This is a genomic window from Paenibacillus sp. FSL R5-0378 (assembly GCF_038009285.1).
Lineage (GTDB): Bacteria > Bacillota > Bacilli > Paenibacillales > Paenibacillaceae > Paenibacillus_AQ > Paenibacillus_AQ favisporus.
Genome location: NZ_JBBPAY010000001.1, coordinates 1,745,276 through 1,802,354, shown reverse-complemented (window position 1 = coordinate 1,802,354; position 57,079 = coordinate 1,745,276). Strand labels below are relative to the sequence as shown.

Genomic DNA, 57,079 nt, shown 5'->3' with positions numbered 1-57,079 from the left:
GAATGCGACAAGCTGCTGACCGACAACGGCGTCGTCCCGGCGCCGATTATGGCCGACAGACCGGCCGTCAATCTGGAAGACATACCGCCAGGGGCCCGCTTTATGGACCAGGAAATCGGCGCCAAGCTAGCAGCCGACACCGCTGCGGGACTGGCTGCCTGCAGCGCGATTATGGGCATGTCCATCCGCGAGGATATCGGCGCATTATTCGCCAAATACCATACGACCAAGACCGCCCTCGGCGTGCGGATTTTGCGCATGAACAAGGAAAAGGGCTGGCTCGTTCCTCCACCGCTTCACGTTGAGCGTCCGGTTGAGGAAAAAGCATAACCCAGCCCCTCTGCCGCTTACGGCGACTCCCGTTCACGTAGTTCGGAATGTACGGCAAAAAGGCTTTCCCTTCGTCCCCATGGACGGCAGGAAAGCCTTTTTTGTGATAGATCCCGTTTGACGTTCTAATGCAGTTCTGACTCCGACAAAAACGTCCGGAGACTAGGACAGCTTCACGAGATGATATTTTTTCTTGCCTTTGCGGATGATAATGAACCGGCCTTCGATGGCATGGTCGGCGCTTACTTCAAGTTCTGTGTCGGTGACGCGCTCACCGTTCATGGAGATGGCTCCCGAATTCAGATCCTCGCGCGCTTGGCGCTTGGACGGCTCGATGCCGATCTCGACGAGCCAGTCGATGATGTTCTTGGACTCCTTCGAAGCTTCAAACGTCGGCATTTCCTTGAAGCCCTGCTCGATTTCGTCCGCGGTGAGCGACTTGATGTCGCCGCTGAAGAGCGCAGCGGTGATCTTTTTAGCTTGGGCCAGCATTTCTTCGCCATGGACGAACCGGGTCATTTCCTCGGCCAGCGTAATCTGTGCTTCGCGTTTGTGCGGCTCGGTCTGCACCTTTTCCGCCAAAGCGTCGATCGCTTCTTTGTCCAGGAAGGTGAAGTACTTCAGGTACTTGACGACGTCGCGGTCGTCCGTGTTCGCCCAGAACTGGTAGAACTCGTACGGCGTCGTTTTCTTCGGATCGAGCCAAATAGCGCCGCCGGCGGTTTTACCGAATTTCGTACCGTCCGCTTTCAGCATGAGCGGAATGGTCAGGCCAAATGCTTTCGCTTCCGGGCCTTCCTTTTTCCGGATCAGATCCAGGCCGCTCGTAATGTTGCCCCATTGGTCGGAGCCGCCGATCTGCAGTTGGACGTCCTCTTCCCGATACAGGTGCAGGAAGTCCATCGACTGCAGAATTTGGTAGGAAAATTCGGTGTACGAAATGCCGGTTTCGAGCCGGTTGGCAACGATATCCTTGGCCAGCATCGTGTTAATGCTGAAATTTTTCCCGTAATCGCGGAGAAAATCAATGACGTTCAGCTGATGCGTCCAGTCGTAGTTGTTCACCATGCGCAGCTGGTTGTCGCCTTCAGTCAGGAACAGCTTCTTCATTTGGGCGGTCAGGGCGTCCACGTTCGCCTGCACCTGTTCCATCGTCTGCAGCGTGCGTTCGGACTGGCGTCCGCTCGGATCGCCGATCGTTCCGGTGGCGCCGCCGATCAGAATGACCGGCCGGTGTCCGGCCAGCTGGAACCGTTTCAGCATCATGAACGGGATCAGGTGCCCGATGTGCATGCTGTCCCCGGTCGGGTCGACGCCGCAGTACAGGGAGATCGATTTCTCCTCCGTCAATTGGCGGAGTCCCTCCGCGTCCGTCTGTTGATTAATGGCCTCGCGCCATTCCAGTTCGTCAATAATGTTCATTTCCTTGTCCAGCTCCTTTGCTTGTTCATGATATATAGGGCTAAAAATCGGTTATACATGGATCGAGGCGGGCTTGTTTCTCCCGGATGCAAGGATTCCTCATGAAGCCGGAAAACGCAAAAAATCGCCCCCCCGGCCTGAAACAGACCTAAGGGACGATTGTAATAACCGTGTTACCACCCACATTGCGCAGGGCCGCCTCATTCAAGGCATGCTGCACCACTCGACGGCGCATATAACGTTGGCCATTCCGCTTGGCATTACCCAAGATACTCCAGAGTGTAATTCGTCAGGACCGTGTGCTGCCGGGTCGCATCGACCCCCGGCTTTCTGAGAACAGGGACTTCCCGCTACTTCGCTCTTTCCGCGTATATTCCGAATATTCAAATGGATAAGCAAAGTATATTGATTTCCTCCGGGGTTGTCAAATGCCAGGGTTTACCGGCTTTTCACCAGCAGCTCCACGGCTTCCTTCACCATTTTTCCGGTGTCCATATTCCCGGCCGCCTGCTCCGCCAAAATACACTGCTGCAGATTCTCTGCAACGATCTGGGCGATCGCTTTATCCGAGGCGTTGCGCACAGCGGACAATTGGGAGACGACCTCCTTGCATGATTTTCCTTCATCCATGAGGCGCAGAACGCCCCGGATCTGCCCTTCGATGCGGCGCAGACGTGTTTTCATTTCATCCGTGTAATTGTAATCCATGTCAGGATCCCACCTTTTCTAACGATATACCGGTATGGGTATATTATAGAGCAAACAAAACAAAACTACACGGGTACGGATCCCGCTGCCGCACTGAAATTTATTCCACCCGATCTTTCTCACAGCAGGGACGCCCATATTTTCACAGCTGTGAAGGCGATTAACACTACCAGCGCATACCGTAAAAATGTCACGTTCATCCTGGAGCTGATTCTCGATCCGAGCGGAGCCCCGATCAGGCTGCCAAGGACGGTAAAGACGGTCGGTCCGAGCGGAATGCCCCCGCCAGCGATTTTACCGATGACCCCGCCGACCGCCGAAATCAGCACGATGGCCAGCGAGGAAGCGATCGTCGTCCGGGTTGGAATGCGCAGCACCGTCAGCATGATCGGAATCAGAATAAACGATCCGCCCGCACCCACGATGCCGGAAACAGCACCGACCAGAAAAGCCGCAATGACGGCTACGGTTTTGTTAAACGTCAACGGTTCAGACCGGTTCTCCGTTCCCCGGTTCGGAATGAGCATGAGGACGACGGCAAGTACCGCCAAAATGCCGTAAATCACGTTGATAACCGTCCCATCCATCGTTCCGGAGGCCAGTCCGCCGAGCAGGCTGCCGGCCAGAATGCCTCCCCCCATATACATGACGAGGCCTTTGTGCACCGCCGCTCCTTTCGGATCCGGTTTCGAACGGTACGCCAGCACGCCGGCCAGTGAAGAGAAGAAAACCTGGAACATGCTGATCGCGGAAACCTCGTGCGCGGAGAACGACGGCAATCCCAGCATAGGCGGAACATACAGCAGCAGGGGAAAATTGATGATCGCCCCGCCGATGCCGAGCAGTCCGGAGAAGAACGATCCGACGAGCCCCAGCAGCAGCATGACAGCGTAGAGCATCATATCCGCCATGGCGTCCTCCCTCCTTTCTCCTCCCTAAGCATCCTTAGTGAAAACAGGCTGTAGCGCATTTCGTACGCTGGTTACTTGTCATGAACCGCACAGCGGTTCGGCCCGATCTCCATCTCACGCTGCTCTTCTTCGGTCGGATGGATTTTGCCCATGTTTGCCTGCCGGATCTCCTGGTATGCATGAGGCTGCGGCGGGAGATTTTCCGTAACGGTGCGCCGGAACGATTCCTCGTCCTGTATGTTCAGCCCCGGATTGTGACGGAACAGGTCCGCCAGCCGGGCCATAACCTTCCCGTCCTCTCCAAGCTCGGAGATTTTGCCGAAATGCGCCGGCAGGACGATCAAGTCCTCGGACAGCCCTTTGTATCGGCTATACAGCGTGCTCCGCAAGTCGTCCACCCAATCCTCCGCCTGGCCCGCCAGGTCTGGACGGCCGATGGATTCGACGAATAAAATATCGCCGGTCAGCAGATACTTCCCATCGATAATCAACGACGTGCTTCCAATCGTATGCCCAGGGGAATACACCGGCTCGATTGCGATAGTGGTGCTTCCCACGTTAATTTTCCGGCCTTCCTCCAGACGCTCATAGGAGAAGGTAACCTCCTCCGCATCTTTCGGCGGCAGCCAGTAGGCCGCTCCGGTGCGTTCGGCTAACGCTTTTCCGCCGGAAATGTGGTCGGCATGCAGATGCGTGTCCAGCGTATGCTTGACCACCGCGCCCTGTTCGCCTGCAAAGCTTTCCAGGATGCCGGTCATGCGCGGCGTATCGATAACGGCAGCTTCGCCGCCGGAGACCACCATATAAGACAGGCAGCCTTTGCCGATCCGCACAAACTGATACAGCGCACCCCCGCCGTTCAATTCGGCGATCTGGACCGGTTCCAAATGCTCGCTCCAGGATTTCATGCCGCCTTCCAGGTAGGACACGCCGGTTCTGCCCGCTTCAGCCAGCTGTTCAGCGACGAATTGGGAGGATCCCTCCTTGGCGCACACGACGAGAACCTCTTTGCCTTCAGGCAGCCGGGCAAGGGCTTCATCAACACCGTCCAGCAGATCGAAGTACGGGATGTTGACGATGTCTACCCGCTCCCCTTCGATCTTCCAGTCGTTAAAATCACTCTCATTGCGCACGTCCAAAATCAACAGTTCTTCCTTGGCCAGAATCCGCCGTGTCAGCTCCTTGGCTGTCATGACGCCCGGATTCGTATTCACTGAAGCTGTCATATCAAAGATTCCTCCTTGTCAGAAAGATAAGGTGACGTTGGCATCCTTGGCAAAGTCGAGAAAGGTCACCGCTCCGCCGACTTCAATCCCGTCGATAAAGTCTTCCTTCGTCAAATTCATGACGTCCATTGTCATTTGGCAGCCGATCATCCGGACGCCAAGCTCCTGGGCCATCGCGACCAGTTCCGGAATGCCCGGAACGTTAGCCTTTTGGAATCCTTCGGCGAAATGCTCGCGTCCGGTCGGCAGCGGCAGCTGTTGGTGGGCCTGCTTGTGAATCAGATTCAAGCCTTCGAAAGTAAAGAAGATGGCTACCTCCGCCTCGGTGGCTGCAGCCGCCGTGGCAATGTTAAACACTTTATAGGCATCGAACAGTCCGCCGTTGCTGGCGATTATCGCTACTTTTGTACTCATGGATCATACCTCCGTAAAATATTAAATTTGGTTTTTGGTTTTGGTTCTATTGATTTTCAATCGGTCCCGTCCATGCGGACATGCCGGGCACGACGTTGCTTACATGCTGAAATCCACGTTCGGCGAGAAGATGACATGCCAGATCGCTGCGCGATCCTGTGCGGCATACCACATGAATGCTGTCTTCAGGATCCAACTCCGAAAGGCGCGCCTCCAGGTCTCCCAGCGGAATGGATACCGCCCCGGGTATGTGGCCGAACGCATATTCAGCCGGCTCCCGCACGTCGAGAATGACTAAGTCCTCACTCGCTGCAAGCTTGCTTTGAAGCTCTTCATTGGTAGCGGTGTGCGGGTAATTCGCCGCTTCCTTCAACTCTTCCGGCCGGGATTTGCGCAGGTAATGCTTCAGCACATCCCCGTCTTCGAGCGTCCCTAGGTACTGGTGGCCCGTATTTTTGGCCCAGCCCTGCATGTCCGCCAAAGACCCCCGGTCCGTGGCCAACACCTCGATGACCTGCCCCGCTTCAAGCTGGTCCATTGCTTTTTTGGTTCGGACGATAGGCATCGGGCAGGACAAACCTTTGCAGTCCAAAGTGACATTTACCGATATATCCGCCATGCTTGTAAACCTCCCTTATAAAATAAAATCTGGATATGTGTTGCTCATTGATCGAGGTAATATACGTATACCCCTATGGGTATAATTCTAGGATGGAAGTAGCGAATTGTCAAACCGCCAAATCATGGAATATTAAAACAAGCTTCCTGCAGGACGCGCCTGCTGGAAGCTTGTTCATCTTTTCATTGTTGTCCTTAGACAGCAGCTTATGAATCGCCAAAGGAACTTGAGATTCGGGTATCCGTGTTAAACAGGGGACTTCGGTTCCTCTGGTTATTCCGGTTTTGGTTCTTTTGGTTCTTTCGGTTCTTCTGGTTCTTCTCGTTTTTCCGCCGCTCGCCCGGCTGAGCCCTCCTCCCGGTACCGTTTTGGCGTCACGCCGGTCATTTTTTTAAACACCCTGTTGAAGTAACTCTGATCGTTAAAGTTCAACCATGAGCAGATGTCCGAAACCTTGTATTTCGTCAGCATCAGCAGCTTTTTCGCCTCGTCAATTCTTTCGCGCTGGATATATTCGCTGATGGAGACACCTACTTTTTTCTTGAACAGGCTGGATAAGTAGTTGGGACTCAAATAGGTCAGCTTCGCCAGCTGCTCGAGTGTAATGTCGTCGTAGAGGTGGTCGGAAATATAGTGCTGGCAGGCCGTAATCGTCGACGAATACTGCTGCTCCTTAACCTTGGACACCCGCTCCGTAAACGCGAAAACCGCCTCGGTCATCACCTTGGATATCGCCTGCAGGCTTTCCTGCTCCTCCAGCTGCTGAATATAGTAATCGCTCAGCGTAAAGGCCGTCTCCTCGTTCAGCCCGCCTTCAATCGCCGCCCGGCAAATCAGGGCCACGCCGGTGATCATCAGATTTTTCTCGCTGCGGATCCGGCTGCGCCTGGACAGCTTGCCCAGCTCGTCTTCGCCGATCAGCGAATAACGGACAACGTCCTGGACCTTATCGATGCGTCCCTTGCGGACATAATCCAGCAGCACCCGCTCATGCGAAAGGTTGGTATGGGAAATCAGGTTCATCCGTTCCCGCGAAATCTCCAGATCCGGCGTATGCGGCGGCTGATTCTTCGGTAGCTGCTCACCGCTGATCTCAACGATCTGTGCCGGGTCCAACCATTCCTGGTAGAGCAGGCTGTAAACCAACAGGCTCATGGAACGAAAACGCTCCGGGCCAATAACGGGCAGGGATTGGTAAAACTCAATCAGCACCCGGACATTGGAAAATTCGTGCATCAGCTCCGTAATGTAATCGATTTGCGTTTCGTCCAGGCCGGCGTCGAGACAGGGCCCAATCACCATTTGCCCCAAGGCTGCTTCTTCATGCTGCAGGCCGATTCGAAAAAAATGCAGCCTGTTGATGGAAAAAAAGACCGGAATCTTCTTCTGCCCGCCGTTTACTGCATGTTCCCTGATCTGCTCCTGAAGCGGAACATAATACGGGCTCTGGCGGATGCTCGCAGCCGGACTTTCGTATTCAAATTGCCCGCGGGTGTTGACGTAAAATACAGACACGCCATGGGCCTCATGCAGATGGTGGCATACGTATTTGATTTCTTCCAATGCGAACCGCATGACGCCCCCCCTTTTGCCGGCATAAATGATAACGGTTTCTTTACATTAAAATAATACAATTAAGCGTAGAAAAGTACAATAATTGCCGATCAAACCCTCGTACAATGGTCAATGAACAGATCAAGATCAACGATTAGGGGGAATGTACGATGGAATTGGAAAATAAAATCGTGCTGGTCACCGGCGCCGGAAGCGGCATCGGCAGAGCCAGCAGTTTAAAAATGGCCGCTAACGGGGCCAAAGTTGTGCTGGTCGATTTTAACCGCGAAACCGGCGAAGAAACGCTGCGGATGGTCCAGGACCAGGGCGGCGAAGGCATTTTCGTTCAGGCGGACGTATCCAAGAGCGAGGACGTGCAGCGTTACGTCAATGCCTCCGTGGACACCTATGGCCGGATCGATGCCTTTTTCAACAATGCCGGCATCATCCAGAAATTTTCACTGCTGGCCGACGTGGAAGAAGCGGAGTTCGACCGCCTCGTTGCCGTTAACATGAAGGGTGCCTTCCTGGGGCTGAAATATGTGCTTAAAGTGATGGAGAAGCAAGGCAGCGGTTCGATCATCAATACGGCGTCGACAGCCGGCATCCGCAGCGAGCACAGCGTGTCCGTGTACTCGGCAACCAAGCATGCCGTGATCGGATTGACGAAGTCGGCAGCCATGGAATACGTGAAAAAGGGCATCCGGGTCAACGCCATCTGCCCTGGCGGCGTGCAGACCTCGCTGACCCAAAGCGTGGAAGAACAGTTCAAAGCAGGCGGCTATATGCCCGAAGAAGTCAGCAACATGCGGATCGGACGCTACGCGCAGCCGGAGGAATTGGCCGAAATGGTCTCCTTCCTCGCCTCCGACCGGTCAAGCTATATGGTTGGCTCCATAGTCCTTGTGGACGGCGGCCTGACACTGTAAGCGGCTTAGCTAACGAGGAAAACCCTCTCTGGAATCAGAGAGGGTTTTTGTCATTCTCAAATACTGAACACACCTGCCAAACACAGCAGTCCACCGAAGATCATAAGAATCATGCCGGCAAAGCGAAGGTACCATCGCCGATCCTCGCTAAGCTCCGCATCCCAATCCTCGCTGAATCTTCGAAACTACCACGACTCCGGCCTTTTTCTGGCAAACCAGCCAATCGCAGTAAGCACGATTCCCATGATCAGCACCGGCATATGTATCGACTCCTTTATGGATTGAACGGGATCACGCAGCCGTCGTTCCGGGATAAGCAAGTCAGCTGAGCAATTTGATAAGTAACCGAGGGAGATACAGCAGCACATCCAAAAACCAGACGGATCTATCCGCATAACGTTCGATTTGATTGTACCTCAAATTTTTCATAGGGCCACTCCCTTTAAATCAATGGCTGCCTGCTTACGGAGCAAACGACACATGCCGGATGATGTAATGCACCACAAAGAAACTGATAATAAACAGCGCCGCCAACCCGAGCAGGAAAAAAATCAGGATCTTATCCCCTAAGGAAAAACGCTTCATTGGTTCCACCTCGCAACTTTTCCTTAATTATACAGGAAAGTGGGCTGTTTGTTAATTTTTGTCGCCATAAAAAACGGCTGAGTGAAAAAACAACATCGTTGAATCCTATATAAAGGGAAAAGGCCCCCACCTTTGGGAACCTTTAATTGATATCAGACTCCAGTTCTATATTATATGAATTGACCCTCGTTTTACCGATGCTGCTCCCGAATCGCCCGTACGATCCGATCCGCCCGTTGATCTTCTTTGTATGAATGAACCACAAGCATCGCATGAATGACGCCCGGAATGTAGCCGATACAAGTAAGGATGATGCTTAAGATGAACTGTCCCAATTTACCGCAGCTCAGAACGGCCAGCGGCGGAAGAAAGCATAATAAATAACGCATTGGCGTTAACCTCATTTCTGTTTGAATGATCTATAATACGCCGCCGCGGTATCTTCGTTTCATTTTGTGCCGCACTCATTTTTTGGGTAATAAAAAGAAACGCTTGAGATGATATAAGGAGGACATGACATGTGCGGACGGTATACATTGGCGGTTGAAGAAGAGGATCTCGTCCAGCCATTTGGCATCGATGATGTCCAGTATGAAATAACTCTACGGTATAATATAGCCCCGACCCAAACGGTTGCTGGCGTTCGAAGCGATCACGGAAAGCGGATATTGCAGGGGTTTCACTGGGGGCTGCTTCCGTTCTGGGCCAAGACGAAAAAGATGGCCTACCGTACGTTTAATGCCCGTGCGGAGTCGATTGACAGCAAGCCGGCATTTCGGTCAGCTTTTCCTGAGAAACGAATGGCCGTGTTGGCAGACGGATTTTACGAGTGGACTCATGAAGGCGAGCATAAGCAGCCCTACCGGTTCCGGGTTAAATCGAGAGACGTGTTTGCTTTTGCCGGCCTGTACGATGATTGGAAAAGCCCGGACGGCGAGCTGATCACGAGCTGCACCATCATAACGACAAAACCGAATTCCCTTACGAAGAAGGTCCACGACCGTATGCCCGTTATTCTTGGTAAGGAAGAGCTGAACATCTGGCTGGATCCCGGCGTGTCCGATAAGAACTTGCTGCAGAGGCTGCTGCGGCCTTACGAGGCAGAGGACATGTACTCCTATCCCGTGTCCGGATCGGTCGGAAATGTACGGAACGAAGGAAAAGAGTTGATCGAGAAAATCGCCCTGAATTCCAAATGAAAATGCAAAAGAGGACCTCCGGGTCATCCGTTAGTCCTCTTCTGATCAAGAAACAACAAACTGAACGACAACCGGGGTACCGGGGTCCAACACATCGCCTCCAGGAATGGTAAGCGTCGTTGTTGTCACTGACGAAACGTCGGCCGTCTGCATCAAACCATTCAAATAAAGGTTGTAGTAGTTGAACGTCCCCGGAAATGCCGTAGCAGCCACTCCAGCGTCATTGGTGAAGGCCGTTGCGGCTATAGCGAAGGTCGCTCCGGTTCCTGTACCTGCACCAATGGTCGAAGTGAATCTCACGCTGTTCTGATATGGGGTAACGATGGGCATATTCTCCCCTCCCTTCTTGGTTGAGGATCATATAGGTTTTCACACCAAAATCTTTGAAAACCATCGGATCCTCTACCCTATTAAATGCAAGAAGGATAGGATTGGCTTGGGAGAAAATACGAAAAGGTGCTAGACTGTAATATTCGCCGTTAACTGCACCGTTTCCAAAACAATGGGAGTCCCCGCATATATCGTCGTGCTTTGCGGTGGAAAATATAGTTCCAACGGATTGATGCTGTACGAATTCCCCGGCTGGATGATCCCATTGATATAGAGGTTGCTGAAACTATTGGGACCAAGCGTCGAAAAATCGGCAACCGCATCGCCTTCATCATTCGTGAATTGGCTCGCCGCAACCGCGGCTGTCGCGGTTAAATCCAGATCGGTCTCCGGCTCATAAAAATAACGGGCAGCCGTCGGCAGCACAGTTACTCCTGGTATAACGACGGGTCCAGGCGGGCCCTGCGGACCTTCGGGTCCTTCCGGACCAGCCGGCCCTTGAATGCCCGGTGCGCCTGGTGCCCCTTGCATCCCTGGTGCCCCTTGAGGGCCAGGGCCACCCGGTTGTCCGGGGAGACCCTGTACACCTTGCGGCCCCTCCGGCCCGCGGAGGCCTGCCGTCCCAGGAGGGCCCTGCACCCCCTGTAGGCCTTGCGGTCCGGGAATCCCGGGCAGTCCTGGCGTACCATCCGTCCCCCGTCCATGAACCCCCTGCATCCCGGTCAATAGCGCCAGCTCTGCTTTGATTTGTGCCTTGGCTTCCTCGATTGCCGCTTGTAAGGCATATTGATCTATCCTAGTTCGGATCTTCCGTTTTCTTCTAGGGTTCACCTTTTTGCAAACGACGGCCCTTTTGATTCTTTTAGCGCCGATGCATTTTATTTTCTTCTTTACATATGTGCGCTTCGTTTTTCCTCCTTTTCCCATTTGCGGCACCCTTCCCTTAAAAAATTAGGAATATGTGTATATGACATATGTATATGTCCAATGCACATCATGAGAGTGGACTTTTCGCTATCTTCGGTGTCACCGGATGAAGGTTGGAAAATTAGGCGTAATGAGAAAAACTGGTGGCATCCATGCAAATCGCTTTCCGTTCGGGTACAATAAAACCAAACGACCTATGGAGGCTGCAACGATGAATATGGAAGAAGAACCGAAGCAACAGGCGATTCCCGCCGAAGACGACCAAGGCAATTTCAAGCTGCTCGACACCCAGCGTATCCTTTCGATCACGTCCGAAATCGAAGGCGACGAGGACAGCGCGGCGATTTTCCATTACGACGACGGCAAAAAGTACAAATACGTGCACAGCGAGAAAGCCATGAAACAGTTCGGGGAGTGGATTCAACAAGGGGAAGGTTAAACGCTAATGTTGAGGATCGAAAGGCTGCCGCTAGGCAGCTCTTTTAATAGGCTTGCAGCTATAAAAGAGATGACCCCAGTATCATACGGGAGTCATCTTTTTTGAATCCATTGGTATCGTGGATGTTAATAATCCTGAATTTGTGCCCAATCAATGCTGCAGCAAGCGGGCCCACCTGCGCCAAAAGCGCTAATGTCTCGGCTGCCGCCGGTCCATGCCCTGCATTGCCTCTTCGATGAAATGCTTCTGGCTGTCTATCAGGTTGGCTTCATACGGCGAGGACAGCCGTTTGTACTGCCCGTTGCTGGACATTTGCCTTGCTTTATCATTGTCCTGCAGCATGACATCCAGATGATGAAGGATGCGCTGCTTCAGCCGAGGGTCATACACCGGGCAAGCCGTCTCGACACGGCGGGTCGTACTGCGCGTCATTAAATCCCCTGACGAAATGTAGATGGAGCAATCCTCATCCGCACCGAAGCAGAAAATCCGGGAATGCTCGAGAAAACGTCCGACGATGCTGCGAACCGTAATATTGTCCGTTTTTCCCGGGACGCCCGGCAGCAGGCAGCAGATCCCGCGGATGATGAGCTGAACGGGAACCCCGGCTTCCGATGCCTCGAACAGCTTCTGCAGAATTTCCCTGTCCGTCAAGGAATTGGACTTCATCAAAATCCGGCACGGCTCGCCCCGCCCTGCTTTCTCAATCTCCCGGTCCATGCATTCAAGCAGGGGCTGCTTAAAATGATTCGGCGCGACGAGCAGATGCCGGTACTGCCCGTCCAGATTCGAGATCGCCATATTTTTGAAGAAGGCGTCCGCGTCGCGCCCGATCTCTTCATGCGAGGTCATCATTGAGACATCCGTGTACAGCTTGGCGGTCTTTTCGTTGTAATTGCCCGTGCTGATCTGCGTAATATATTGAATTTTATTCCGGTCCTTGCGCGTAATGAGGCATATCTTGCTGTGAACCTTATAGCCCTCGACGCCATAGATGACCTGGCAGCCGGCCTCTTCCAGCCGCTCGGCCCATTCAATGTTATTTTGTTCATCGAATCTCGCCTGCAGTTCAATCAGGACGGTGACGTCTTTGCCGTTTTCGGCCGCGAGGCATAAATATTGGGTAATGATCGAGTGCTGAGCCAGCCGGTAAATCGTGATCTTGATCGACACGACATGGGGGTCCTCGGCGCTTTCCTTGAGCAGCTGCAGAAAAGGCTCCATCGAATCATAGGGGTAAAAGAGCATCATATCTTCCTTCAAGCACCATTCCGTCACCGTAGGATAGGCCTGCGTATCGAGAAGATTGTTGGCCCTGAAAGGAGGATACGTGCATTTCATTTCCAAATGCTTCGGCATGCGCTGGATCAACTCGAACGGATAGTTCAGCACGATCGGAGCTACGCTGTTGAACACTTGTTTGCGGCTCAGCTGCAGCTTGTCACACAACAATTGCCCGACGCGTTTGGGAAGCTGGCCTTCGACCTCCAATCGGACCGGAGCCAGGCGCGCCCGTTTCTTGAGCGTCTTCTTCATCAGCTGCCGGATATCGTCATCGTCGTCGTATTCCAGATGTTCGTCATCCAGCGCAATGTCGGCGTTCCGGGTAACGGCTACCAATTGGGTGCTGCTCACTTTGTACATATTGAACAGCTGCTTGGCATATCCCAGGATGACGTGGCTCGTCAATATGTACCGAAAGGAATCTCCAGGTAATTGGATGAAGTCCGGAAAAGACGGCGAGACCGGGATAATGCCAAGCGTTTGGTTTTTGTCCTCGAAACTGCACATCACGTACTGCTGCTTGTTCATCAGATGCGGAAACGGATGATGCGAATCGACCACAATCGGCGACAGGACCGGGAAAATATGCTCTGCATAATAATCCTCAATGAACTTTTTCTCCTGCTTGCTGAGGTCATCCATGCCGACGCGGTAAATCTGATAGTTCTCCAAAGCTTGTTCGATCTGGGCAAAAATAGCGTTTCGCTTCTCATAATAAGGCTCGGTGGCCTCAAAAATGTAATTCAACTGCTCCTGGGCCGTCCATCCGGTTTTGTTATCCCGATGCTCTTCCTTCATACCGGCCAAATCGGTTAAGCTGCCGACCCGGATCATATAGAACTCATCCAAATTGCTGGTGAAGATGGAAACGAACTTCAGACGCTCGAACAGCGGAACCCGCTCATCCATCGCTTCTTCAAGCACGCGCTCATTAAACCTGAGCCAGGATAGCTCCCGGTTCTGCATATAAGAGGTTTGTGTTTTCAATGGCGTGGAGGCTGTCATTTCTCTTCACTTCCTTTGGCTAAGCGATCGTATAAAAACCCTTCACGAACCCCGAAACGGCTGATATGCACCACTTCGCTTTGAAAAAAACGGGCGATTTCGTTAAGCAAAATCATCCCTGGGATCAGGGTGTGAATCCGATCCGGCGTCTTCATCAAAATGGGAGCGATATGCTTTTTCTTGTGGTTTTTAAAACGCCGAATCATCCCTTGCAGCTCTTCGATGCTCATCTGGTTGGCATGATCCGTTTCGCCAAGAACCCCCTTCAATTTGAAGGATGCGCGGATCGTGCCGCCCACGCCGCAGATCGGCAGGGGACCCAGTTCCGGGATGGACATGGCCTGCAGCTGCTTTTGAACCAGTTCCGCAATCGCTTGTCGCTCTTTCTCGGACGGAATAATTTTCTCGACGCATTTCTCGTAGGCATTTAAGCACCCGATAGGCAGGCTATCGCTGTAACAAATCTCTTTATTTTGAAAAACGGCAATTTCAGAGCTCCCGCCGCCGATGTCGACGAGTACGCCCTCCTCCAGCTCTACACTGTGCATAGCTCCCACATAGCTGAGCCTGGCCTCTTCATCGCCCGAAATCACCTCCACCTCAATGCCGGCGCTTTCGCGGATCGCATCGACCACTTGCCGGGTATTGGCGATATTGCGGATGGCGGCCGTTGCAAACACATGAATGCTGTCCGGTATAACGGGCAGCTGCTTCAGCATGCTTATATAGTCGTTCAGGGTCTGGTAGACGACCCGTATGCCGGCGTCACTCATGCGCTTCTTGTCGATATAATGGACAAGCCCGGCCATGGTTTTACGATGAAACAATACCTGTGTATCCTGACCTTCGTATTGGTATACGGTCAAACGGATCGTATTTGATCCGACGTCAACAATTGCAGCAATCAACCTGTTCACCACACCTTAAATCTACATTTTCTCTCATATATTAATCTCGAAATGTTATCGCAATGTAAAATCAGGAAGATGTCCTAGAAATAGCCGCAAATTAAGTCGAATATGGCGATATAGGCATACAAAAAAGGCTCCCTCTCGGGAGCCTTTCTCTTATTGCTATATCAGGCTTTGGGAGCCTTATATTACATCATGCCGCCCATTCAACATCGATCATCGCCAGGTTTCATTGATAGTCATTTTTTCCATATGGGACAAGGTTTTTACGACTCTTGCACGGATTAGAACTTCGCCTATTTTCACTTGCAATCGCCGTAAAAGTGATTTTTTGGGTGATTTTCATGACATCAACCATAAATAAGTTACAATGCTATACACAACCTTCTGTATATGGGGGTTCTCAGTGATCAATCAATTTCGAATAAACTTTCTTCAACAATTGAACTATGTAGTTCAATTTTTTCTAGGTATGCCTTTGCTTCCTTTAAATCCAAGTAAAAATCATACTCAAAATTTGTTGCAACAAGGGTATTGATTCGTTTTTCAATTTCTTCTTTACTTAATACCGCTAAATCATCCATATATGAAATAATACATTCACCTTCACATTGTTCTTCGTTTCCCAATAACTTACTGCTACTATATTCACGAATTAAATTAGACTTTTTATTAATTAAAATATTAATAATTGTTATTTTATTTGGCTCATTGGTAAATTGAAACTCTGGTAATATATAGTCCGGAAGGGGGGTATTCCCCTCATCATTTTCATCGCTATTTGTGATAATTGCGTACCTACTAGATATAGTATGCAGATCAGATCCAACTTTATGTCTGATTTCTCCCGTACTATCTTTATAGCGATCATCACCGAGGGGAATGTTATCACCTTTGTAAAAAATACGCAAATAAGTGTATTGTTTATATTGCAATTCGAGTTTATCTACGATTGTAGTGTCACCAAGAAAATTTAAATAATCGTTTATTAAGGGTTTTATTATTACCCTGTTGAAAGCTTCTTGATCAATATCGTAGAATATGTCCAGCACATTTTCGTAAAAGGTAATGTTCTTACTTTTGTATAACTTTAACAATACTTCATCCTTTTTTGAAGTACAGTCACTGTAAATAAAGGAAGCTGAAAAGTACTCCATGAATGATTTATGAGCCCATTTATAACTTAACCCATCCTGCACGATTAATGGTACGGATTCAACCAAATCTCTAAAAATATCGGAACTGTCAACTTCTTCAAAATACACGCTCTTTTGGGCTCGTTCAATCAAATTAATTAATTGATCTTTGCTAAAGTCTATTTTATTATTACTTAGGCATCGAAAAGCAAGATTTCTTAAAAACTTGTGAAAGCTTTCTCTCGATAGCTTGGAATATTTTTTTCTATTCCACCCCCCCTTAGAGTAATCGTGATCCTCGAATAGTGCGTCGTATACTTTTCTATAAAATTCACTTTTATTAATAGGAATATCCCTCTTGTACCGGTATGTAATATAGATGAAAGACACAAGCAAGGGATTCCCTAAAAAATACTTTAAATCTTTAAATGTCTTTAATTCCAATGCTTCTTCACAATGACTTATTAAATCATTTGAAATTTGAAATCGAGTTCTTTTATCATATTTTTTAAACATTTCGAAAGATTCTGGTGGCCTTAAATTCTTTATTTCAAATTTTTGGAAATCCCCGAAACTAACAAGTGATGGATCAGGTCTTGATGTTATAAAAAAATAGTTGTTTCCACTTGCCTTTCCTATAAATTCTTGTAGTTTATCTGTAATCCTTTCTTTTATAGCTGAAGGAATTTCATCGTATCCATCAAATAAGAAAACGAATCCACCATTATTGAAAATATCATCCAATAGTTGACCATCATTAATTTTTTTGACCGAGTTTACACTATTAAAAATAAATTCACTGAGATCATCATCTTCTGTTAATTTCCTCAATTCAAGAAAAATGGGTATGCCGTACTTATCTTCAATACATGATATAAATAATTTTTTCATTAAGGTCGATTTACCCATTCCAGCTTGATCTTCAATTATGATTTTTTTATATTTATTAGCCATTTTACCAGGAAAAGAGTTAACTCGAACCTCGCTGTTATGACTTTCTTCTTTTCGTAGAGTTAAAGGTTGATAAACATCATTTAAGTTAATTTGCTTATTTCCCAGAGCTAGTATATTTATAGAACTATGAATTTCGTAAGACTTCAATATGTATTCTTGAAATAAATCTGCAATACTATTCTCTATATTATTTTTCTTTTTACTGTGAGAAAAAGACTTCTTAAGTAATGGGAACATTATTTGATTAAAGAAGACTTGGACGAATTGCTTAGCACTTTCACTTGCCATAGCATTTATTAGTTGCGTTCCTAATTCCGTGTTATTACTATTCAATTTAATTCGACACCTTTCATCATTAATTGATTACCCAAGTAATAGTTAATCACCTAAAATCAGCGTTGATTGGTATTGTTATAATTCATCCCCTAAACAGCTTATCGTTTTTGTTGTCATCGTTGTTTGACTCACAACAAGCATGACATGAGTTACACTAGAATTATAGCCAATACGCATAAGAATGATGCTCAATAATAATTGCCCAAAGACACTGCAAAAAGCGACTAATTTAGAATCCTCTATTAATACGATTTTACTATACGATAGAATAAATTGTCCCCTATAATCTTCAAGAATCAACCATAATTTTCTTTGACTATATCATTTTCCCAAAATATAATTACATAGTCCTAGTCTCTTTATCCTAAACGGTAGAGTGTGTGACAATAAATTTATAAGGGGGAAAATGAATGCTTTTGGTAAAAGCATTCAAGAGAACAACCATTGTCTTGATGGTTTGCCCCTCCAATAATCGATCCCGCGGCTTATGTTAGGGCTTTTGGTCGTGTTTGCCCCACTCTCTCACGCTTGTAAAACTACGACTTGTTCCACCCACATAGAATTCGTCTCCGATCTTCACTGCGAAGTCTGTGATTTCAACGTTTTTCCCGCTGCCGATCATTTCTTGGCCGGTAAAGACGGCCACAGGAATTTTCTCTATAATGGCTGTATTGAAATGAATCGAGGAAGTCAATGGTTTCATTAAACTTTTGCTCTTTTCATCTCGTTTCACCTATCTACCATATTCTCCATATTTCGTTGATGGGTTCCATCCTTTGGATTGGAATCCTTTTTTCGAGCGGTTTGTATGGATATATTTACCTAGGTCTGGTAGACTATACTTGTTTTTTTAATAATCTTAGGGGGAAACGAAAATGTGGGCTGCTATCGGTTTAATTAGTACACTGGCTTGGATTGTATTGCTTGTATTAGGGATAATTGCTTTAGTCAAAAAAAATGGAAAGGCAAAAAAGTGGCTGTATTCAGCTCTGGCATGCTTCGCCATTATGATCATAGCTGTAATAGCGGATCCTGGTACCGAAACAGAAACAGCAAGCGAAAAGGATACCGGTGTTAAAACGGAAGCAATATCTAAAGCTGTTGACGAAGCTAATACACAGAAGGCATTACAAACATCCAAGGAAGCTGCAGAACAAGAGGCCAAGAAAGCTGACGAACAGAAGGCGAAAGAAGAAGCTGAAGCGAAAGCGAAAGCTGATGCAGAGGAAAAGGCAAAGGCCGAAGCTGAGGCAAAACAGGCAAAAGAGGATGCTGTCCCAAGGGAATATAAATCTGCACTAAAAAAAGCAGAGTCATATGCGGAAACTATGAGTATGTCAAAGGCAGGCATTTACGATCAATTGACTTCTGAATATGGAGAGAATTTCCCTCCAGAAGCCGCTAAATATGCTATCGATAATATTGTATTCGATTGGAAAGAAAATGCATTAAAAAAAGCGAAATCGTACGCAGAATCAATGAATATGTCAGATTCGGCTATTTACGATCAATTGATTTCAGATTACGGTGAAAAATTTACTAAGGAAGAAGCGAAATACGCGATAGATCATTTAGAATAAGATGCCATATGACTACAAAAAACGGCAGCAAAAAATCATTGCCGAAAGTAAAAGTATCGATCCTGATTATCATGACGCAAATTTTGTTTTCTGTCGGGAAAATGGTTATCCATTTATCCAGAATAACATTTTGATTCGGATGAACAGGCTACTCCAAAGAACATCGATAAAAAAAAGGCCACCCCTCATATCTTCAGACATACCCATATCAGCATGCTCTCAGGCTGAGGTGGACCTTAAAACGATTATGAAGCGCGTCGGGCATGATGGCCCTAAGACAACTTTAAAGATCTAGACCATGTCACAGAGAAGATGAAAAAGGATGCCAACGAGAAGATAAGGGTCCATTTCGGTGACATCCTGAATTTCCAGTTTGATCAAGCCAAAAAACCAACGCCGTGATTTTTGCAAGAAATGTGATTATTTCGTGATTTATATGAGAAAAGGCTCCCTCGCGGGAGCCTTTTCTCTTTACTGCTATATCAGGCTTTGGGAGCCTTATATTACATCATGCCGCCCATTCCGCCCATGCCGCCCATGTCTGGAGCAGCAGCCTTCTCAGGCTCTGGCTTGTCGGCGATTACGGCTTCTGTTGTCAGGAACATAGCCGCAACGGAAGCTGCGTTTTGCAGCGCGGAACGTGTTACTTTCGCAGGGTCAACGATACCTGCTTCGAACATGTTCACCCACTCGTCTGTAGCCGCGTTGTAGCCGATGCCCACTTTTTCTTTCTTCAAGCGGTCCACGATCACGGAACCTTCTTGACCAGCGTTGGCAGCGATCGTGCGGATTGGCTCTTCGAGAGCGCGAAGAACGATGTTCACGCCTGTCTTTTCGTCGCCAGTCACGTCAACAGCAGCTACCGCATGGTATACGTTCACGAGAGCTGTACCGCCACCGGATACGATACCTTCTTCAACCGCAGCGCGGGTTGCGTTCAGGGCGTCTTCGATGCGCAGTTTGCGCTCTTTCAGTTCGGTTTCGGTTGCAGCACCGACTTTGATAACGGCTACGCCGCCGGCCAGTTTAGCCAGACGCTCTTGCAGTTTCTCTTTGTCGAACTCGGAAGTGGTTTCTTCCAGCTGCGAACGGATTTGGGAGATACGAGCGTTGATGTCGCTCTTCTCGCCGCTTCCGTCAACGATGGTTGTGTTTTCTTTCGTTACGCGCACTTGACGGGCGTTACCCAGTTGCTCGATGGATGTGCTCTTCAGATCCAGGCCGAGCTTCTCGGTGATCACTTGGCCGCCAGTCAGGGCAGCGATATCCTGCAGCATCGCTTCGCGACGGTCGCCGAAGCCAGGAGCTTTAACGGCTACCGCGTTGAACGTGCCGCGCAGTTTGTTCACGATCAGCATCGCTTGAGCTTCGCCTTCGATATCTTCGGCGATGATCACAAGCGGTCTGGCTTGTTGAACGATTTTTTCAAGCAGCGGCAGGATTTCCTGCGTGTTGCTGATTTTCTTGTCAGTGATCAGGATGTATGGATTTTCAAGCACAGCTTCCATTTTATCCGTATCGGTGATCATGTATGGGGAAATGTAGCCGCGGTCGAACTGCATACCTTCCACGACTTCAAGCTCTGTAGCGAATCCGCGGGATTCTTCAACGGTGATTACGCCGTCCTTGCCCACTTTTTCCATCGCTTCGGCGATCAGTTGGCCCACTTCTTCGTCAGCTGCGGAAATGGAAGCAACTTGAGCGATTTCTTGTTTCCCTTTAACTTCGTTTGCGATGTTCTTCAGCTCGGCAACTGCCGCTTTAACCGCTTTGTCGATCCCTTTGCGGACAACCATTGGGTTAGCGCCTGCAGTTACGTTCTTCAGACCTTCGCGGATCATGGCTTGAGCCAGAACTGTAGCGGTCGTCGTACCGTCACCGGCTACATCGTTGGTTTTGGTTGCTACTTCTTTAACGAGCTGAGCGCCCATGTTTTCAAAAGCGTCTTCCAGTTCGATTTCTTTAGCGATCGTTACACCGTCATTAGTAATGAGCGGGCTGCCGAATTTTTTCTCCAGAACGACGTTGCGGCCTTTAGGTCCGAGCGTCACTTTTACAGCGTTAGCCAAAGCGTCTACACCACGCAGCATGGAGCGGCGTGCGTCTTCACTGAAACGGATATCTTTTGCCATGTTGATAAAAACCTCCCATAAATGATATAGATGTTGCTCATATGTTCAGGCTCTTCGCCGAAAATTCAATCCTCGCCGGATCAAAAAGTCGCTTAGCCTACGATTGCATGTATGTCGCTTTCTTTCATAATCAAATATTCTTTACCTTCATATTTGATTTCTGTTCCGGCATATTTGGAGAACAACACACGGTCGCCTTCTTTGACTTCCAAAGGAACGCGTGCCCCGTCTTTAACGGCTCCGCTGCCAACAGCGATAATTTTGCCTTCTTGCGGCTTTTCCTTGGCGGAGTCCGGAAGGACAATCCCGAACGAAGTTGTTTCCTCTTGTTGGATTGGTTCTACCAAAACGCGGTCACCCAAAGGTTTGATCATGAAAAATAGCCTCCTTATTTAGTATGTTGTGCTGCGGTTAAAGTCTGGTTGACGATTCTTGTTAGCACTCGACAACGTTCAGTGCTAACAACCACTTTTATGATACTCAACTTGGGAACAGATTTCAAGTCCTCTTTGAAGCATTTTTCTAAGAACTTTACACTTTTCATAGCACCCCCGCCGAACCCGTCCCATCCTGCACCGGACAAGCCTATCACAGGCCTCTGCAGCGAATAAGACACCCTCCATCATTGTATCCACCGGAATCCGAAATATGCCGTTTTCCGTGATTTCTGAAAAAGAAATGCCGTTTTCGAAGAAAAGAAAAAAGCATCCTTTTTCCGTCCAGAAAAAGAATGCCTGTGTCCTCTTATTGCGGTTCGGCCGGGAACCGGTATCTGGCCTCCACCGCCGCATCCGCGGCCAGCTGCTTGCGGTACACGATGGAGGATAAAAACACGCTGAACTCATACAGCACGAGCAGCGGAATCGTCACGAGAAAATCCGAGATGAAATCCGGCGGCGTAATGACGATCGCGATAAATACGAGGGCGAAATAGGCGACCTTTCGCATTTTCCGCAGCCGCAGCGGGTTCAGGATCCGCAGCTTGGTCAGAAACATGACGATGATGGGCAGCTCGAACAGCAGCGCCACCGGTACGACCAGCGTAAACAAAAAGCTGAAGTATTGGGAGATGCCGTACGTCTCCTTCAGTCCCATCGACTCGGTCACCTGGGTCGTAAAGCCCAGCGCCATCGGGAATACAACGTAATAGCCGAAGGCAAGTCCGGCCAGAAACAGCAGAAATACGTAAGGCACATAGCGCAGCGCGGCCTTGCGTTCCACTTCGCGGAGCCCCGGGCTGACGAAGGCCCACAGCTGGTACGCCGTAAACGGAATCGTCGCCACAAGCGATACGATCATGGCGATCTTCATGTACATGCCGATCCCGTCCCAGAAGGAAAATGCGTGCAGCTCGAAATCCTTGGCCGAGTCGACGCTGATCAGGTACTGGTAGATGGGATTGGCGCAGACCAGGCCGACCACAAGCCCGAGCACGAGCACAACGAGGACGTAAATGATCCGTTTGCGCAGCTCGCCCAAATGCTCGACGATCGACATTTCTTCCTGTTTTTCCACGATGAGGTCACCTTCCTTCGCTTTAAGCCTTCCGGACAAAACAAAATCCCTCCCCGCAAGGAAGGGATGGATATGGACTGCCTGGATTTCTCCCCGAAATCACTCCGGCAGGCGCTTATCTTGGGCAGCGCTGCTCTGCACAGGTGCAGGCTGCTGCGTTTCGCTTGCGGCCAGCGGCTTAGGCTCGCTCTTGCGCGGCGCCTGATCGTCTTCGCCGATGATATCGCGGGCACCGTCCTTGAACTCGCGGAATGTGCGGCCGACGGCCCGTCCGAGTTCAGGGAGCTTGTTGGGTCCAAACAGCAGCAATGCCAAAATGACCAGCAAAATAATGCCTGGCACACCGATTCCACTCAGCATATGGTATTCTCCTCTCTGTACTTTACTCTTAACCAAAATCCGGATATGTAACACACCGTGTCCGAGTAAAGCAGATCATTGATGGATGTTTGCATTCGATTGGGCTTGTTCACAGCTATGACATAAAATTGCCACATCGCCATCATACCATATCACGGATCATTACAATATCAAATAAGTGTGACAATTTTGAAAAAAGTCAGGTAAATGCTGGATTATTGGCGGTATTGCCCGGTCACCATCAGCAGCGCTTCCGGCAGCTGATCCATAATGGCCGCCAAGTGCTCGTGCACGCCCTTGGGCGAGCCCGGCAGGTTGACGATCAGCGTCCGTCCGCGGATGCCGACAATGCCGCGGAACAGCATCGCCGCGCGGTTCTTCTGCATGACGGTCGCCCGCATGGCCTCCGCGATGCCCGGCACCTCCCGCTCGATGACCCGGCGGGTGGCCTCCGGCGTTACGTCCCGGATCGCCAGCTCCGTACCTCCGGTCGTGAGCACCAGGTCCGCCTGGAAATAATCGGTTAACTCAATGAGCGACGCGATAATATCATCCTGCTCGTCGGGAACGATGCGGTATTCCACGATCTCCCCGCCCAATTCCTCCTCCACCAGCTCCCGGATGACCTGTGCGCTCGTATCTTCACGTTCACCTCGGGCTCCCTTATCGCTTGCCGTCAGGATCGCTGTTCTCCACACCATAAGATCACCCCTCCTCCTTTAACCCTAAGTTCTTATCCTTGTGAACCGTCTGATCTGAGCAGGTCCTTCTTCGACTATACTCAAGCTTCGCGGCTGTAGTCGCCGCTCTTGCCCCCGGTCTTGGATTCCAGCCGGGTCGGACCGATGACCATATCCTTCTGCAGCGCCTTGCACATGTCGTAGACCGTCAGAGCGGCAGCCGATACGGCGGTCAGCGCCTCCATTTCGACACCGGTCTTGCCCGTAGTCTTCACAGTTCCTTCTATATAAAGTTCATCATTTCCGTTATCGCTGAAATGAATATCAATGCCTGTCAGCGGCAGTGGGTGGCACATCGGAATGATATCCGACGTTTTCTTCGCCGCCATGACGCCGGCAACGGAAGCGACGGCGAGCACGTCTCCTTTGCCGATCCGCCCTTCCTTGATGCGCGCCAGCGTTTCCGGCGCCATCGTGACCGTCGTGCGGGCCACCGCCGTACGCGAGGTGACGTCCTTCTCCGAGACGTCTACCATTTTGGCCCGGCCTTGTTCGTTAAAATGCGTCAGATCCATCGTCAGCCCCCTTGTTCATCGTGTATATCCCTTGGTCGGTTATGAGGACCTGAAGACGGGCGTCGTTCTCGTCCATGGGGACGCGGTCCACGACCTGCGGCACAAAACCAATCCCGGCCCACAGAGGCATGATACCACCCCCGGCCGCAGCGCTCCATCGTTCGTAAAGCCTGTCGTAGTAACCCGCACCGTACCCGAGTCTTCCACCTTCGTGATCGAAAGCGAGACCGGGCACCAGCACCGCATCCGGCAGCATCCCGTCCTGCTCAGCCTGCACCCGCTCGGGGTCCGGCTCCAGAATGCCGTATGCGCCGGCCTGAAGCTCGTCCCACCGCCGCAGCCGGTGAATCGTCATGGAACGATCCCCTGGATGGCAGCGCGGGACATACACATCCACGCCCCGAAGCCAGGCCCGCTCGATCAGCGGCCGCGTGTCCAGCTCGCTGCGGAACGGAACGTACACCATCACGCTCCGGCATCCAGCCGCTTCCATCCACGCCGATGCATGACGGCAGGCCTGATCGGAAGCGCGTCTCCGCTCCTCTTCCGGCAGACCATCCCGCACCTGCCGCATGGCAAAGCGAAGACGCGCCTTCTCTTCTTTCATCCAAGCCGCCCCCTGTGGCATCCAACGACGCTTTCGATTTTCAGTCCTGCATCCGTAGATTTGCTCTTATCTTACCACTGTTGCTTCTCTTTCGCCAAGATTGTCCCGAAGTCCTGCACTGCAAGTCGCGCATTCTCAGTATTTCATGTAAACTGATCTTATTAAGATGATAGATGGAGGTTGCAACGTCACATGCTTCTTCAAGCGAGCGGAATCAAAAAATTATTCGGTATCACTCCCGTGCTGGAAGGCATCAACCTGCAGGTTCAGGAGAGGGAACGTATCGGCCTCGTCGGCGTCAACGGCGCGGGCAAGTCGACCCTTCTGCAAATTTTGGCAGGGGAAATGTCCTATGACGGCGGGCAAATTTATAAATCGAAGGAAACGACAATCGGGTATCTCGCCCAGAACAGCGGGCTGCAATCCGACCGTACCATTTGGGAAGAAATGCTGGATGTGTTCACCCCTTTAATTGAGACGGAAAAAGAGCTCCGGGTGATGGAGCAGCAGATTGCCGATCCGGCGGTCATGGATAATCCGAAGAAATACCAGGATCTGCTGGACCGTTATGCTTCCCGTTCGGATTGGTTCAAGGACCACGGAGGCTACGAAATGGAAACGCGGATCCGCAGCGTGCTGCACGGCATGGGCTTTGGCAGCTTTGCGCCGGAGACACCGATCGCCACGCTCAGCGGCGGGCAGAAGACGCGGCTTGCGCTGGCGCGCATCCTGCTGCAGGCCCCGGATCTGCTCATGCTCGACGAGCCGACCAACCACCTGGACATCGCGACGCTGACCTGGCTCGAGGATTATTTGCGCGCGTATTCCGGATCGCTGCTGGTCGTATCCCATGACCGGTATTTTCTGGACCGCCTCGTGACGACCATCGTTGAGATCGAGCGGCATCAGTCCAAGCGGTATACGGGCAATTACAGCCGGTATATGGAGCTCAAGGCGGCCGAGTATGAATCCCAGATGAAGATGTATGAGAAACAGCAGGACGAGATCGCCAAAATGGAAGCTTTTATCCAGCGCAACATCGTCCGCGCATCGACCACCAAACGGGCCCAGAGCCGGCGCAAAGCCCTCGAGAAAATGGACCGGATGGACAAACCGCTCGGCGATTTGAAGAAGGCCCACTTCTCCTTCGAGGTCGAGTACATGTCCGGCAAGGAAGTGCTGCAGGTGCGGGACTTGTCCGTGTCGTTCCAGCCGCCGAAGGCGCTGTTTAAGGACGTATCCTTCGATCTGCGCCGCGGGGAAACGGTCGCGCTCATCGGGCCGAACGGGATCGGCAAATCGACCCTGCTCAAGTGCCTGATCGGAACCAGCCAGCCGCAGACCGGAGCGATCCACTGGGGGACCAAAGTCAAAATCGGGTATTACGACCAGGAGCAGACCAACCTTAATCCTTCCAATACCGTGCTCGAGGAGCTTTGGAGCGCCTACCCGCACATGGAGGAAGCCCGGATTCGCACCGTGCTCGGCAACTTCCTGTTCAGCGGCGAGGACGTGCTCAAGAAAATCGCTGCGCTCAGCGGCGGCGAGAAGGCTAGAGTATCGCTGGCCAAGCTGATGCTGCTGGAAGCCAATATGCTTATACTGGACGAGCCGACCAACCATTTGGATCTCTTCAGCAAGGAAGTGCTGGAGTCGGCTCTGATCGATTACGAAGGCACCCTGCTGTTTATTTCGCACGACCGGTACTTCCTGAACAAAATGGCCGAACGCATTATTGAGCTTCATCCCGAAGGGACCGAGCATTACCTCGGCAACTATGACGACTATGTGGCGAAAAAGCAGGAACTGGAGGAACTCAGCCAAGAAGCGCTTGAACAGGCAGGTGGAGCCGGAGCGAAGAACAGCCCCTCCAAACCGGAGGCAGCAAACGATAACAGCGATAAATCCGGCGTATCTTCGTTCGAGGCCGACAAGCAGGCCAAGCGCGAAGAGCGGAACCGGCAGCGCAGGCTCGCCGCGCTGGAGGAGCAGATCCAGAGCCTGGAAGAAGAAATTTCGGAACTTGACGCAGAAATGGCCAAGCCGGAGGTTTACCAGGACTACGTCGCCCTGCAGGAGCATCAGCAGCAGCAGGAGGAAAAGAAAAACCAGCTGGAAACGATTTATGCCGAATGGGAAACATTGGCCGCGGAGTAAGCCGATTTTCCGCAAATGGAGCCGGCGGAAGCTCCAATGTTCGAACTTTTGTCAAATTTACAAAAAAAGTTTTGACGTTAAGATTCCACTTATTCACAGCCTTATCCCCAAAAAAAGTGCATAACTTCCAACAAAGGATGGCCTTAAGGGCCATTTTTTGTTGAGCAAATGCGCCTCTTTGTAAAATATCCATCTTTATCCACCAAATTATCCACATTATCCACAGTTCCCACAGGAAACCTGTGAAAAACCTATCCCCTATTTTCACCCCCCAATAAACCAGCGATTTCATTAAGAAACAGGTGGTTGTGCACAATTTCGGTGGAATATGTGGATAACCTTGTCCACATCTTGACAAGGACCAGGTCCTAAGATATAGCTCCAAAGTAGGTCCTATCCAAGCCGATTTTCCGTTTCTTCCGACAGAATGACAAGAAACTTCGACGGCATAACGGCTTTTTCGTCCCCTATCGTTGGACAACAACCGCCATAACCGTCAAAGATGCAAAACAGCCTGCCGTCTCATCAACGAGACAACAGGCTGTTCATAATTCACAAGGTCTATGTTACTGATTTCCCTCCGGCTCAGGCCGGAACTCATGATCGGGAAAACGTACGGCCGGCTCGGCTTTCAAGCGCGGACGGACCATTCCTCCAGCGAAAATTGCGGCATCGCCCGCAGGTCCAAACCGGCGAACTGCTGCTCCTTCCATTTCAAATAAGCAGCGGCACCGATCATGGCCGCATTATCCGTGCAGTATTTGAAAGGAGGGATAATCAGCTCGATGCCTTCCTGCTCGCACTGGCGGGACAACTCCGCCCGCAGGCCTTTGTTCGCCGCCACGCCCCCGCACAGCAGCAGCTGCGTCGCATGGTAAGACTTCACCGCGCGGATCGACTTGGTGACGAGCACTTCCACGACGGATTCCTGGAAGCCGCGCGCAATCGCACCCTCCGCGGCCGGCTCCCCGCGCATTTTGCGCTGGTTCACCACGTTCAGCACCGCCGACTTCAAGCCGCTGAAGCTGAAATCGTAGCTGTCCGGCTCAAGCCAGACCCGCGGAAGCGGAATGGCTTCTTCGGACTCCAGCGCCAGACGGTCCACGTGTGGGCCGCCCGGATACGGAAAGCCGAGCGCCCGCGCCACTTTGTCGTACGCCTCGCCGACCGCGTCATCCCTCGTGCGCCCGATGACTTCGAAGTGGCCCTCTTTTTCCAGGTAGACCAGCTCCGTATGCCCGCCGGAAGTCACCAGCGCCATACACGGATACTTCAGGTCGGCCACCAGGTTGTTGGCGTAAATATGGCCGGCAATATGATGCGTGCCGATGAGCGGCTTCGAGAGCGCAAACGCCAGACTGGTCGCCGCGACGACACCCACAAGCAAAGCCCCGACGAGGCCGGGGCCCTGGGTGACGGCAATGGCCGACAAGTCCTGCGGGGTGATGCCCGCGGCCTGCACTGCTTCCTGAAGCATCAGCGTAATATTCTCGACATGCTTGCGGGAAGCGACCTCCGGCACGACGCCGCCGAACGCCTTGTGGGTTTCGATCTGGCTGGCGATCAGGTTGCTGAGCACCTCTTTGCCGTCTTTGACCACCGCGGCGGACGTTTCGTCACAGCTCGTTTCCACCGCCAGAATATAGCATGGTTGTGATTGTATGTTGGCTTGATTCATTTGTGTACTTTCCTTCCTAGCCGCGGGCGTTCTGACTGCGGTCCGGAAACAGCTCGGCCCACATGATCATCGCGTCCTCCTGGTTGTCCGAATAATACCCTTTTCGGAGTCCGGCCGGCTCAAATCCCATTTTCATATATAAATTTTGCGCCACCCGGTTGGAGACCCGGACTTCGAGTGTCATCCGTTTCATGCCAAGCTGCGAGGCTGTCTTCATCAGCTCAAGCAGCAGGCGCTCTCCCCATTTGCGGCCGCGGTACGGGGACAAAACGGCAATATTCGTCACATGCGCTTCGTCAATAACCGTCCACATCCCCGCATATCCGACAGGTTCCCCGTCCCATTCCATCATCATATAACGCGCAAAATGATTATGCGTCAGCTCGTTCCGGAACGCTTCCTCCGTCCAGGGAAGAGTGAATGCGTCATGCTCGATCACCATCACGGCGGGTATATCCTCTAATGTCATCGGACGGAAAGTTAATCCCTCCGCGTCCTGTTTGATCTCCTGCTCCATGATTGTCAAAAGACTCCCTTCACGGCTTGCGCAGGAGCTTTTCAGCTTCGGCAAGCTGCGTATAGTTTGGCACCAGGGCGTGCAGCTCATCCCGCTCTCCCCGGAGGAGGCGGTCCGCACCAAGCTTTCCTACCGGCTCCCCTTTCATATCGCAGGAAGTCAGATGAAGCCGGTCTCCCAGCATGGAATGCAGCCGCTGCGCCGACTCCTGATGATTGCCGATCTCGCCGACAAAATGGACGGCAGCCGGCCATTCTTCCTCCGGCATGGACAAGAGGAGCTGCTCCAGCTCCTCCACCCACGGCTGCATCAGCCGGATGGCATCGTCCTTCTTCCGCTGCGGGATGCCCGCCTGCCCGGCCGCAAACAAGGCCGTATACGCCTGGCCTCTTCTGGCGTCGACGAGCGGAATGACCCAGCTCGTTCCGCCTGGGGCCCGTGAGTCCGGGCCGGCCATCAGTCCGCTCCAGGCCAGCGCATGCAGGCTGGAAATGCCGGCGACCGGCACGTTCCAGGCCCAAGCCAGCGTCTTGGCGGCCGTGACGGCAATCCGTGTTCCGGTATAAGAACCCGGGCCAACGCCCACGGCGACGCCGTCGACTTGGGATGCTTCCACGCCGGCTTCCCGGAGGCCTTTCTGGATCAAAGGCAGCAGATGGACCGAATGATTCCGCTCGCCTGAAGCCTCGATCGTATGGAGCACGCGGTCGTTCTCCATGACCGCCAGCGCCAGGCAGGCCGTCGAGGTGTCCAGCGCCAAAAACCGCCGCAGCGGCTGTGAATTCTCGTTATTCATGTTGATACGACTCCATTTCTGTTCAAACTGCCGACCCATTCTTCATAAGGCTGTCCATATCCCCGGACCGTAATGCTTCGCTCCGTGAGGCCGACAGTCTCGATGTAGATATGCAAATGCCGGTCCGGCAGCAGTTCTTCGATGATTTGCGACCATTCGACCAGGCTGACGCCGTTTCCGAAGAAGTACTCGTCCAGTCCCAGATCCTCGGCCTCCTCCAGAGACACCCGGTAGACATCCATATGGTAAAAGGGCAGCCGCCCTTCGTATTCCTTAATAATGGTGAATGTGGGGCTGTTTACAACGTCCTGCACCCCAAAATGCCTGGCGAACGCCTGCGAAAAGGCGGTCTTTCCCGCCCCAAGATCGCCGTCCAGGCCGATCACGGTCCCCGGCTCCGCTACGCCTGCCAGCCATGCGGCCAGCGCCTCCGTATCCTCGGGGCTGCGGGAGGAATAGATGAACGGTTTCCCGTTATGATTGCTTTCCACGATGGGATTCCACCTTCTCCTTCCAAATCCTTGAATGCAACTTGCCCTTAATTATATCGGTCAACCCTGACACCCGCAAGGACTGGGGGCCGTGTGTTCCGGGCAGCTTTATCCCTAATCCTCGAGGATGGTCAGCTGCGGCCACTGCCGCTTCCAGTTTTTCGACCGTACCCGGCTGATATAGTAGGCTTTATCTTCAAACCGGGGACTTCTGCGTACGACGAGGCCGAACAGATCGTCCAGCCCGTAAGGGGCCAAGATCTCCAGCCTGTTCCCGGAATCCAGGCGTGCGCCGACTGCGGTCGCCGTCTCCGGCCACCAGCTGACCGCGTCCTCCGAGGAAACGTAAGGCGGATTGCCGTTGCGGATATGCATGCGCGCCTGATTTTTAACAGACCATTTATCATTCCCGGTTTGTTCGATCAGCCTCTGCTCCAGCAGCCATTCGCGTTCCTCCGACAGATCTCCCGGATCATAGAAAATAACGTCAATATCGGTATGGGCCGCCTGGTTCGTAAATCCGTGCAGCCGGTCCCACACCGTCCCCCTGACGTACCCGGCCGCGATGTAGCACTGCGGAAGCCCCAACTCCCGTACCCGTTCCAGATCTTTCATTAAAAGATCATTTTCCAGGATATACTGCCGTAAACGTTCTTCGTAGGACATACGCATCCTCCAATCCCTTTGGCGGCTCATCCGCCGTGTTCCTTCATTATACCACGGAATCACAGAAGTACTGTTGGGGGAGAAAAGCGACAGCGGACTCCCTGGGCTTCCTGCCAACGAGCAAAGCCCCTGTGCTTGAAGGGACAGGGGTTATATTTCGCGCGTAAGGCGTGAATGATCGTATCGAACACTATTTTCGTTTCTTTTTCCACGGCTTGATGACCGAAATGACGAATATGACCAGCGTCAGAACGATCTGAATGAAGACGAACGTATTTCTGAGACCGTGGTTACGGAGAAATCCAGGGTCTTCAAGCGCCTCCGGCCCCATCGTCTCCAGCAAATAGAGATTGGCAAGCATCAGCTTATCCACGACGAAAATGCCGATGAACGTCTGCAGCAGAAACAAAATCCATTTCACGGCCAGCCAGCGGTGCCTGAAGAAGCCCCATGGCGTAAAAAAGCCGTACACGAAGGCGACCGCCAGTGTCCCCACGGCCCCCGTCCGGATCACACCGTCGCTGATGAGCACGATGACTTTATAAGATTTCAGCGTATCTTCATAGCTGTTTAACCCCAGCGCAAAGTTGACGGTCACCGAGCTCAGAATGCCGCCAAAAAACAAGGACACCAATACGATATGCACGATCTTCAGCCATTTCATGGCGGGTGCGCTCATTTTCTTCACATTTGTCCTCCTCCCTTTCCCCAAGCCCGCAACTTTCGGAGTCAGGCCATAAGTCCTATCCTACCGGCCGGAGATTGCAAACCTGTGACAACGATGTACGCAATCCGTGAAATTTGGCGGCAAGCCCCAGCAGCCGCGGAACATGACGAATCAGGGAAGCCGCAGAATCGACAATCATTTTAGGAAAACGGCCATTCGACAAATCTCCACTGACCGGAGTTGTCAGTGAAGTGGGGGTATGATGGGGTTGAAGGGCAAACAGCCCGCAAATTTGCCAATGCGCTGACAGCATCGTCTGCCGGCTTTACATTAAAAAATGAACATGGAGGAGATTCAAATGGAAAAAGCTCTCAAGGATCGCAAACCAATCGGATATGTATTCATTCCCGGGGCGGGACTGGACGCCCAAATATGGGACAGGGTGGCAGGGGAGCTGCCGGCGCCTTGCCTGACGGTGGACTATCCGGGCAGAGGAACGAATAACGGAGGAACAAGCAGGCTGTCCTTAAAGGATTATTGTGCACATGTAAAGGAGCAGATCCGCAGCTGGGATGTGGAAAAATTCATTCTGGTCACTCATTCTCTCGGCGGTGTACTCGGTCTGAGCATCGCCGACGAAATGGCGGACCGGGTCGCCGGTTTTGCCGCCATCGGAGCGGTGATCCCGGCAAGCGGGGGATCGTTCACGTCCGCCTTCCCTTCAGGGCAGCGGCTCCTGCTGCCCCTGATGATGCGCTTGTTCGGGACCAAGCCTCCGGAACAAGCCATCCGCCGCGGGCTCTGCAGCGATCTCACCGAGGAGCAGGCCGACGAAATCGTCCGCCGATTTACCCCCGAATCGATCCGGGTCTACACGGACCGGGTAGAGGCTGCTTCCCGGCTTCAGGTCCCTTCGCTGTACATCAAGCTTGGACAGGATCAGGAGCTGAAGCCAGGTCTGCAGGACAAGATGGCCGGAAATTTGGGCGCCCGCGTCGAACGACTTGAGTCCGGCCATATGCCCATGCTGAGCCATCCGGATGAGCTGCGTCAGCTGCTCCAAAAGTTTGGTACCTCGGTGTCCGCGGCAGGGTAACGGGCAGCCTGCCGGGTACCCCTGTATGAATTATTGAAAGAGGAGTGCCCTCTTTCTTTTTTTTACTTGTTACCCGGAGACCTCCAGCCATTTGCGGATGACGGCCTGAAGCACATCCCGCTTGGACTCGACGTCATTCATACCGGTAAATCGGATCGTTGCCCGGTCAGGCGCAGACCATTCCAGCAGCTCCTGCGCATGTTCGAAAAACAGCCTAAGGTCGACAGGATCTTTTGACTTCGCCCCGCGATGCAGCACCAGCCTGAAAAATCCTTTTCCATGCAGATTAAAGGTCACCCTGTCGTCATTTTGGAAGAGAAAGCTCGGGGCGTTCCACTTGATATGCTCGGAGAGCCCTTCATCCGTATTCAATATGATTTTCCGAACTTCCTCCATTTCAGGCTTAAGCGGATGATCCAGCTGTTTCAGAAAATTCTCCACATGCTCGCTGGACGGCTTTGGCACGGTTATCACTCCTGACTTCCGATGATTTTGGTGCACTACATTCGCTGCGACATACCGTATGTCCTGCCTCCGTCCGATCTTTGTGATGACCAACTGAATATCAAAATAAAAAAAGTGCGTAATCACCTCACGCACTTTTTTCTATCTCTTTTCCCGGGGTCTATGGACTGCCGATCAACCCGCTCAAGATTCGGACAAAACCGCTGTCTCTTCCCCGGCCAGCACCGGTCCGCTCTCCCATACCCGACTCGGAATTTCGCGCCTGAGTACCGGCAGCACTTCCTCCGCGAACCGCTGCAGCTGCTCTTGCTGCTCCGACTCGGTCAACCCATCCACGCCGATGCTCAGCACCGTATGGCCAAACGCCTCATGGTAATTCATTATTTTCTCGATGACCTTTTCAGGGCTGCCGATCAGCGCCGGGCCGTTCTCGATCTGATCCTCCAGGCTGTGAAAAGGCGATTGGTTATGCTTTGCCGATTCCGTTGCGCTGAAGGCCGTATAATACGGCCGGTACCGCCGGATCGCTTCCTCGGTCGTATTTCCCAAGTACAGGCTCCCGGAGCCCGCGCCGACGACCGCTTTGGCGGGATCATGGCCGTAATAGGCAAGACGTTCGCGGTAATGATCGATCAGCGCTTTATACTTGGCCTGCGGATGGAAGGCGTTGGAGGAAAAAATCGGCTCCCCGAACTTGGCCGCCAGCTCGGTCGAGCGCGTACTTGAGGCGCTGCCGTGCCAAACCGGAATGGAGGCCTGATATGGACGGGGGAACGTCGTCACTTCCCGCAGCGGCGGCCGGTACTTTCCTTCCCAAGTGACGTTTTCTTCAGTCCACAATTGTTTCAGCAGCCTGTACCGCTCTTCCATCGAATCCCACTGCTCTTCCTCCGTAATGCCGAACAGTGGATAATGCCGGGGGTCGTTTCCTTTGCCGATGATCATCTCCAGCCGGCCGCCGGACAAATGGTCCAGTGTGGCATAATCCTCAGCCACCCGCACCGGATCCAGCACGCTCAGTACGGTCACCGTCGTCAGCAGGCGGATGCGGGTCGTGCGGGATGCGATGGCGGTCAGCACCACGGGCGGCGCCGAGGACAGGAAGGGAGCTCCGTGCCGTTCTCCCACACCGTAAGCGTCAAAGCCGAGCGTCTCGGCGAGGACCGCCTGCGAGATGACGTTGTGGAACTTTTGCTGCGCGGTCAAGGACTCCCCTGTTACTGCATTGGGAAGATTCATCATAAGGCTAAATACAGCCACTTTCATATGGAATCTGGCCTCCTATCCATTCAAAATCAGTTGAGTTCGGTCGGCTGCTCCAGGCGTGGTCCGGCACCTGCCGCTTCCTTCCGTTTGCGCAGAAGGAGCGCCAGCGGAATGGCCAGCGCCACCAGCGCGCTCGCGAACAAAAACGCATCGTCGATGCTCCGCGTATACGCCTCGCGGCGTATCCACTCCGTGCCCTGCGCCGCATAGTTAGCGTGCAGACGGGACTCGTGCACGCTCATCCGCGCATAAAACACCGACGTAAACATGCCGAGCGCTCCCGCGCTGAATAACTGCCGCAGCCAGTTGATCAAGGCCGACGCATGGCCCGATTCGGACTGCGGAACCGCCGCCATCGCCGCGCTGGTCGCCGGCGTCAGCGACAGCCCCGTACCGACGTTGCGGATCGCAAGCCAGATCATGACGGAGACGAGCGTCGTTTCCGTGCCGAGTCGGCTGAAGCGAAAAGTCGTCACCAGCAGGATCAGGCTGCCCAGGGCAATCAGCGCTGCCGGCCCAAAGGTGCGGTATCCTTTCCCCGACAGGAACGTGGCCAGGGTCAGACACGCGGCCGCGGGAAGAAAGAGCAGCCCGACCTGAAAAGACGACAGCCCTTGAACTTCTTCCAGGAACAGCGGGACAAAGTATACGCCGGAGTAGAGGGCAAAGGACAAGATCAGCGATACACCGAGGCTTGCAGCGAACGTGAAATTGCCGAACAATCTGAGGTTCAGCAGCGGTTCCTTCGTGCGCAGCTCGACCCGGATGAAAAGAGCGGAGCATGCGCCGCCGATCAGGAGGCAGCCCCACGTCCAGACCGACCGCATGCCCCAGGCGTGCAGATTGCCGAACAGCAGCAGGATGGCAAGGCTGCCCACAGTGGCCAGCAGGAGTCCGGCGGAATCCAGACGCTTTTGCGGACCCCGAACGTCCTTCGGGAGCAGGATACGGCCCGCCAACCAGGCCAGAATGCCGGCCGGCAGCGTCACGAGAAAAATCAGGTGCCAGTCGTGCTGCTGAAGCCACCCGCTAACCGAGGGGCCCACCGCCGTGCCAAGCACCGTCGAAAACGACCAGACGCTGACCGCTAGAGGCTGTCTTCCTCGCGGCAGCGTCTGATAAATCATGGCCAGGGACACAGGCTGAATCAGTCCGCAGCATAAGCCCTGCAAGATGCGGAAGAAAATCAGCGCATGAATGTTCCAGGACAAGGAACACATCACGGAACTGACGGTGATTCCGGCCAGCGACAGCAGAAACATCCGCCTGCCGCCGAAACGGCTGGAGAGATAGCCGCTGACGGGAGCAATCATACCGAAAGCCAGCGTAAAGCCCGTAATGATCCACTGCACCGTCCCGAGGCCGGTGTGAAAGATGCCGATAAAGCCGGGCAGCGAAACGTTTAAGGAAACCATGGGATACATGCCGACAAAGGAGCCGCAGAACAGGGTGAGCAGAACCGGCCAAAACGGCAGACTGCCCTGCCCCTCTTCGGCCTTTGCCGCGGCAGAATTCATCGTGACTGACAATTCATAACCTCCCGTTCAGGTGGCGGCCATCCCGTCACAGCGCATAGTGGCAGGCCGCGTGGTGACCGCTGTCCAGTTGGCGCAGCGCCGGCTCCTCCTGCCGGCAGCGGTCTGTGGCAAACGGACACCGGGTATGAAACCGGCAGCCAGAGGGTGGATTGGCCGGGGACGGAATTTCCCCTTCCAGGCTTCCGGCCGGCTGGCCTTGGCGGGGCGTGGTCTGCGGTATGGCCTCAATCAGAGCCTGGGTATACGGGTGGGCCGGGGCGAGAAACAGCGACTCGCTCGGTGCGATCTCCACGAGCTTCCCGAGGTACATCACGCCGATCCGGTCCGACAGATGCCGGACAACCTGCAGGCCATGGGCGATGAACAGGTAGGTCAGCCCCAGCTTCTGCTGCAGGTCCTGCAGCAAATTGATGATCTGGGCCTGAACCGATACGTCCAGCGCGGATACGGCTTCGTCGGCGAGAATGAACCGCGGGTTCAAGGCGATCGCCCGGGCGATGCCGATCCGCTGCCGCTGCCCGCCGGAGAACTCGTGCGGATACCGCTGCGCCCACGATGGGTCGAGCCCCACCAGCTCCAGCAGCTCGCTGACGCGGCGGCTGATGTCGGCAGGGGAGCGCTGCCCCTGACCGTGCACCTTAAGCGGCTCGGCGATGCTGTCGCCGATCTTCCAGCGCGGATCCAGCGATCCGTACGGATCCTGGAAGATCGTCTGCATATGCTGGCGGGCGGCGCGCAGTTCACGCCCTCCCAGGTTCGTCAGGTCCTTGCCGTCAAAAAGAACCGTCCCTGACGTGGCACGCTCCATCTGAAGCAGCACCCGGCCCAGCGTCGACTTACCGCTGCCGGACTCGCCGACCAGGCCGAAGGTTTCGCGCTTGCGGATCGTAAAGCTGACGTCGTCCACGGCGCGGATCAGCTTCTTCGCTTTGCCGATGCCTCCGCCATGCACGGGGTAATACTTTTTCAGGTGATCCACGGTAAACAAAGCGTCCGCTTCTTCCGCTGCCCCGGCGGAGCCGGCTTCGCCGTGTCCTTCAATGATCTCTTTTGCGCCGCCTTCCCGTGTAACGCGTAAAGCAGCCGTCACGCTGGAAGCCGCCGGGTCGCCAGAACCTGCAGCTGCACCCGGAACAGCCATCGCATTGGATGCTGCCACCGCACCGAAACCTTCAGCTGTACCGGAACCCTCAGCTGCACCGGAGCCCGCCGGCTCGGCGGGGGCCATCCAGCCCTCCGACTGAACCAGCTCCTCCGCATGCCAGCAGGCGCTCCGGCGCTCGCCGGATCCGGTTAAGACCGGCGCTTCCTGCATGCAGCGCTCCGTGGCAAAGGGGCAGCGCGGGTGAAAGCGGCAGCCCTGCGGAAGTGCGGCCAGGCTCGGGATCGAACCTTCGATGGAGTGCAGCTTCGTGCCGCGGACCGTGTCCAGCGTCGCGACGGAACGGAGCAGGCCCCGCGTATACGGGTGGCGCGGAAGGCGGAACAGCTCGGAAGCCGGCGCCTCCTCGACGATTTCGCCGGCATACATGACGACCACCCGGTCGGCAATTTCGGCGGCGATCCCGAGATCATGGGTGATCAGCAGGATCGACATGCCGAGCTCAGCCTGCAGCTCTTTCAGCAGGCGCAAAATTTGCGCCTGGATCGTAACGTCCAGCGCAGTGGTCGGCTCATCCGCGATGAGTAGGTCCGGCCCGCAGGACAGCGCCATGGCGATCATGGCCCGCTGCAGCATTCCGCCGGACAGCTCGCCCGGATACTGCTTCAGTCGCAGCTCCGGCTCCGGAATGCCGACCCGCTTCAGCAGCCGGACGGCGCGCTCCCTGGCCTCCCGCTTGGATACTTTCTCATGCTGCAAGATGGTCTCCTGAATTTGCTGCCCGATCGTAAAGACCGGGTCGAAGGCCGCCATCGGCTCCTGGAACACCATCGCCATCCGTTTGCCGCGAATCCGGCGCAGTTCGGCCTCCGGCAGGCCTGCCAGGTCCGTCCCGTCCAGAAGAAGGCTTCCTCCGCTGATGCGCCCGTTCTCATGGTCGATCAGACGCATGATCGCTTTGGAGGCCACCGTCTTGCCGCTGCCCGACTCCCCGACGAGGCAGACGGTTTCCCCGGCTTCGATCGACAGCGTCACGTCCCGGATCGCCTGCAGCGTCCCTTTTCGGGTCGTAAAATCGACGGACAGCTCCCGGATATCAAGCAATGTGCTCATTGATGCTTCCCTCCTTTAGCGCTGGGTGACTTTCTTCGGATCGAAATGGTCCCGGAGCCGGTCGCCGATAATGTTGACGGACAACACGAATGCGGTGATGGCCAATCCCGGGAAGGTGCAGATCCACCAGGCCGCGGTCAAATAGCCTCTGCCTTGGGAGAGCAGCGTCCCCCAGTCCGGAACCTCGCGCAGAACCCCGAGGCCCAGAAAGCTCAGGCCCGATCCCGTCAGAATGGACGTTCCGATACCGATAGCCGCCATAACCAGCAGCGGAGACAGGCTGTTTGGCAGCACATGCTTCCAGAACACGCGCAGCGGCGAAGCGCCGATGGATACCGACGCTTTGACGAACGTCCGGCTCTTGATGCTCAGCACCTGCGCCCGCATAACCCGGGCATAACCCGGCACAGAGGATACGGCTACCGCCAGCACGATGTTAAACAGGCTCGGGCCGAGCGCACCGGCGATGGCCAGCGCCAGCAGGATGCCCGGGATCGTCATCAGCACGTCATTGAGACGCATGATCGCCGTGTCGATCCAGCCGCCCGCATAACCGGACAGCGCCCCGATCGTTCCCCCAAGCAGGCCGCCGACGAGAACGGAAGCAAAGCCGATAAAGAGCGAGTCCCGGCTCCCGTACACGACCACGCTGAAAATATCCCGGCCAAAATAGTCGGTGCCAAACAGATGCGCCCCGCTTGGCGCCTGCATGATGCTGTCCGTCCGCATCTCCGTCGGGGCGTAGGGCGCAATCCACTGCGGCACGATAGCACAGGCCGCCACAAACAGAATGATTAATCCGGCCGCCACCAGGAACAGGTCGCTTGCCGTAAACTTACGGATTTTCGGTACGGCCGCGGCCGCGAGCTTCCGCTCGCGCCAGACCGTCTTGGCGGATACCGCCTCCCTCATAACTGCTCCCTCCCAAGGTTTAAGTTGAACGTCTCACGCGCGGATCGATCAGCGTATAGGACAGATCCACCAGCAGGTTAACCAGCGTATAGATGATAGCTGAGAACAAAATGACGCCCTGGACCACCGGGAGATCCTTGGCCATGATCGCATCCGAAATGATCCGGCCGATGCCCTGGCGGGAAAACACCGTCTCGACGACAACCGTGCCGGCCAGCATGTCACCGATCAGCATACCCGTCATCGTGACGGCCGGTATCAGCGCATTGCGCAGCGCGTGACGGTACATGACCGCCCGCTCCGCCAAGCCCTTGGAACGAAGCGTCACGATGAACTGTTCGCTGATGACCTCCAGCATGCTGTTGCGGACCATCCGGATAATAAAGCCGCTCCCGACCGTGCCGAGCGCCAGTGCGGGCAGAACCAGCGTCCGCCACCCGTCCGATCCCATCGCCGGAAACCAGCCCAGCGTAATGGAGAAAATCAGGATGAGCAGGATGCCCGACCAGAAGGTTGGCATGGAGATGCCGAACAGCCCGATGACGCGGGCGATGATGTCAATCGCCCCGTTCCGGTGAATGGCAGACAGGACGCCCAGAAGCAGACCCACGGTTACGGACACCAGCACGCTGGCTCCGGTCAGGGCCAGGGTGGCGGGGAAGCTCTCGGCGATTTTGGGCAGCACCGGATCGGAATTCAGCAGGGATTTGCCGAAATCCCCCTGCAGGATGCTCCCGAAATAATGGAGCAGCTGGATGTGAAACGGCTGGTCCACACCCAGCTGATGCCTTAAGTTCGCAATGACCTCCGGCGTCGCCATCGAGGGATCGACCATGTTGTCGGTCGGATCCCCGGGAAGAACGTAGAGGATCGTGAACACCAAAACGAGCGAGCCGATAATGACGAGGAGCGACGTTAAAAGGCGCCGGGTTACCATCCACAGCATGCCGCCTCAAGCCTCCTTTCTATTTTTGCAAGGATACGTCGTTGAACAGCGGATACCCGAGGGAATCAAAGGTAAGTCCCTGTACCGATTTGGAAGCGGCCACCGTATACGGGAAGACGTAAATCGGCAGAATGACCGCATTGTCGATGATATAATGCTGAATTTTTTGGTACAGCTCCTCGCGCTTGGCATCGTCCTTCTCGACCCGTCCCTCTTCCAGCCACTTGTCGACTTCCGGACTGGCGAGTCTCGGCAGTGTCGGCCGGCTCTTTGGATCATAGGAATGGTAGAAGGAGTACAGCGCGTTCGGATCGGAGTTGACCTGACTGTTGCCGTACAAATCATAGTTTCCGTTGGTGTAGACCACAGTGCGGACATCCTTCGTGATCTCGACCTCAACGTCCACGCCGATCTGCTTCAGCTGCTGCTGCACCATGACTGCGATGTCGTTGCGTTTCTCCCGGTTTGGCGTGCCGTCGACGTAGTGCAGAGTCAGTTTCTTCCCGTCCTTGGTCCGGACGCCGTCCGCTCCCTTGACCCATCCCAGCTCGTCAAGCAGCTGATTGGCTTTGGCGATATCCGGTTTGACCGAGTTTTCCAGCGACGGGTCATAACCGAAGGTGCCCGGGGTCAGCGGAGACCAGGCCCGCTCGTACGTGCCCAGGTACAGCGTTTTGACGATGGCGTCCACGTCCACGGCCAGCTGCACCGCCTGCCTTGCCTTCAGCTCGTTCCACGGCGCGCGCTCCTGGTTGAAGAACAGCGTGTACGGCAGGCCGAGCGTATTTGCCTGCAGCAGCTGGAAATTCGGATCCTTTTTCAAGGTCAGGATGTTCTGAGGCGGCACCGTCTCGGCGGCCAGCACCTGCTTGCTCTGCACGCTGCCGATCCGGGTGGCCTCTTCGGGTACGATTTTAAAATCAATGCCGTCCAGGTAAGGCGCCCCCGTATTGGTCACGATCTCCGGCGCCCAAGCGTAGTCGGGATTGCGCTCGACCTTGATGTCGGCATTCTCATCCCACTTGACGAATTTGAACGGCCCCGTGCCGACCGGATGCTGCCCCAGCTGATCCCCGTATTGCTTGGCTGCAGTCGGCGACACAATGCCAAGCAGCGCCTGGCTCAGGTTGCCCAGAAAAGCCCGTGAGGGCGTCGACAAATTCAGCTTGATCGTGTACTCGTCGATGACCTCGGAGGACTTGTAGGGCTGAAGCAGGGCGGCCGCGTTCGCCGCCTTGGTGGCGGGGTCCAGAATCCGGTCGAAGTTGAACTTGACCGCCTCGGCGTTAAACGGCGTTCCGTCCTGGAACTTGACGTCCTTCCGCAGCTTAAACGTGTAGCTAAGCCCATCGTCTGAAATGGTCCATTCCGTCGCCAGCCACGGCTTGATCGTATTGTCCGGCAGCTGAACGACCAGGCTGTCATAGATGGTGCGGATGACGCGGACCGCGACGGCCAGGCCGCTGCGGTGCGGGTCCAGCGTATCCGGCGACGTCGCCAGAGCGTAGGTGAGCTCCCCGCCCTTGGCGGATGCTCCCTGTACGGCCGGTGCCGCCCCGCTATCCGTCTGCCCTTGGGAGGCCGTCTGCTTGCCTCCGCAAGCGGACAGCAGCATAACCAGGACCAGCAGAGCGGCTGCTGCCGATTTACGCCTGTTTTTCGAATAAAACTTCATCTCTCTCAGACTCCCTTCAGATCCAAATATCGTTTGCATGCAGGGTGCAGGGACTCCGCAGATTGGCAGAGACCCCGTCCCGTTTAGGACAGCGCTTTTTGCTTCGTATAGCGGTTCTCCGGCACCGGCAGACCCAGATTTCCCCGCAGCGTATCGCCCTCATATTCCGTGCGGAACAACCCCCGCTCGCGCAGAATCGGCACCACCAGCTCGACAAAATCGTCCAATCCGCCCGGCACGCCCGATCCGATAATAAAGCCGTCGGCGGCCTCTTCCTCAAACCACTGCTGCACCACATCCGCCACCTTCTCCGGCGTCCCGATAAACACCGTCCGCGGCGTCGCTTCCTGCAACGCTATTTCACGCAGCGTCAAGTTCTCCTCTTTGGCGCGTCTCTTGATACGGTCGGTCGTGCTGCGGAAGCTGTTCGAGCCAAAGTCACCCAGATCGGGAAACGGCTCATCCAGCGGGTATTGGGAAAAGTCGTGGTGCTCGAAGTAGCGTCCAAGGTATTCCAAAGCCTTCTCAATCGTCACCAGCCCGGCGATTTCCTGGTATTTGCGCTCGGCTTCTTCCTCTGTGCGGCCCACGATCGGCCCGATGCCCGGAAAGATCAGAATTTCCTCCGGTGCGCGACCGAGTGCGGCTGCCCGCTGCTTCACGTCCCGGTAAAAAGCCTTGGCTTCCTCGATCGTCTCCGGGCCGGTGAACACGGCGTCCGCCGTTTTCGCCGCCAGGCTGCGGCCGCTGTCCGAGGAGCCCGCCTGGAACACAACCGGCTGCCCCTGCCGGGAGCGCGCAATGTTCAGCGGCCCCTGCACAGAGAAGAACTCCCCTTCATGGTTCAGCCGGTGCAATTTGTCCGGGTCGAAGAACACCCCGCTCTCCTTATCCCGCACAAAGGCATCATCTTCCCATGAGTCCCACAGCCCTTTGACCACCTCGAGATACTCTTCCGCGATCCGGTACCGCTCGGAATGGGCCGGATGCGGCCGGCCGCCGAAATTCAGCGCGGTCCCCTCCAGTGGTGAAGTCACCACGTTCCATCCTGCGCGCCCGCCGCTAATTTGGTCGATGGAGGCGAACTGCCTGGCGACCGTAAACGGCTCACTGTAAGAGGTCGACAGTGTGCCGACAAGCCCGATCCGGGAAGTGGCTGCGCCGAGTGCGGACAAGATCGTGATCGGCTCAAACCGGTTCAAAAAGTGCGGGATCGACTTTTCGTTGATATACAAGCCGTCGGCAATGAAAACAAAATCGAACTTGCCCTCTTCCGCCTTCTGTGCCTGCTGTGTATAGAACGAAATGTTTACGCTCGCATCCGAAGGAATTTGCGGATGTCTCCAGGCGGTGTGGCTGCTGCCCACGCCGTGTATGGTGGCCCCCAGTCGAAGCTGTCTGTTTTTGCCCATAGTTCACTCACTCCATCTTTTTTTAATTTGGGTTGATGCTTGAAATGACTCCAAAGATGACCCTCGACGGTTTCAATATTATTTTTCCAATGAGTATAGTCGGGATTATTGCTGATACTGTACCATCTATGCCTTTCGGGCTACAATACCGTATTAAAATCTTCTATTCAGGCTTTTCCATTCTCTATAAGGCTTTAACTGCGGGCTTTTCCGGGTATGTGAAAAACCCCGATCCGTGCTTTTGCGGACCGCGGTTCTCAGGGTTGTTTCGGACAGTTCTGTATTATATGTGGAGTACAGGGGGTATGAAATAGAGGTCAGACTGCCTGCTCTTCAGCCGGCGTTAATACGGCGTAACGGGTAAGCTCGCTGCGAAGCTCGGTTAAAGCGGATTCCAGGCGATCTCTCAGCTCTTCCTTGATCTCGAAACCGCCGTTCTCCAGGCGCGTGATCCATCCGTCTACGGCGAATACACCGCCAAGAATATGCGTGCCTCCCAGTGCGGCTACCACCGGCTTCAAGGCATAATCCACGGCCAGAAGATGGGCGATCGTGCCCCCGATAAACAGCGGCAGCACCAGTTTTCCCTGCAGGCCTTTCTGCGGGATGACGTCCAGAATCGTCTTCAGCGCCCCCGAGTAGGAAGCTTTATATACCGGGCTCGCGATAATGACTGCGTCCGCTTCTTCCACGGCCGCAATCACCTGCCGGATCACCGGACTGTTGAAATCTGCGCGGAGCAAATCCTCTGCCGGCAAATCCGCCGCCGAGATGAAATCGATCCCGTATCCGGCCAGCGCCAGCCGGTCCTCGAAAAACTGGGTCAAAGCGAACAGGCGGGACCCATGCGTCGGGCTCCCCACAATAAATGCTATTTTCGTCATCATCATTCCTCCTCATGGGATGGGGTTGAGACTGCCAATTTCACAAATATCCGGACCCCGTGCACCAGGACGTCCTCGTCGAGGTCAAACCGGGGCTGGTGGATCGCATGCACGATTCCCGCTTCCTTGTTCCCGCAGCCGATAAAGGCAAAAGCGCCGGGAACGCGGTCCAGGTACCAGCCGAAATCTTCGCCGGCCAGGCTGGGCGGATCGAGGTAGCTCACATGCTCCTCGTCGAGCACCTGCCGCGCCGCAGCCATGATCCGCCGGACGGCGGCCTCGTCATTCACGACGGCGATGCCCTCGCGCAGTTCTATGGCGTAACTTCCGCCGGCCGCTTCCGCGATGGTGGCGGCCAGACGCCGAAGCCCTTCCGTGATCGCCGCAACGGTTTCCTTCCGGAAGGCCCGGAAGGTCCCTCGCAGCTCGCTGTCGGCTGCAATGACGTTCACGGCCGACCCGGCATGCAGCGTGCCGAAGGCGAGAACGGCCGCTTCCGCGGGATTGATCCGGTTCGCCATCAGGCCGTTCACCTCGGTAACGAACCGCGCCGCCATCTGCAGCGCGTCCACCGCCTGGTGCGGGGCGCTGTGATGGCCGGACGCGCCCTGAAACCGGACGGTAAAATGGCTGGATGCCGCCATCGCTTCGCGCGGATGCACGCCCAGTGTGCCGACGGGCAGCTCCGGCATGACATGCAGCGCAAAGCATTGGTCGACGCCGTCCAGCACACCGTCCTCGATCATGTCGCGGCCGCCCGACAGCAGCCGCCCGTCCAGCGGGCTTCGCAGCGCGCCTTCCTCCGCCGGCTGAAACACGAACCGGATCGTGCCCCGGATCCGGTGCCGGTGCGCCGCCAGCGTTCGTGCCGCGCCGAGCAGCATCGCCGTGTGGGCGTCATGGCCGCAGGCATGCATGACGCCTTCATGGATCGAGCGGTACTCGGCGTCATTCTCCTCTTGGATCGGAAGGGCATCCATGTCGGCGCGAAGCAGCAGGGTCGGGCCGCTGCCGCCGGTACCGTGCAGCGTTCCGACGACCCCCATGCCAAAGTGCTTGCCGACGCCGCGCCTGACCTCGATCCCCCAGGATTCCAGCAGGCCGGCCACGATGCCCGAGGTGCGGGCCACATCGTACAGCAGCTCAGGATGGCGGTGCAGGTCCCGGCGAATCCGGACGAGCTCCTCGCGGAGCCCTCCGGCAAATTCCATCAGTTCATCCGCCTGTGTCAGCCCGATCATCGTCCGCTCCTTTAAGAACGTCCGGCCGCAGCCTTGGCTCGGGCATACCGGTTCTCCGGAACCGCCAGCCCGAGATTGCCGCGCAGCGTGTCGCTCTCGTATTCAGTCCGGTAAATACCGCGTTCCTGCAGAATCGGTACCACCTGGTCCACGAATTCCTCCAGCCCTTTCGGCACGGCGGCCGTAATCATGAAGCCGTCGGCCCCTCCTTCCTCGTACCACTCCTGAATTCGATCCGCAACCTGCTCCGCGGTTCCGATAAAATTGCCGCGAGGTGTGGCCGACTGCAGCGCCACCTGCCGGAGCGTCAGGCCTTTTTCCTTGGCATCCTTTTTGATTTTGTCCGTACCACTCTGGAAGCTGTTCTTGCCGAGATCACCGAGATCCGGGAACGGCTCGTCAAGCGGATACTGGGAAAAGTCGTGATGCTCGAAAAACCGGCCGAGGTAGTTCAGCGCATTTTCGATCGTCACCAGGCTGGCAACCTCCTGATATTTCCGCTCGGCTTCCTCCGGTGTGCTGCCGATAATCGGGCTGATGCCCGGGAAGATGAGCACGTCGTCCGGATTGCGTCCAAAAGAGGCGGCTCGGGTTTTGACATCTTGATAAAAGGCTTTCGCATCCGCCAGCGTTTCGTGACCCGTAAAGACGGCGTCCGCTTCCTTCGATGCGTAGTTTTTGCCGACCTCGGACGACCCCGCCTGAAAGATAACCGGCTGCCCCTGCTTCGAGCGGGCGATGTTCAGCGGTCCTTTGACCGAGAAAAACTCGCCTTCATGGTTCAAGGTGTGCATTTTCTCCGGATCGAAGAATACCCCGGTTTCCTTGTTCCGCACAAACGCGTCGTCCTCCCACGAATCCCACAGCCCCCGGGCCACTTCCAGAAATTCGGTCGCGATCCGGTAACGCTTATCGTGTTCGGGATGCTCCTTCTTGCTGTAGTTCAGTGCCGACCCTTCCAGCGGGGACGTCACGATGTTCCAGCCGGCGCGCCCGCCGCTGATCATATCGAGCGAAGCGAACTGGCGGGATACGGTAAAGGGCTCGCTGTAGGAGGTGGATAACGTGCCGACAAGCCCGATGTTCTTGCTGACGGACGCGAGCGCGCTCAGAATCGTGATCGGCTCAAAACGGTTCAGAAAATGCGGGATCGATTTTTCGTTAATATACAAGCCGTCCGCGATAAAGATGAGGTCCATCTTCCCTTCCTCGGCTTTTTGGATCCACCGTTTGTAAATCTCAAAATTGACGCTGGCGTCGGGCTGGGCATCCGGATGGCGCCACATGGAGGTTCCTCCTCCGACACCGTGCAGCAGCGCGCCGAGTTTCAACTGTCTTTTCTTGGCCATCTCTTCCATCCTCCTTATTTAAAAAGCGATTCTATTATGGATAAAAATTCAGTCCTCCCGCCTGAAAAGGGCTTAGACCAATGCTGCCGCCTGTTTAATGCGCTCGATTTGCCCCAGGTGGTTCTCCACGTGCCGGATAAATCCGTTGACCAGATCGGCGACGCTGACGGTTTGACCTCTAGGGTTCACGCCGGTTTTCGCCAGGTCTTCGGGCGTAAGCCGCTGGAGCAGCAGCGTGTTATACGTGAGCAGCGCGTGGAAAGCATCGAGAATGTCCGGCGTGCCGCCCTGATTGGCATACTGGCCGCTGACCCAGTCGTCCTGTTCGAACGCCGGCAGCTGTGCCGTCGTGCCCGCCAGAATGTCGCGGATGCGAAACGAGGTCACGATGCTGTGATCGGTCAGGTGCGAGAGGACCTCCTGCACGCTCCATACTTCCGGCGCCCGCTTCCAGGTCAGCTGCTCCTCGCTCAATCCTTCGATGGCTGCGAGCAGTTGACGGTGTGTGCCGCTGAATTTGTCAATTTGAACCTCGCTCATATGAACGCTCCTTCCAACTGATTAGGATACGGGTGATGTTGGCGTGTCGGCGGGCGATGGATGAAACCGGGACAGGGAGAACGGCGCGATATTGTGCGGACTGTGGCCGTCCAAGATCAGGTCTGCCAGAAGGCTGCCGACCGCGCTCGAAAATTTAAAGCCATGCCCCGAAAATCCGCCCGCTGCCCACACTTGCGGGTGCTCTGGATGCCGGTCAATGATAAAGCCCTCGTCGGGCGACATTTCGTATTTACATACCACTCCCCGCTTCAACCGGCCCGAAGCTCCCGGCATGTAGGCATCCAAGGCGCGCCTCAAGTCGCCTTCGTCCTCGGGGAGCGAGCCAAAGGGTGCCAGCTCCTCGCCCGGCTGCCAGGCATGCCCGGTGTCGTGCCGGCCGATTTTGAGTCCGGCCCCGCCGATGCTCGGAAAGCCGTAATAAGAGCCTTCCGGCGCATTCAGCGTAAACCCGGGGAACCGTCCGTTATCGAAGGCAGAGGTGTTCGTCTCGAACCAGCCCACCGTTTTGCGGACGGCTCGAACCGGAAGGTTCACGAACGGGGACAGCGTGCCGAACCAGGCGCCGGCGCTCAGAACCGCGAACGAAGCATGGTAAGTGCCTTCCTTTGTCGACACCGTGACCCCGTCCTGATGCGCTTCGATGCCCCGGACCTTCGCGTAAGTCAGCAGCTCCGCCCCTTTGGAGAGTGCCAGCTTGCGGTAAGCTCCGACGCAGCGCTCGCTGTGCAGATATCCGGCGGCCGGCTCATACATCGCCTCGAACGAATCCGGCACGCGCAGCTCGGGCCAGCGTCTGCGGATCTCCGCCGCGTCCAGCCACTCGGGATGAATCCCGTGCCGCTTGGCCAGCTCGATCCGCTCCCTGTAGGAATACAGGCCGCTGTCGGCGAGGTTCAGCACGCCAGACTGGACGAGCAGCTTCGTCTCGGTCAGGTCCTCGACTTCGTTCCAGAGTCGGTGCGCGCGGATCGCCATTTCCGTGTAAACCGGATCGCCGCTGTAAGCGTGCCGGATCAGGCGCGGTTCCCCGTGGTGACTCCCCTCCTGATGCGGCGGGTCAAACGCATCGATCAGCAGCGTTTTCACTCCGCGGCGCGCCAGGTAATACCCGGCGCTCATGCCGACCGAGCCCGCCCCTACGACAATGACGTCATACCATTTTCCCATGGCTATTTCGACGCACCCCCGTGGCCGAAATGCGCCAGGGCGTCTTCGGCTAACTGCGTAAAAAAGGCGACGCTGACCGGGAGCGCATTCTCATCCAGGTCAAAGGCGGGGTGATGCCATTCCTGCTTGCCGTTCGTCCCCATGAAGACGAACAACCCGGGAACGGCTTGCTGGTAGACGGCAAAATCTTCCCCGGCGGGCGAAGGAACCGGCACGATCGCCCGATATCCCGCCGCCTCGGCCGCGGCTGTGCCAAGCTCGACCAGAGCAGGGTCGTTGTCCACCGGCGGCGGCCCTTCGATCCAGCGGACTGCGGCCGTGGTGCCGAAAGCTTCTGCCACGCCCCGGACGACCTGCTCGAACCGCGCCAGCACCTGCTCGCGCACCTGCTGGTCAAACGTGCGGATCGTGCCTTCCAGGAGCGCCTGCTCCGGAATAACGTTCCACGCCGTTCCGCTGTGCAGCTTCGTGACGCTGATCACCGCGCTGCTCAGGGAGCTGATGTTTCGGCTCACCACCGACTGCAGCGCCGTAATAATATGCGAAGCCGTCACGATCGGGTCCAGCCCGGCCTCCGGAACGGCCGCATGCGAGCCCTTCCCGGCGACTTCGACGACGAAGCCGTCAGCCGCCGCCATCAGCGGCCCTTCCTTGATGCCGATCGTCCCAACGGGAAGATCGGGCTTGTTGTGCATGCCGAAGATGGCCTGCACTCCTTCCAGCGCGCCGCTGCCGATGACCTGCTTCGCGCCCTTCGCCTTCTCTTCGGCCGGCTGGAAGATCAGCCGGATCGTGCCGCGAAGCCTGTCTTCACGGGCTTTCAGCGCGTACGCCGTCCCGATCAGGGCGGCGGTATGAAAATCATGCCCGCAGGCATGCATTCTGCCTTCAATCTCGGACGCGAACGGCAGTCCCGTCTCTTCCTGAATCGGAAGCGCGTCGATGTCCGCGCGAATCGCGATGACCGGACCGGGCTGCAGGCCGCCGACCTCGGCCACCACGCCGGTGGCCAGCGGAAGGTCCAGGATCCGGATGCCTGCTTCGCTCAGCCAACCCCGGATCCGGCGCGTCGTTTCATGCTCCTCGCCGGACAGCTCCGGGAAGCGGTGCAGCTCCCGGCGGATTTCGATCAAGCGGTCCACCTCCGCGGCGGAGGGGATCCGTACAGCATCGCTTGGCATGTCGCCATCCTCCTTTTACTTGTGTCTATGGATACTTAGGCGGATTCAACCCGCAGCCTTCCCCGCTCATGGCCTCAAGCCTCCGCCGGCACCTCGGTCAGCGCTTCCGCCAACAGTTCAAACGAACGGAGACGCTTGTCGAAAGGCTGGATGTTGGTCGTGACGACGAACTCATCGATCCCCGACGCCTGATGAAGCTCAAGCAGCTTCTCGCGGACGGTTTCCTTCGTGCCCTTCAGCACCGAAGGCTCCTGCTCCTCGACCGTATACGGCTCATTGGCCTGGCGGCCGAATTCCTCGGCTTGCTCCAGCGTACCGACCGTCAGCGTACGGCCGCTGGCGAGGTGAATCTTCACCAGCTTGTGGGATCCGGCCAGCTCGGCAGCTTCCTCCACGCTGTCCGCCACGACGACGGACAGCGCTACGATGACCTGCGGCCGGGTTCCGTGCGAATCGTCAAATGCGTCCCGGTAGGCGCGGATGGCCGCCAGCGCGGTCGCTTCATCCCCGTTGATGAACAGGGAGAATACATAAGGCAGCCCCAAGCCGGCTGCGATCTCTGCGCTGCCTACGCTGGCGCCCAGCACGTACAGCTCGGGAGCCGTCTCCGGCAGCGGCGTGGCGCGCAGCCCGTGCAGCGGATGGTCCGCTTCCAGCCGGTTGTGGATGTACTTGCCCAGCTCCACGATTTTATCCGTCAGGGAAGCGGAATCCCCGGCTCCGCGCTGCAGCGCCTGTGTGCTCCGCGGCAGCCCGCCGGGCGCGCGGCCGATGCCGAGATCGACCCGGCCCGGCGCCAAGGACGCCAGCACGTTGAAGTTCTCTGCCACCTTATACGGGCTGTAATGCTGCAGCATCACGCCGCCCGATCCGATGCGGATCGTTTGGGTTTTGGCCAGCAGGTAAGAAATCAGCACCTCCGGCGAAGAGCCGGCCACATGATCGGAGTCGTGATGCTCCGACACCCAGAACCGCCGGAACCCGAGCGCCTCGGATTTCTGGGCCAGCCGTATCGTATGCTCGAACGCCTCCGCTGAAGTCTCTCCGGGATAAACCGGGCTTTGATCCAGAACGCTAATCTTAATGCTCATATGGCTCTCCTCCTAAATGCTGTAGTTCAGTTCCGGCGTAATCCGCTTCAGAAACTGCTTGGTCCGTTCCTCGCGGGGATGGTTGAACAGCTCGGCCGGCGGACCTTCCTCCACGATGACTCCCCCGTCCATGAACACGACATGGTTCGCCACATCGCGGGCGAAGCCCATTTCATGCGTCACGACGATCATGGTGATGCCTTCCTTGGCAATTTTGCGGATGACCTCCAGCACTTCGCCGACGAGCTCGGGATCCAGCGCCGATGTCGGCTCGTCGAACAGGATGACCTCCGGTTCCAACGCCAGCGCCCGGGCGATGCCGACGCGCTGCTGCTGCCCGCCCGACAGCTGGCTCGGATAGGCGTCCAGCTTGCCCGCCAGCCCGACCTTCTCCAGGAGTGCCGCACTGCGTTTGCGCGCTTCGTCCTTCGGTATTTTTTTGACGATGACGAGTCCCTCCATCACGTTCTCGATCGCCGTCTTATGCTTGAACAGATTGTACTGCTGGAATACCATCGCCGTTTTTTGCCGGAGCGCGTGAATGTCCTTCTTTGCCGCATGCTCCGCGTTCATCCGGAAGTCGCCGATGGCAATCTCTCCGCCGCTCGGCTTCTCCAGGTAGTTCACGCACCGCAGCAGCGTCGTTTTGCCGGAGCCGCTCGGCCCCAGAATGACGACGACTTCCCCTTTGTTCACGGTCAAATCAATCGATTTCAGCACCGGGTTCCGGCCGAAAGACTTGGATATATTCGTGAGCTTGATCATGCCACTCCCCCCCGATTGTACAGATTGATGCGTTTCTCCAGCAGCGCCGTCAGCCTTTCGATCAGAAGCGTCAGCCCCCAGAAAATAGCCGCAGCCGCCAGGTACGCCTCAAAGAACTTCCAGTTGGTCGACGCCACAATTTGCGCTTTGGCGTTAATGTCCACGACGGATACGGTAAAAGCGAGCGTCGAGCCATGCAGCATTCCGATCACCGAGTTCGACAGGTTCGGAAGACTGACGGCCAGCGCTTGAGGCAGGACGATGCGGCGCAGCGCCTGCGGCGTCGTCATGCCGATGGAATAGGCGGCCTCCAGCTGGCCGCGGTTCACGGCGAGCAGGCCGGAGCGAATCACCTCGGACATATAGGCCCCCGCCGTGATGGAGAAAGAGATGAAGGCAAAGCCGATCATCGGAATGGATGAGGATTTGAAGCCCAGGCCGAGAGCGGCGGATACCGCATCAACGATGACCGGCAGCCCGAAATAGATGAGCAGAAGGTGCGTGAGCATCGGCGTACCGCGGATGAAGGTCACATAAGCCGTGGCGATCTGGCTGAGCACCGGGACTTTGTAGATGCGCACCACGGCTCCGATCAGCCCGATGATAAAACCGGCCGTCACAGAGACGGCGGTAATGAGAAGGGTGGTTGGTATGGCGGACAGCAGGTGGACAAAGGCGGTCCAAATAAACGTAACGTCGATTTTCACAGCTCAGCGCCTCCTTTTTCCGTTCCGATCCCTGCGACTACACGCCGGTAGGACCCTTTCTTTTGGATCCGGAAGCCGGTACGTGCCGGCGTATCCGGAAGTTCATGCCGCAAAAGGCGGACCTCCGCGGCTTTGAGCACCTTCTCCAGCGTAAAGCTCACAACCAGGTAGATGAGCGCCAAAGCGATGTAGGACTCGATAAAATGCTGGGTGACCGAACCGAGCGTCTGCGCTTTTCCCGTCATCTCCATCACGCCGAGCGTGAAGGCCAGCGACGTATCTTTCAGCAGGGCGATCACCAGGTTCGAGAATACCGGGACGGCAATAGCCAGCGCCTGGGGTAGGACGATCCGGGTAAACGCTTGACGGCCTGTCATCCCCACGGCATAAGCCGCCTCGAGCTGCCCCCGGTCCACCGCCATGACCGACGCGCGGATCATCTCCGACATGAAAGCCCCGGTGTGAAGACCGTACGTCAGGATGACAAACACGAGCACCGGTGCTTTTGACATGTCGATTCCGATGAGCTTCAAGATCTCCGGCAGTCCGTAGTAGAACAAGAACAGCTGGATCAGAATCGGCGTACCCCGAAAGAACGAGACGTACACCTGGGAGAACGTGCGCAGCGCAGGTATCCGGTACAGCCGGGGAAGGGCGATCAGAAAACCGACAATCATTCCCACCACCAGCGAGCCTGCGACGATCAGCAAAGTGATGCCCAGCGTCGATGCCAGCTTCGGAAAAAAGCTGAACACAAATGAGAAATCGAACGGTGCACCCATATTACAACCTGCCCCCTTCCTGGTTTAATCCGGACTATTTATCCGCCGTAAAGTCGCTGCCGAGCCATTCCTTGCTCAGCTTGCCAAGCGTTCCGTCCTGCTTCAGCTCCTTGATCGCCCCGTCGACCGCATCGGCCAGCTTCTGCTCTTCCGGATCGTCCTTGCGGAAGACGAACAGAATGTCATGCTCGGACAGATCGTCACCAGTGACTTTGAGCTTGCCCTGGGGGTCGATCAGCGGCAGCGAGAAGTCCGCTCCGATTGTCGCGTCCACCCGTCCGGTCGTAATTTGATTCACGGTATCGTTGGCGGCGCCGTTTTGATAGACGATTTGGATTGCATTATCATGTTCCTTGTTGTAGTTCTCGAGAATTTGGGCTTCCGCGCTTGTCGCGCCGGTTAACACTTTTTTGCCCTTCAAGTCGTCCAGCGAGTGGATCGAATCGTTGTCCTTGGCGACGATGATCTTGTTTCTCCAGTGGGCGTACGGCTCTTTGTTAAAAAGATATTTTTCCGTCCGCTCCGGGTTTTTCTCCATTTCATGCGCTACAAAATCGATCTTCTTCGTCTCCAGGCTGAGCAGCAGATTGGAAAATTCCTGCGTCTGGATATCGAACTCGTAGTCCGGCAGGCGCTTGTCGATCTCGCGCACCAGCTCTACGTCGAAGCCGGTCAGCTTTCCGTTCTCATCGATAAAGCAAATTTTCGGAAAGGCCGTGCCTGTGCCTACGACGATTTTTTTGACGGCTCCTCCTGCGGCGTTCGCCGCCGTATCCGCGGACGTTTCCCCGCCCTTCGATCCGGATCCGCACCCGGCAATCACCCCTGCCAGCATGATCCCTGCAACGACTGCTAATGTTTTTCTCACGACCTCATCCCCTTTCATATGGCTCCCATTTTTCCTTGATTGATAATTCCTATAGATTTAGTAAGGATTATGTTGTCACTAACTTTACCGCGATTTGCACAACGCGTCTAATAGAGTTTTTCTATCCGATCATGTAATTCATTAATGGGACGGACGACTGCTTCAAATCCAGCAAAAATTCAAGGATATCCGTGTTCTCGCCGGTGAGCGAAATCAGGTTGGTCTGCAGGGAAACGCCTGCCGTTTCGGTGATGTCCACGGGAACGAGGCTGCCCATCTCCTCCTCCTGCCTTGCGCAGAGGCCGGGAAGAAAGCAGATGCCCGCCCGCTCCAGAACGAGCTTCTTCGCCGTCTCGGAGTTGTCGACCTGATAGACGATGTTCGGCGGCTGATCCAGGCTTTCGAACACCCGGTGAATCCGCAGCCAGTCCAGGGAACCGCACTCGAAAAACACCAGCGTTTCGTGACGGATTTCCCGGATCGACGCCCGGCCGGCCGAAGCGAGACGGTGATCGGGGTAGACATACAGGCGAATGGGGTCTTCGTAAAAAGGATAGGACTGGAACGCCGGATTCATCATTTTGCGAACGAAGGCCAGGTCGAGCTCCCCTGCAGACAGCTTGGCGGCCAGCTCGTCGGTCGGCGCCGTGGTCAGCTTGAATTTGATTTCGGGAAAACGCCGGGTCAGTCCCATCAGCAGATGGGGCATCAAATAATTGGATACAGAGACGGTGCTGCCGATCCGCAGTTCGTTGGGCATGGCCCGTTTGGATTGTAGGTGATGCTTGCCCTTCTGGTAAGTCTGGAGAATTTGCTGGGCATAGGGGAGAAACTGCTTGCCTTTTTCCGTCAGATGGATCTGTTTACCCAGACGGTCGAACAGTCGGCAGTCGAGCTCGCGTTCAAGCGATTGAATGCGGGCAGTGACTGTGGGCTGCGACAGGAACAGGACATCCGCCGCCTTGTTGAAGCTGCCGTAATGGTTGATGTACACAAAAGCCTCAATGTTTTCGATGTTCAAGGTAACACCCCCGAAGTTTTATCACTCACTATTCCAATGAATTTAGGTGGTTTTAAAGCTGAAAAAGGGTATAAATTATCCTTATCTTAGGCAGTTGGCAAATTATTGTCAATAAGTTTATTTTCGTAACAGGCTGTTCCTCCAGGGTGAAAAAAGGCCGAAATGACGCCCATTTTCGGGCATGAAGGGAAGTACTCGGGTCTGCCCTAGCGGCCATGATGAAGCTTGAAAGCTTATAGATTTTTTTAATATCCGAATTAATTATTTTATTTTCCGATGCGAATAGTAGGTATTACCTGCTATACTTAGCTCACACCAAATTACCTGAATCCCTTCCAAAAGGAGTGAAAGCGATGAATCCAGAAGAATTGATCCTCCGGGACGCCAAGGATTCCGAACGCGAATTGATTGCCGAAGTGATGCTGGAATCCTATCAGCAGTATGCCTTTGATATGCCCCAGGAACGGTGGGAGCAGTACCGGGACTCCATCCGGAATTCCGTGTATGGAAATGCTCCCTATGCCCGAATCGTTGCCGAAATCGACGGCCGGATCGTCGGAAGCGTCCAGATGTTCCTCTCCTCGGAAGCCGCTTACGGCAATCCGGAGATGGGGATTCACTCGCCGATCATCCGCCTCCTGGCCGTTCATCCTTCCGCGAGAGGACGCGGGGTGGCCACCGCGCTCATCCGGGAAGCGGCACGCCGTGCGCTGGAGCTTGGAGCCACGACTCTGAACCTCCACACTTCTGACATGATGGCCTCGGCCGTGAAGCTGTATGAGAAGCTCGGGTTCCAGCGGCACTACGAGACCGATACGACTAATGGGGAGACGCTGGTCAAAGGATACCGGATCGACGTTCCCGGTTCCCTGCTCCTTCAGAACGTGGTATAGCCCGCATCGCTTCCATACTTCCATAGAAAATACGAAAGGCGGTCCGGCTGAAGCCGGAACCGCCCTTGCTGCTGTATGCCACTTTTGTCCAACTGAATTTATGTCACAGATCCGTCCAATGCCTCGCGCACCAAAGCGAGCAGATTGGCCTTCTCGGCTTCGGGAATCCATTCTGTCAGCCGGGCCGCCGCTACCGGCAGCCGCCAGGCATCCACATCCGTTTGGCTGAGGCTCCCGCCTCCGAAGTACTGCCGGGTATACTCCTTCACGAGCTCCTCCCTCATCCGGGCAAACTTCTTCACAGCCTCATCCGGCGTGCCGTCGGGCATGGTGCCCATTTGGAGCAGCACCAAAGTTCGGGCGACGTCTCCGGCCGGATTGCCGCGCATGCCCGTCATCCAGTCAATGACCCATTCCTTCTCTCCGAGAATGATGTTGTCCGGATGAAAATCCCCATGACACAGCTTCGATCCTTCCGGAAGCTACATCAGATAGTCAACAATCCGCTCCTTCTCCTCTTCCCCCAAGGAAGGCGCATGCTGAATACGGTTTTTCAGAACCGTCTTCTGCTCCGGCAGACCTTGAATGTCCCGGGCATGCAGCTCCAGATGAAGCCTGGCCATCCGGGCAGCTTCTTCGTGCAGGATGTCCGGATTAACGGAAATGGACTGGAGCATGGTGATGCCGGATGCCAGCTCGTAGACCACTCCGAAGCGGGAGCCGTGCTCCGCAAGCCGAACCGGCTGGGGTGTCGTCACTCCCGTGTTATACACCTTCAAACTGATTTGATATTCCTCTTCCGCCATGCCGCGCGGCATGCCTTCCCGGTACAGCTTCAGTACCTGGCCTGGCTGATAGGACAGAATCTCCGCCGTTCTGCCGGCAGCGACCACCGGACTTCCCCCCATATGTACACAGCTCCTCTCTGCCGCCCTGCTCCCTTTCCCAAAAACTGATGAACATGGGCCGCTTGCAGGTCCATTGTACCTTATCCCCTATAGAGATGGATACGGGGATTTTGCACTTCGCCGTATTCGTGCTCCCATCAGCAGCAGACGTAAGAAAAACGTCTATCGACGTACTTTCAAAGAAGACAGACCGCGTATAGAGGAAGTTTCTCTTGCGAGATCAGGAAGCAGAAGCTCCGAAACTTATACTTTCTGATCTTTTCAAAAAAGCCGCCAGGGCGGCAGTATACTCTCCGCAGCCCGAGCAGCTTGCTTATCTCCTTCATCCCGTGAGGATGAAGGAAATCAGGTCAGGTTTATCCTTCCTGTAGACGTTCCACATTCACCGTCTGGGTGTCGGTAGGCCGGGTGCCGACCTGAACCGTGGCCACCCCGTTGTCCACGTCCACCTTTTCGATCCATACCGGTACCCCTTCCAGGTTTACGGGAATGGTGT

Annotated in this window: 59 protein-coding genes (2 of these 59 cut by a window edge); 8 read left to right on the top strand and 51 right to left on the bottom strand. The window is 55.0% G+C overall.

Going from position 1 to position 57,079, the window contains the following annotated elements; translation table 11 throughout:
- Window positions 1-330: the 3' portion of a DUF3231 family protein gene (locus tag MKY74_RS08300; RefSeq protein WP_076174875.1), read on the top strand. Its footprint begins 189 nt before the window's first position; the window shows 330 of its 519 coding nt (coding positions 190-519); its start codon lies off the left edge, out of view; its stop codon occupies window positions 328-330.
- Between the two features lie 162 nt (window positions 331-492).
- Here the strand turns inward: MKY74_RS08300 and tyrS are convergent, their stop codons facing one another.
- The 7 genes from tyrS to MKY74_RS08265 form a co-directional block, all read right to left on the bottom strand.
- Window positions 493-1,752: a tyrosine--tRNA ligase gene (tyrS, locus tag MKY74_RS08295; protein WP_076174878.1), complete on the bottom strand. Its 1,260-nt coding sequence runs from the start codon at window positions 1,750-1,752 to the stop codon at window positions 493-495.
- Between the two features lie 438 nt (window positions 1,753-2,190).
- Entirely contained in the window at window positions 2,191-2,460 is a 270-nt protein-coding gene (locus MKY74_RS08290; protein WP_076174880.1) for a metal-sensitive transcriptional regulator, read from the bottom strand.
- Between the two features lie 119 nt (window positions 2,461-2,579).
- Complete coding sequence (locus MKY74_RS08285; protein ID WP_076174883.1) at window positions 2,580-3,371, bottom strand: sulfite exporter TauE/SafE family protein; 792 nt, start codon at window positions 3,369-3,371, stop codon at window positions 2,580-2,582.
- 71 nt (window positions 3,372-3,442) lie between these two features.
- The gene (locus MKY74_RS08280) at window positions 3,443-4,597 is read right to left on the bottom strand and encodes an MBL fold metallo-hydrolase (RefSeq protein ID WP_076174885.1); all 1,155 of its coding nucleotides are present in this window, start codon (window positions 4,595-4,597) and stop codon (window positions 3,443-3,445) included.
- 18 nt (window positions 4,598-4,615) lie between these two features.
- Complete coding sequence (locus tag MKY74_RS08275) at window positions 4,616-5,011, bottom strand: DsrE/DsrF/DrsH-like family protein (protein ID WP_076174887.1); 396 nt, start codon at window positions 5,009-5,011, stop codon at window positions 4,616-4,618.
- Between the two features lie 46 nt (window positions 5,012-5,057).
- Complete coding sequence (locus tag MKY74_RS08270; protein ID WP_076174890.1) at window positions 5,058-5,630, bottom strand: sulfurtransferase TusA family protein; 573 nt, start codon at window positions 5,628-5,630, stop codon at window positions 5,058-5,060.
- Between the two features lie 273 nt (window positions 5,631-5,903).
- Window positions 5,904-7,205, bottom strand: a complete 1,302-nt coding sequence (locus tag MKY74_RS08265; protein WP_076174893.1) for a helix-turn-helix domain-containing protein — start codon at window positions 7,203-7,205, stop codon at window positions 5,904-5,906.
- Between the two features lie 149 nt (window positions 7,206-7,354).
- Between MKY74_RS08265 and MKY74_RS08260 the strand changes: the two genes are divergently transcribed.
- Window positions 7,355-8,113: an SDR family NAD(P)-dependent oxidoreductase gene (locus MKY74_RS08260; protein WP_076174896.1), complete on the top strand. Its 759-nt coding sequence runs from the start codon at window positions 7,355-7,357 to the stop codon at window positions 8,111-8,113.
- A gap of 462 nt (window positions 8,114-8,575) precedes the next feature.
- Here MKY74_RS08260 and MKY74_RS08255 read toward each other — a convergent pair whose 3' ends face one another.
- Complete coding sequence (locus tag MKY74_RS08255) at window positions 8,576-8,698, bottom strand: hypothetical protein (RefSeq protein WP_279628505.1); 123 nt, start codon at window positions 8,696-8,698, stop codon at window positions 8,576-8,578.
- A gap of 191 nt (window positions 8,699-8,889) precedes the next feature.
- A complete protein-coding gene (locus MKY74_RS08250; RefSeq protein WP_076174899.1) occupies window positions 8,890-9,087 on the bottom strand; it encodes a YqaE/Pmp3 family membrane protein in 198 nt (65 codons plus the stop codon).
- 129 nt (window positions 9,088-9,216) lie between these two features.
- Between MKY74_RS08250 and MKY74_RS08245 the strand changes: the two genes are divergently transcribed.
- Complete coding sequence (locus tag MKY74_RS08245) at window positions 9,217-9,897, top strand: SOS response-associated peptidase (RefSeq protein WP_076174901.1); 681 nt, start codon at window positions 9,217-9,219, stop codon at window positions 9,895-9,897.
- A gap of 45 nt (window positions 9,898-9,942) precedes the next feature.
- On the opposite strand, the gene MKY74_RS08240 is transcribed toward MKY74_RS08245, so the two are convergent.
- Window positions 9,943-10,227 (bottom strand): DUF4183 domain-containing protein, encoded by a 285-nt coding sequence (locus MKY74_RS08240; RefSeq protein ID WP_076174904.1) that lies wholly within the window; start codon window positions 10,225-10,227, stop codon window positions 9,943-9,945.
- Window positions 10,228-10,356: 129 nt separating this feature from the next.
- Window positions 10,357-11,154: a DUF4183 domain-containing protein gene (locus MKY74_RS08235; RefSeq protein WP_084204144.1), complete on the bottom strand. Its 798-nt coding sequence runs from the start codon at window positions 11,152-11,154 to the stop codon at window positions 10,357-10,359.
- Between the two features lie 211 nt (window positions 11,155-11,365).
- Between MKY74_RS08235 and MKY74_RS08230 the strand changes: the two genes are divergently transcribed.
- Window positions 11,366-11,593 (top strand): hypothetical protein, encoded by a 228-nt coding sequence (locus tag MKY74_RS08230; protein WP_076174906.1) that lies wholly within the window; start codon window positions 11,366-11,368, stop codon window positions 11,591-11,593.
- 189 nt (window positions 11,594-11,782) lie between these two features.
- On the opposite strand, the gene ppk1 is transcribed toward MKY74_RS08230, so the two are convergent.
- The 4 genes from ppk1 to MKY74_RS08210 form a co-directional block, all read right to left on the bottom strand.
- Window positions 11,783-13,882: a polyphosphate kinase 1 gene (ppk1, locus tag MKY74_RS08225; protein WP_076174909.1), complete on the bottom strand. Its 2,100-nt coding sequence runs from the start codon at window positions 13,880-13,882 to the stop codon at window positions 11,783-11,785.
- The gene (locus tag MKY74_RS08220; protein ID WP_076174912.1) at window positions 13,879-14,790 is read right to left on the bottom strand and encodes a Ppx/GppA phosphatase family protein; all 912 of its coding nucleotides are present in this window, start codon (window positions 14,788-14,790) and stop codon (window positions 13,879-13,881) included. The genes ppk1 and MKY74_RS08220 overlap by 4 nt, the downstream gene beginning before the upstream one ends.
- A gap of 413 nt (window positions 14,791-15,203) precedes the next feature.
- Window positions 15,204-17,216: an NACHT domain-containing protein gene (locus MKY74_RS08215; protein ID WP_076174915.1), complete on the bottom strand. Its 2,013-nt coding sequence runs from the start codon at window positions 17,214-17,216 to the stop codon at window positions 15,204-15,206.
- 493 nt (window positions 17,217-17,709) lie between these two features.
- Window positions 17,710-17,952, bottom strand: coding sequence for a hypothetical protein (locus MKY74_RS08210; RefSeq protein WP_144025510.1), 243 nt, complete (start codon window positions 17,950-17,952; stop codon window positions 17,710-17,712).
- A gap of 274 nt (window positions 17,953-18,226) precedes the next feature.
- On the opposite strand from MKY74_RS08210, the gene MKY74_RS08205 reads away from it, so the two are divergent.
- On the top strand, window positions 18,227-18,799 hold the full coding sequence (locus MKY74_RS08205; RefSeq protein ID WP_144025512.1) for an Ltp family lipoprotein: 573 nt from the start codon (window positions 18,227-18,229) through the stop codon (window positions 18,797-18,799).
- Between the two features lie 503 nt (window positions 18,800-19,302).
- Here MKY74_RS08205 and groL read toward each other — a convergent pair.
- The 7 genes from groL to MKY74_RS08170 form a co-directional block, all read right to left on the bottom strand.
- Window positions 19,303-20,931: a chaperonin GroEL gene (gene groL / locus MKY74_RS08200; RefSeq protein WP_076174923.1), complete on the bottom strand. Its 1,629-nt coding sequence runs from the start codon at window positions 20,929-20,931 to the stop codon at window positions 19,303-19,305.
- Window positions 20,932-21,023: 92 nt separating this feature from the next.
- Complete coding sequence (gene groES, locus MKY74_RS08195) at window positions 21,024-21,305, bottom strand: co-chaperone GroES (protein ID WP_076174926.1); 282 nt, start codon at window positions 21,303-21,305, stop codon at window positions 21,024-21,026.
- A 370-nt stretch (window positions 21,306-21,675) separates the two neighbouring features.
- Entirely contained in the window at window positions 21,676-22,449 is a 774-nt protein-coding gene (gene tatC / locus MKY74_RS08190; protein ID WP_084204165.1) for a twin-arginine translocase subunit TatC, read from the bottom strand.
- A gap of 96 nt (window positions 22,450-22,545) precedes the next feature.
- Entirely contained in the window at window positions 22,546-22,803 is a 258-nt protein-coding gene (locus MKY74_RS08185; RefSeq protein ID WP_076175208.1) for a twin-arginine translocase TatA/TatE family subunit, read from the bottom strand.
- A gap of 218 nt (window positions 22,804-23,021) precedes the next feature.
- Window positions 23,022-23,507 (bottom strand): MogA/MoaB family molybdenum cofactor biosynthesis protein, encoded by a 486-nt coding sequence (locus MKY74_RS08180; RefSeq protein WP_076174928.1) that lies wholly within the window; start codon window positions 23,505-23,507, stop codon window positions 23,022-23,024.
- Between the two features lie 80 nt (window positions 23,508-23,587).
- The gene (moaC, locus tag MKY74_RS08175) at window positions 23,588-24,061 is read right to left on the bottom strand and encodes a cyclic pyranopterin monophosphate synthase MoaC (RefSeq protein WP_076174931.1); all 474 of its coding nucleotides are present in this window, start codon (window positions 24,059-24,061) and stop codon (window positions 23,588-23,590) included.
- On the bottom strand, window positions 24,042-24,668 hold the full coding sequence (locus tag MKY74_RS08170) for a 5-formyltetrahydrofolate cyclo-ligase (protein ID WP_244169415.1): 627 nt from the start codon (window positions 24,666-24,668) through the stop codon (window positions 24,042-24,044). The genes moaC and MKY74_RS08170 overlap by 20 nt, the downstream gene beginning before the upstream one ends.
- Window positions 24,669-24,860: 192 nt before the next feature.
- Here MKY74_RS08170 and MKY74_RS08165 point away from each other — a divergent pair, with 192 nt between their 5' ends.
- Complete coding sequence (locus MKY74_RS08165; protein WP_076174937.1) at window positions 24,861-26,825, top strand: ABC-F family ATP-binding cassette domain-containing protein; 1,965 nt, start codon at window positions 24,861-24,863, stop codon at window positions 26,823-26,825.
- Between the two features lie 631 nt (window positions 26,826-27,456).
- Here the strand turns inward: MKY74_RS08165 and tsaD are convergent.
- The 6 genes from tsaD to MKY74_RS08135 all read right to left on the bottom strand — a co-directional run bounded on the left by tsaD (window position 27,457) and on the right by MKY74_RS08135 (window position 31,652).
- Entirely contained in the window at window positions 27,457-28,503 is a 1,047-nt protein-coding gene (gene tsaD / locus MKY74_RS08160; protein WP_076174939.1) for a tRNA (adenosine(37)-N6)-threonylcarbamoyltransferase complex transferase subunit TsaD, read from the bottom strand.
- A gap of 16 nt (window positions 28,504-28,519) precedes the next feature.
- A complete protein-coding gene (gene rimI, locus MKY74_RS08155; protein ID WP_076174942.1) occupies window positions 28,520-29,020 on the bottom strand; it encodes a ribosomal protein S18-alanine N-acetyltransferase in 501 nt (166 codons plus the stop codon).
- A gap of 19 nt (window positions 29,021-29,039) precedes the next feature.
- A complete protein-coding gene (gene tsaB / locus MKY74_RS08150; RefSeq protein WP_076174945.1) occupies window positions 29,040-29,816 on the bottom strand; it encodes a tRNA (adenosine(37)-N6)-threonylcarbamoyltransferase complex dimerization subunit type 1 TsaB in 777 nt (258 codons plus the stop codon).
- The gene (gene tsaE, locus MKY74_RS08145; protein WP_076174948.1) at window positions 29,813-30,307 is read right to left on the bottom strand and encodes a tRNA (adenosine(37)-N6)-threonylcarbamoyltransferase complex ATPase subunit type 1 TsaE; all 495 of its coding nucleotides are present in this window, start codon (window positions 30,305-30,307) and stop codon (window positions 29,813-29,815) included. The genes tsaB and tsaE overlap by 4 nt, the downstream gene beginning before the upstream one ends.
- A 114-nt stretch (window positions 30,308-30,421) precedes the next feature.
- Complete coding sequence (locus tag MKY74_RS08140; protein ID WP_076174951.1) at window positions 30,422-30,973, bottom strand: nucleotidyltransferase family protein; 552 nt, start codon at window positions 30,971-30,973, stop codon at window positions 30,422-30,424.
- Between the two features lie 190 nt (window positions 30,974-31,163).
- Window positions 31,164-31,652 carry a DUF2269 family protein gene (locus MKY74_RS08135; RefSeq protein ID WP_244169418.1) on the bottom strand — a complete coding sequence of 163 codons (489 nt, stop codon included), beginning with the start codon at window positions 31,650-31,652 and terminating at the stop codon, window positions 31,164-31,166.
- A gap of 346 nt (window positions 31,653-31,998) precedes the next feature.
- Between MKY74_RS08135 and MKY74_RS08130 the strand changes: the two genes are divergently transcribed.
- Window positions 31,999-32,736, top strand: coding sequence for an alpha/beta fold hydrolase (locus MKY74_RS08130; protein ID WP_076174956.1), 738 nt, complete (start codon window positions 31,999-32,001; stop codon window positions 32,734-32,736).
- Window positions 32,737-32,805: 69 nt separating this feature from the next.
- Here the strand turns inward: MKY74_RS08130 and MKY74_RS08125 are convergent, their stop codons facing one another.
- From MKY74_RS08125 to MKY74_RS08030, 20 genes are all read right to left on the bottom strand, one after another.
- Window positions 32,806-33,201 carry a DUF1801 domain-containing protein gene (locus MKY74_RS08125; RefSeq protein ID WP_076175211.1) on the bottom strand — a complete coding sequence of 132 codons (396 nt, stop codon included), beginning with the start codon at window positions 33,199-33,201 and terminating at the stop codon, window positions 32,806-32,808.
- A 183-nt stretch (window positions 33,202-33,384) separates the two neighbouring features.
- Entirely contained in the window at window positions 33,385-34,467 is a 1,083-nt protein-coding gene (locus MKY74_RS08120) for an LLM class flavin-dependent oxidoreductase (protein WP_076174959.1), read from the bottom strand.
- A gap of 29 nt (window positions 34,468-34,496) precedes the next feature.
- Window positions 34,497-35,996, bottom strand: coding sequence for a DHA2 family efflux MFS transporter permease subunit (locus tag MKY74_RS08115; protein ID WP_244169416.1), 1,500 nt, complete (start codon window positions 35,994-35,996; stop codon window positions 34,497-34,499).
- 34 nt (window positions 35,997-36,030) lie between these two features.
- Window positions 36,031-38,220 carry an ABC transporter ATP-binding protein gene (locus MKY74_RS08110; RefSeq protein WP_076174962.1) on the bottom strand — a complete coding sequence of 730 codons (2,190 nt, stop codon included), beginning with the start codon at window positions 38,218-38,220 and terminating at the stop codon, window positions 36,031-36,033.
- A gap of 15 nt (window positions 38,221-38,235) precedes the next feature.
- Window positions 38,236-39,132 (bottom strand): ABC transporter permease, encoded by an 897-nt coding sequence (locus tag MKY74_RS08105; RefSeq protein ID WP_084204147.1) that lies wholly within the window; start codon window positions 39,130-39,132, stop codon window positions 38,236-38,238.
- A gap of 19 nt (window positions 39,133-39,151) precedes the next feature.
- A complete protein-coding gene (locus tag MKY74_RS08100) occupies window positions 39,152-40,078 on the bottom strand; it encodes an ABC transporter permease (RefSeq protein WP_076174964.1) in 927 nt (308 codons plus the stop codon).
- A gap of 19 nt (window positions 40,079-40,097) precedes the next feature.
- The gene (locus MKY74_RS08095) at window positions 40,098-41,753 is read right to left on the bottom strand and encodes an ABC transporter substrate-binding protein (protein WP_076174967.1); all 1,656 of its coding nucleotides are present in this window, start codon (window positions 41,751-41,753) and stop codon (window positions 40,098-40,100) included.
- 83 nt (window positions 41,754-41,836) lie between these two features.
- Window positions 41,837-43,165, bottom strand: a complete 1,329-nt coding sequence (locus MKY74_RS08090) for an LLM class flavin-dependent oxidoreductase (protein ID WP_076174969.1) — start codon at window positions 43,163-43,165, stop codon at window positions 41,837-41,839.
- 317 nt (window positions 43,166-43,482) lie between these two features.
- Window positions 43,483-44,049 carry an NADPH-dependent FMN reductase gene (gene ssuE / locus MKY74_RS08085; protein WP_076174972.1) on the bottom strand — a complete coding sequence of 189 codons (567 nt, stop codon included), beginning with the start codon at window positions 44,047-44,049 and terminating at the stop codon, window positions 43,483-43,485.
- A gap of 2 nt (window positions 44,050-44,051) precedes the next feature.
- Window positions 44,052-45,290 carry a M20 metallopeptidase family protein gene (locus MKY74_RS08080; protein ID WP_084204149.1) on the bottom strand — a complete coding sequence of 413 codons (1,239 nt, stop codon included), beginning with the start codon at window positions 45,288-45,290 and terminating at the stop codon, window positions 44,052-44,054.
- A gap of 11 nt (window positions 45,291-45,301) precedes the next feature.
- Window positions 45,302-46,639: an LLM class flavin-dependent oxidoreductase gene (locus MKY74_RS08075; protein ID WP_076174974.1), complete on the bottom strand. Its 1,338-nt coding sequence runs from the start codon at window positions 46,637-46,639 to the stop codon at window positions 45,302-45,304.
- 72 nt (window positions 46,640-46,711) lie between these two features.
- A complete protein-coding gene (locus MKY74_RS08070) occupies window positions 46,712-47,179 on the bottom strand; it encodes a DinB family protein (protein ID WP_076174977.1) in 468 nt (155 codons plus the stop codon).
- A gap of 21 nt (window positions 47,180-47,200) precedes the next feature.
- Window positions 47,201-48,367 carry an N-methyl-L-tryptophan oxidase gene (gene solA / locus MKY74_RS08065; RefSeq protein WP_076174979.1) on the bottom strand — a complete coding sequence of 389 codons (1,167 nt, stop codon included), beginning with the start codon at window positions 48,365-48,367 and terminating at the stop codon, window positions 47,201-47,203.
- 2 nt (window positions 48,368-48,369) lie between these two features.
- Window positions 48,370-49,548, bottom strand: a complete 1,179-nt coding sequence (locus tag MKY74_RS08060; protein WP_076174982.1) for a M20 peptidase aminoacylase family protein — start codon at window positions 49,546-49,548, stop codon at window positions 48,370-48,372.
- Window positions 49,549-49,622: 74 nt separating this feature from the next.
- Window positions 49,623-50,639, bottom strand: a complete 1,017-nt coding sequence (locus MKY74_RS08055; protein ID WP_076174984.1) for an LLM class flavin-dependent oxidoreductase — start codon at window positions 50,637-50,639, stop codon at window positions 49,623-49,625.
- A 12-nt stretch (window positions 50,640-50,651) separates the two neighbouring features.
- Window positions 50,652-51,404, bottom strand: coding sequence for an amino acid ABC transporter ATP-binding protein (locus MKY74_RS08050; protein WP_076174987.1), 753 nt, complete (start codon window positions 51,402-51,404; stop codon window positions 50,652-50,654).
- Entirely contained in the window at window positions 51,401-52,111 is a 711-nt protein-coding gene (locus MKY74_RS08045; protein WP_076174989.1) for an amino acid ABC transporter permease, read from the bottom strand. The genes MKY74_RS08050 and MKY74_RS08045 overlap by 4 nt, the downstream gene beginning before the upstream one ends.
- Window positions 52,108-52,893, bottom strand: a complete 786-nt coding sequence (locus tag MKY74_RS08040) for an amino acid ABC transporter permease (protein WP_076174992.1) — start codon at window positions 52,891-52,893, stop codon at window positions 52,108-52,110. The genes MKY74_RS08045 and MKY74_RS08040 overlap by 4 nt, the downstream gene beginning before the upstream one ends.
- 34 nt (window positions 52,894-52,927) lie before the next feature.
- The gene (locus tag MKY74_RS08035) at window positions 52,928-53,779 is read right to left on the bottom strand and encodes a transporter substrate-binding domain-containing protein (RefSeq protein WP_076174995.1); all 852 of its coding nucleotides are present in this window, start codon (window positions 53,777-53,779) and stop codon (window positions 52,928-52,930) included.
- A gap of 103 nt (window positions 53,780-53,882) precedes the next feature.
- The gene (locus tag MKY74_RS08030; RefSeq protein WP_076174998.1) at window positions 53,883-54,782 is read right to left on the bottom strand and encodes a LysR family transcriptional regulator; all 900 of its coding nucleotides are present in this window, start codon (window positions 54,780-54,782) and stop codon (window positions 53,883-53,885) included.
- A gap of 353 nt (window positions 54,783-55,135) precedes the next feature.
- Between MKY74_RS08030 and MKY74_RS08025 the strand changes: the two genes are divergently transcribed.
- Entirely contained in the window at window positions 55,136-55,675 is a 540-nt protein-coding gene (locus MKY74_RS08025) for a GNAT family N-acetyltransferase (protein WP_076175000.1), read from the top strand.
- Between the two features lie 98 nt (window positions 55,676-55,773).
- Here the strand turns inward: MKY74_RS08025 and MKY74_RS08020 are convergent, their stop codons facing one another.
- The 3 genes from MKY74_RS08020 to MKY74_RS08010 form a co-directional block, all read right to left on the bottom strand.
- On the bottom strand, window positions 55,774-56,139 hold the full coding sequence (locus tag MKY74_RS08020; RefSeq protein ID WP_084204151.1) for a phosphotransferase: 366 nt from the start codon (window positions 56,137-56,139) through the stop codon (window positions 55,774-55,776).
- An 18-nt stretch (window positions 56,140-56,157) separates the two neighbouring features.
- Entirely contained in the window at window positions 56,158-56,583 is a 426-nt protein-coding gene (locus MKY74_RS08015; RefSeq protein WP_076175005.1) for a hypothetical protein, read from the bottom strand.
- Between the two features lie 356 nt (window positions 56,584-56,939).
- Window positions 56,940-57,079, bottom strand: partial view of an H-type small acid-soluble spore protein gene (locus tag MKY74_RS08010; protein WP_076175007.1) — the 3' portion only. Its footprint extends 40 nt past the window's final position; only the last 140 of its 180 coding nucleotides appear in the window; the start codon falls outside the window, past its right edge; it ends in the stop codon at window positions 56,940-56,942.

Coding starts and splice junctions, on each gene's coding strand:
- MKY74_RS08280 (WP_076174885.1), bottom strand. CDS start 4,597: ATGACAGCTTCAGTGAATACGAATCCGGGCGTCATGACAGCCAAGGAG.
- groES (WP_076174926.1), bottom strand. CDS start 21,305: ATGATCAAACCTTTGGGTGACCGCGTTTTGGTAGAACCAATCCAACAA.
- MKY74_RS08260 (WP_076174896.1), top strand. CDS start 7,355: ATGGAATTGGAAAATAAAATCGTGCTGGTCACCGGCGCCGGAAGCGGC.
- solA (WP_076174979.1), bottom strand. CDS start 48,367: ATGGGAAAATGGTATGACGTCATTGTCGTAGGGGCGGGCTCGGTCGGC.
- MKY74_RS08245 (WP_076174901.1), top strand. CDS start 9,217: ATGTGCGGACGGTATACATTGGCGGTTGAAGAAGAGGATCTCGTCCAG.
- MKY74_RS08075 (WP_076174974.1), bottom strand. CDS start 46,639: ATGGCCAAGAAAAGACAGTTGAAACTCGGCGCGCTGCTGCACGGTGTC.
- groL (WP_076174923.1), bottom strand. CDS start 20,931: ATGGCAAAAGATATCCGTTTCAGTGAAGACGCACGCCGCTCCATGCTG.
- MKY74_RS08090 (WP_076174969.1), bottom strand. CDS start 43,165: ATGGGCAAAAACAGACAGCTTCGACTGGGGGCCACCATACACGGCGTG.
- MKY74_RS08205 (WP_144025512.1), top strand. CDS start 18,227: ATGATCATAGCTGTAATAGCGGATCCTGGTACCGAAACAGAAACAGCA.
- MKY74_RS08100 (WP_076174964.1), bottom strand. CDS start 40,078: ATGCTGTGGATGGTAACCCGGCGCCTTTTAACGTCGCTCCTCGTCATT.
- ssuE (WP_076174972.1), bottom strand. CDS start 44,049: ATGACGAAAATAGCATTTATTGTGGGGAGCCCGACGCATGGGTCCCGC.
- MKY74_RS08270 (WP_076174890.1), bottom strand. CDS start 5,630: ATGGCGGATATATCGGTAAATGTCACTTTGGACTGCAAAGGTTTGTCC.
- MKY74_RS08240 (WP_076174904.1), bottom strand. CDS start 10,227: ATGCCCATCGTTACCCCATATCAGAACAGCGTGAGATTCACTTCGACC.
- MKY74_RS08140 (WP_076174951.1), bottom strand. CDS start 30,973: ATGTCCTACGAAGAACGTTTACGGCAGTATATCCTGGAAAATGATCTT.
- MKY74_RS08165 (WP_076174937.1), top strand. CDS start 24,861: ATGCTTCTTCAAGCGAGCGGAATCAAAAAATTATTCGGTATCACTCCC.
- MKY74_RS08055 (WP_076174984.1), bottom strand. CDS start 50,639: ATGAGCATTAAGATTAGCGTTCTGGATCAAAGCCCGGTTTATCCCGGA.
- MKY74_RS08080 (WP_084204149.1), bottom strand. CDS start 45,290: ATGATCGGGCTGACACAGGCGGATGAACTGATGGAATTTGCCGGAGGG.
- MKY74_RS08130 (WP_076174956.1), top strand. CDS start 31,999: ATGGAAAAAGCTCTCAAGGATCGCAAACCAATCGGATATGTATTCATT.
- MKY74_RS08035 (WP_076174995.1), bottom strand. CDS start 53,779: ATGAAAGGGGATGAGGTCGTGAGAAAAACATTAGCAGTCGTTGCAGGG.
- tyrS (WP_076174878.1), bottom strand. CDS start 1,752: ATGAACATTATTGACGAACTGGAATGGCGCGAGGCCATTAATCAACAG.
- moaC (WP_076174931.1), bottom strand. CDS start 24,061: ATGGATCTGACGCATTTTAACGAACAAGGCCGGGCCAAAATGGTAGAC.
- MKY74_RS08235 (WP_084204144.1), bottom strand. CDS start 11,154: ATGGGAAAAGGAGGAAAAACGAAGCGCACATATGTAAAGAAGAAAATA.
- tsaB (WP_076174945.1), bottom strand. CDS start 29,816: ATGAATAACGAGAATTCACAGCCGCTGCGGCGGTTTTTGGCGCTGGAC.
- MKY74_RS08180 (WP_076174928.1), bottom strand. CDS start 23,507: ATGGTGTGGAGAACAGCGATCCTGACGGCAAGCGATAAGGGAGCCCGA.
- MKY74_RS08060 (WP_076174982.1), bottom strand. CDS start 49,548: ATGCCAAGCGATGCTGTACGGATCCCCTCCGCCGCGGAGGTGGACCGC.
- MKY74_RS08290 (WP_076174880.1), bottom strand. CDS start 2,460: ATGGATTACAATTACACGGATGAAATGAAAACACGTCTGCGCCGCATC.
- MKY74_RS08170 (WP_244169415.1), bottom strand. CDS start 24,668: ATGAAAGAAGAGAAGGCGCGTCTTCGCTTTGCCATGCGGCAGGTGCGG.
- MKY74_RS08135 (WP_244169418.1), bottom strand. CDS start 31,652: ATGAGCGCACCCGCCATGAAATGGCTGAAGATCGTGCATATCGTATTG.
- MKY74_RS08040 (WP_076174992.1), bottom strand. CDS start 52,893: ATGGGTGCACCGTTCGATTTCTCATTTGTGTTCAGCTTTTTTCCGAAG.
- MKY74_RS08250 (WP_076174899.1), bottom strand. CDS start 9,087: ATGCGTTATTTATTATGCTTTCTTCCGCCGCTGGCCGTTCTGAGCTGC.
- MKY74_RS08070 (WP_076174977.1), bottom strand. CDS start 47,179: ATGAGCGAGGTTCAAATTGACAAATTCAGCGGCACACACCGTCAACTG.
- rimI (WP_076174942.1), bottom strand. CDS start 29,020: ATGGAGCAGGAGATCAAACAGGACGCGGAGGGATTAACTTTCCGTCCG.
- MKY74_RS08095 (WP_076174967.1), bottom strand. CDS start 41,753: ATGAAGTTTTATTCGAAAAACAGGCGTAAATCGGCAGCAGCCGCTCTG.
- MKY74_RS08230 (WP_076174906.1), top strand. CDS start 11,366: ATGAATATGGAAGAAGAACCGAAGCAACAGGCGATTCCCGCCGAAGAC.
- MKY74_RS08110 (WP_076174962.1), bottom strand. CDS start 38,220: ATGAGCACATTGCTTGATATCCGGGAGCTGTCCGTCGATTTTACGACC.
- MKY74_RS08050 (WP_076174987.1), bottom strand. CDS start 51,404: ATGATCAAGCTCACGAATATATCCAAGTCTTTCGGCCGGAACCCGGTG.
- MKY74_RS08265 (WP_076174893.1), bottom strand. CDS start 7,205: ATGCGGTTCGCATTGGAAGAAATCAAATACGTATGCCACCATCTGCAT.
- MKY74_RS08285 (WP_076174883.1), bottom strand. CDS start 3,371: ATGGCGGATATGATGCTCTACGCTGTCATGCTGCTGCTGGGGCTCGTC.
- tsaD (WP_076174939.1), bottom strand. CDS start 28,503: ATGAATCAAGCCAACATACAATCACAACCATGCTATATTCTGGCGGTG.
- MKY74_RS08255 (WP_279628505.1), bottom strand. CDS start 8,698: ATGAAGCGTTTTTCCTTAGGGGATAAGATCCTGATTTTTTTCCTGCTC.
- MKY74_RS08275 (WP_076174887.1), bottom strand. CDS start 5,011: ATGAGTACAAAAGTAGCGATAATCGCCAGCAACGGCGGACTGTTCGAT.
- MKY74_RS08015 (WP_076175005.1), bottom strand. CDS start 56,583: ATGGGGGGAAGTCCGGTGGTCGCTGCCGGCAGAACGGCGGAGATTCTG.
- ppk1 (WP_076174909.1), bottom strand. CDS start 13,882: ATGACAGCCTCCACGCCATTGAAAACACAAACCTCTTATATGCAGAAC.
- MKY74_RS08120 (WP_076174959.1), bottom strand. CDS start 34,467: ATGAAAGTGGCTGTATTTAGCCTTATGATGAATCTTCCCAATGCAGTA.
- MKY74_RS08025 (WP_076175000.1), top strand. CDS start 55,136: ATGAATCCAGAAGAATTGATCCTCCGGGACGCCAAGGATTCCGAACGC.
- MKY74_RS08105 (WP_084204147.1), bottom strand. CDS start 39,132: ATGAGGGAGGCGGTATCCGCCAAGACGGTCTGGCGCGAGCGGAAGCTC.